The sequence below is a fragment of the Corynebacterium sp. FDAARGOS 1242 genome (assembly GCF_016889985.1).
Lineage (GTDB): Bacteria > Actinomycetota > Actinomycetes > Mycobacteriales > Mycobacteriaceae > Corynebacterium > Corynebacterium minutissimum_B.
Genome location: NZ_CP069568.1, coordinates 920915 through 978585, shown reverse-complemented (window position 1 = coordinate 978585; position 57671 = coordinate 920915). Strand labels below are relative to the sequence as shown.

Here is a 57671-nt window from a genome sequence, read left to right as displayed (position 1 = left end):
GCTGGGGTGAGTTCTTCACGCACCGCACGGGCCACGGCATTGGGCTGTCTACTCACGAGGAGCCGTTCATCATGGAAGGCAACATGCTGACGCTGGCGGAGTCCATGGCGTTTTCCATCGAGCCAGGCATCTATGTTCCTGGTCAATGGGGAATGCGCTTGGAGGACATCGTGGTGACCACCGCTGATGGCTATGAATCCCTCAACCAGGCACCCCGGGAGCTGCGCTAATGGGCGCGCTGTTGATTCTCGGCGGGCGCAGCGACATCGGCGGAGAGCTCGCTCGCAGGTTATGTCGTGGTCGCACGATAGTCTTGGCGGCACGTGGCGAACACGGGATGGAGGAGTTACAGCAGGAGCTATCCGATGCAGGAGCCACTGCCATGCATACCCTGTCCTTTGACGCGACGGATGTCGAGCACCATCGAGACGTCGTTGACCGCGCAGCACAGCTAGCGGGCGAAACCATCACCACGGCTGTGGTTGCTTTCGGCATCTTGGGGGATCAAGAACGTGCGGAACGCGACGAGGCCCATGCCTTCGACATCGCGCTGGTGGACTATGCGGCGCAGGTATCAATGCTCACCGTGCTGGCGGATGTCATGTCCTCTGGCCATATCGTCGCTTTTTCGTCGATTGCGGGGTGGCGGGCGCGCCGTGCTAACTATGTCTATGGTTCGACTAAATCCGGGCTGGATGCTTTCTGCCAGGGTCTGGCGGACCGACTGCACGGATCCGACCTGTCGCTCATTACCGCACGTCCTGGCTTCGTTATCGGCTCCATGACAACCGGTATGAAGCCGGCGCCGCTGTCGGTGACTCCGGATATCGTCGCGGAAGCCGTCGCGCGGGCTATTGAATCCGGTTCAGGCTCGCGCACGCTATGGATTCCACGCGCGCTTCAGCTCTTGGCCTGGATTATGAAGCTCGTCCCGCGCCCCATCTGGCGGCACATGCCGCGTTAATCCTGCAGATAGGGTGATTGCGCGTCGAAAATAAAGCCGCGTGGGGCTAGGACGCGCAGGACGACGTCCGCATCACCATCCGCAAGGTCGTGGAGCACCAAGCCTCGCCACGGTGTCACCGTAATAGGTACGTCTAGCTGTGCTATAAGCCCCGCGTACTCGCCCGGCAGAACGCCCTTGTGCAAACCTGCGCCCAAATCGACGCGGCCCTCAGCGGTGTGCTCAGTAAGCCAACCGATGGGCGCCTGTACCGATGCTGTGGGGCCACGATCCGAGTCGGTTCCTTCAATTTTAGCGGAGGGCGCAGCTACGCCCACGGCAGCGTCACTCGTGGCCACCGTGAGAACGGAGTCGATGAGGGCGGGGAGGGCGTCGTCAAGCGCCAGCGCCTCACCGGACACCTGGCCCTCCTGGATAAGGCGCACCTCCGTGGTGTCTGTTGGATCATGCAACTGTAAGCCCAGCGATACTCCGTGCGCCACAATGTCACCGTGACCGCCGTCGATGCCCACGACGATATGTACCAAGCGCGTGAGAGCTACCTCGTGTTCTGTGATTGCAGCGGCGAGTTCCTCAGCCACGCGCGCAGCCAAGTTACGAGCATGCAGAGACAGAGGAGAGGCCACAACGTGCGGGGCGCTGTGGGGCAGTGACACACTGCTCATATCGGCTTCGTCGTCCACTCCACGCAGGGTAACCACGCTGTGTTCATCGAGGTAGACATAACCATCAGCGTGTTCGCGTGCAGCCTGGCCCAGCGCTAGCCATTGCTCAGGTGACACCACGCCGCCAGCGGGATAGAAGTGCAAGGTATGAGACATGATGAATCAGTCTAATTGCCCAGGGAGGGGTAACAGCGAACGGGCAGGTAAACCAAGTAGGGTAGGCAGCATGCCCTTTGTTCTGTTCATCGCCTACATCCTTCTGGAAACCCTCGCCTTCTGGGCCGTCGCGAACTGGATCGGCGTTCTGTGGGCCCTGCTTGCTTTAGGGCTCACTATGCTCTTCGGCATGACCATCGCCAGCTGGGAGGTGCGCCGCATGATGTCTGCCCGCATCCGCCAGACCGGGGACGGCGTGTATGTCATGGAAGACCCCACTCCGGGCAAAACCGCAGGAAACGTGGGTTTGACCATGGTGGGCGGCATGCTGCTCTCTGCGCCGGGTTTTGTGTCCACGATCTTGGGTGCGCTGCTGATCTTTGCACCGACGCGTTCCATTATCCGCACGCTCTTGGCCGCATCCATGTTCAAGAAGATTGAGAACCTAGGTGTGCGTGTTTATGAGGCCTCACCGATGGCCCAGCACCGCGATTCCTATGGTTCGTTTGGCTCTACGGGCCCATCGGGGTCGGTGGATCGGAGTAATCTCAACCACGAGGTCATCGATGAGGACGAGCTGCGGGAGTGGACCCAGCATGTCAAACCTGAGGACTTCGGGGACGGCAAGAAGTAGTGCTAACGGTACTCGCGCGTCTCATTCTGGCTGCCGTCTCCGGCGGTATCACGTTCCTTGCCGTCGAACCGCGCGGCTGGTGGGCTGCCGGAATCTTCGGCGTGGCGCTGTTAGTTGCAGCGCTGTCGCCGTGGCGTCATGCCCAGTCACAGTCTCAACCATCGCTGGCGTGGTCAGCACTTATCGCTACGGTACACAGCGCGGTCTTGTACCTATGCATGTTGCCGTGGATAGGTGAGCTCGTGGGCAACATGCCCTACATTGCTCTGGCAGTCTTTTTGTCTCTCTACAGCATTCTGTTGGGCATCGGTGGGGCGGCCCTGTTGCGGTGGCGCCATGGCTTCGCGCTCTTTCCCTTCTTCTACGTCGCGGTGGAATTGCTGCGTTCCTCGGTGCCTTTCGGCGGTTTCTCGTGGGTACGCCTAGCTTGGGGCCAGATTGAAGGTCCGTTGGCTCACCTCGCGCCATGGGGCGGTCCCGCGCTCATTTCCTTCGCCGTGGTGTGTGTCGCAGCGGGCCTCGTTGGTCTGGCGCGCGCGCCGAAGCTTGCCTGTGTGCTCATTGCGCTGCCGTTGCTAGCGGGTCTTCTCGCAGGCTTCGGGATCGACCGGCCAGGTAACACGACGGGTTCGGTCACGGCCGCAGCAGTCCAAGGCAACGTTCCGCGCCTCGGCTTGGACTTCGCTGCCCAACGCCGCGCGGTGCTCGACAACCATGTCCGGGTTACCGAACAAGCCGCCCAAGACGGAGCGCGCCCAGACATCGTTATCTGGCCAGAAAACGCCTCCGATATCAATCCCTTCACAAACGACGACGCACGTGCGCTTATCGACGCCTCCGCGCACGACATCGATGCCCCCATCCTCGTCGGAACCTTAACCACCGATGAGGTGGGTGCGCGCAATACGATGCAGGTTTTCAATCCCGATGGCACGGTAGGAGAGCACCACCACAAGAAGTATCTGCAACCTTTCGGTGAAACGATGCCGATGCGGGACTTCTTTGCCAAGATCACCGATCTGGTGGACCTTGCCGGGGATATGAAACCAGGCGATGGACCCGGCGTGGTCACCATGGCTGGCACGGCTGTGGGCGTTGCTACCTGTTATGAGGTGAGCTTTGATCAAGCCTTCCGCACAGCAATCAACAACGGTGCGCAGATACTTACCACGCCCACGAATAATGCGACGTTTAGCGACTCGGACATGACTTACCAGCAGCTTGCTATGAGCCGGCTTCGGGCATTGGAGACTGACCGTGCGGTCATCGTCGCGGCTACCTCGGGCGTCTCCGCTATCGTGCATCCGGATGGCAGTGTCAGCCAGGCGAGTGGGATCTTTGAACCGGCTTATCTTGAAGAAGAACTGCCTTTGAGAAAAGGCCGGACTTTTGCGGTGCGTTATGGTTCGATCCTGCAGTTGCTCATGACTATTATTGGAACGGTCTGCGCGCTGCTCGCGGTCTGTTCCGCCTCATTGTCCACTCGTAGTAGTGCGCCACGTACGAAATCTAAAGGAGCAAAGAACTAGTGAGCTCGACCCGCGAATCCACCCTGGTCATTATCCCTACCTACAACGAGATTGAGAACCTGCCGCTTATCACCGGCCGCGTGCGCGAGGCCACCCCGGAGGTTCACATTCTCATCGTGGACGATAACTCCCCGGACGGCACCGGTGAAGCAGCCGATAAGTTGGCTGCAGAAGACGCCAACCTGCACGTGCTGCACCGAGAGGGTAAAGGCGGCCTCCTGGGTGCCTACATTGCTGGCTTCGAGTGGGGCTTGGAGAAGGACTACCAGGTGCTGTGTGAAATGGACGCGGACGGCTCCCACGCCCCGGAGCAGCTGCACCTGCTGCTCGAAGAGATCGACAAGGGAGCAGATCTCGTCATCGGCTCGCGCTATGTTCCGGGTGGCGAAACCGTCAATTGGCCAGCCAACCGTGAGCTACTGTCGCGCCTGGGCAATAAGTACATTTCTGTCGCCCTTGGCGCAGGCATTAACGATATGACCGCGGGTTACCGCGCCTTCCGTCGCGACCTGCTTGAGCACCTTGACTTCGACAGCTTGTCCAAGGCTGGCTACATTTTCCAGGTAGACGTGGCCTTCCGCGCTATCAAGGACGGCTTTGACGTACGTGAGGTCCCGATTACCTTTACCGAGCGTGAGCTGGGTGAATCCAAGCTGGATGGCTCTTTTGTCAAGGACTCCCTCCTCGAGGTCACCAAGTGGGGTATCGCTCACCGCTCCGAGCAGGTCAGCGATTTCAGCGGTGAAGTATCAAAGCTCGCCACCCGCACTGTGGAAGACCTTGAGCTTGGTGCGAAGGCCACCAAGGCCAAGAACGCGATCGGCGAGTTCGTAGACGATGTAACCCACTTGGTCTCCAACACGTTGAAGCGTTAGACACCGTTTTCGCCCTTTTGAAGCCCGTGAGCAGAAGACTGCTCGCGGGCTTTTCTTTCGTCTCTGACAAGACTCCTAAAACGACAATAGGGTAGAGGCGCCCCGAACGGGCCTCTACCCTTAGCCATTACGGCAGGAAGCTCAACGAGGTCTTAGGACTCGTTCTCTTCCTGTTCCTTCTGCTCCTTGAGCAAGCGAGCAGCTGCGCGGCGGCGGGAACGGAGATTGTCGATGCGCTCCGTCAACAACTCATCGAGTTCCTCAATAGAGCGACGCTCACGCAACATGTCCCAGTGGGTACGTGGCGGCTTGGTGGGCTTGGACTCGACTCCTTCGCCCTCCACGAGGGTGCCAAGCTTGCCGTTCTTGCACATCCACTCCTCAGGAATTTCCGCATCGTCCGCGAATGGCACCTCGTAAATCTCGCCGTCCTCGGTGCGGTACTTCACCATTCGGCGGGGCGCCAAATCGTGGTCGCGGTCGGTTTCGTAGCTCACAGCGCCCATGCGGCTGCCACGGAGCACGCGATCTGCCATGCAACATCATCCTTTTCAAGTAGTGAGGGAGGGTAAGGAGCAACCTTTATCACCTAAAGTTCCTCTAGTATAACGAACGTCCCCAAGCCTTTGTTCCCACCCTCAGCTTTATGGGCTAAGGTGTGTGGAGTGATTGGTACACAGGATCGGCAGCCAGGCTCGCCACGTCGAAAAGGCGCCACCACTTGCCAATGGTGCGGCAAAGACATCCCGCAGGGCGGACGCGGTCGACCACGTAAATTTTGTTCGGCCTCATGTAAGCAACGTGCTTATGAGCAGCGCCAGAACGTTGCGGGAACTGCCATCCCTGCCAATGCCGTTATCCTCACCCCAGATAGGGCAGATCAGCTGCGTGATGGCCTCTTTGAGTTGCGGTGCTGTGCAGAAGATGTGGCGACGGCGGCGTCGGAAAGCGCCAGCGCTGAGGAGATGGAAGAACTGTGTACGGAGCTGGTCACGTTAGCTCGTAAGCTAGAGGAATTGAGATAGAACATGAAATCTGTATTTGGTAACCGCAAGCTGGTCATCAGCGTCTTCGTGATTCTGATTCTCGTCTCGACCGCGTTGGCACTCGGACCGCTCGTGTTCTCTCTGGTAATGGGCCGTGGTGTCAAGACTGAACCCATGAATCTAGACCGGGTGAAGGCCGCTTCGACGGAACTTGACGGGCAGTGGAACGTGGTCAAAGGCTCGCCGTATAACTTCACATCAGCGGGCTTTACTATCGACGAAATCCTTCCTGCAGACAAGCGCACAACGTCTGGCTCGACTAAAGAAGTAACTGGTCAGGCCACCATTTCAGACTCGGTCGTAGAAGAAGCTACCATCACCGTGGATATGACTTCTCTCACCACCGATAAAAAGGTGCGCGATCAGAACATGAAGACCAAACTGTTTGAGGTCGCAAAATACCCGGAGTCCACGTTCGAGCTGACTGAACCAGCTGATCTTTCTAGCGTGCCTGACGACGCTTCACCAGCCACCATTCCGCTCACTGGCAATCTCACCATCCATGGCGAGACTCAAAGCGTCACCACTGATTTTCAGGTCGTGCGCGATGGTGACACCATCATCCTCGGCGGCGATATTCCGATCAATCGCCTAGACTTCGGCATAGAAACCCCGGAGATGATTGCTGCCAAGATTTCCGAAGTTGGCGACGTTAATGTCCGCGTAACCCTCCAGAAGTAGCGCCATGAAGTCTCGTCACCTCATCACCGTCTTATGGGTGCGCCTAGTTGTGCTCGCGGGCTTCGGCATCTTCATCTGGTTCACGGGCACGAAGCTGTTGGCAGCGTTCTCTGCGGTCCTTGTCGCCTTAACAGTTGTCCAACTCGCCATGGCATACCGGCAGCGTTAGGTGCGGGAATCCCAGCCTTTTACGTCACAGTGACTTTATAAAGGTGCGTATTTACACCAGGGAAGTAGCGCACCAGGTCGCCTTTTGGCCGCTTTTCGTCAGACTTACCTGCAGATCGGACACTCAACTCTCGCAGTCATGGCGACAACAAAAGGGCCGGCGGGCACCGCCAAGCAGAGACGGCACGATTGCAGTCGGCTACGAGGATTCAACCGACCGGCCGCTGGGGTGCCCACGTTTTACAACCGTGTCGGCGAGCCGGACCGCAGAGCGCTCGGCGCAAGTCCATATAGACCTACGGAGCGAGGCAAGCCAGCGCCCGCGGCGCCTCATGCAGAAGTGCGCCGGCGTCAAGGTTCACGGCCGGACATTAACCGAGGGAAGCGTCGTTGCGCTCCCGCCAATAACATTGTGTCCGATAATGTACATTATGTCAGATTAAATGGAAGGCCCACCCCCCCTGCCATGCGGAGTCATGATTGGTGAGACCAGCGTGGACACCGATGTCATAGCCACGGACAATGCCACATCGCCTTTGGCCAAGGTGGCCATGACATTGGAAGCCGTGCCACCGGGGACGGAGCCCAGGAGGATGAGGCCGACGGTGGCGGCGTCGGAAAGCCCTAGCACCTTTGCCACCAGTAGCGCGCTCGTGGGCATAATGGCGAACTGACAGAGCACGCCCAAGAAGATGGGCATGGGACGTTTCGCCACCAACGCCAAATCCGGGATAGTCAACGTCAAGCCCATGGAAAACATAATGACCATGAGTAGTTGCTTGGTGTACTGGCCTACCGGTTCAAAGGTACTGGGGCTCGCAAATGCCACGGCAGCGCAGGCAATGATGACGATGGGGAAGGCATGAACAGCGATCTTTTCACCGCGCTCCCCTTCCGTACGTGGGCTGGTCATAGCATGTCCTTTCCATTAATCATCTCATTTAGTGGGCTAAGTATCCCACATTACGGACGACACGTAGCCTATTTCCCCCATATTTACTATCAAGCGATAGATTAGAAGTATGTCAAAGCTCTTCAGCCCCGATACCTCTCGCCTCTCACGCCCTGAGGGAACCACCAGCCAAGCTGACGCCGTCCCGGAACGCTACCGTCACGGCTCCCCTGCCGAACTCGTCGCGGACATGGAGGCCATCGTCGGCGCAGAGAACGTGCACGGCCGCCTGAGCGACCTCGTGCGTTTCTCCTCCGATGCCGGTCCTTACCGCTCTATCCCCCAGATCGTTGTCTCACCGCGCAACGCCGCTGACCTTTCAGCTCTCATGGCCTACTGCGACGCTAATAACCGCCACATGACTTTTCGCGCCGCCGGTACTTCCCTCAACGGTCAAGCGATGAGTGATGACATCTTGGTTGACGTTAAGACGCACTTTACCGGCATGGAAGTACGTAATGGCGGCACCAAGCTGTGGTCCCGACCAGGCGTCATTCTAGGCGATGCCCAGGCAGTACTATCCCGCCATGGTTTTATGTTGGGACCTGACCCGGGGTCAACTTCCGTGTGCACCATCGGTGGCGTACTCGCCGACAACTCCGGAGGAATGCGCTGCTCGCTGGAGCGCGATAGCTACCACAGCATCGAGGAACTCGTCTTCGTTCTCCCCTCGGGCACCATCGTTGATACGGCTCGCGGTGATGAGGCCTTCCGAAAGCAGGAGCCGAAGCTCCATGCTGACTTGCTGGCCTTCCGCGATAGGCTTCGCGCCAATACCGAGATGGTGGAGTTCCTCCGCACCAAGTTCTCCATCCGTAACACCAATGGCCTTCGCATCGATGCCTTCCTCGATGAGGACGAGCCGGTACACATTCTCAAACGCCTCCTCATCGGTTCTGAAGGTATCTTCGGTGCCATTACCGAGTCCGTTATGCGCACGGTAAAGCTACCTCGCGTGAAGGCCACCACCTGGGTCGAGCTGCCCAACCTGCGTGATGCCGCCAACTTCGTGCATCCCATAATGGAAACCGGTGCTGAGGCCTGCGAGTTGCTCGTTGCTCCGGTCATGCGCCGCTCGGCAGAGCACTACTCCCACGCGCCGGCGTCGTGGCGGACCCTCGACGATAACGCGGCAGCCCTCCTCGTAGAGATCGGTGGTGGAGACGAGAACGAGCTGAACCAGGCCATGGAGCGCCTGCGCACTGTGCTTGCCGACGCCCCACTGCTCCGCCCCCTTGAATTCCTCACCACCCCGGAGGACATGCGCGGAGCATGGGAGCTACGCAATGGCCTGTATGGCCTGCTCGGTGCTGACCGCCCTAACGGCACGGCCTACATCACCGAGGACGTGTGCTTCCCGCCGGCACAGGTAGGCGAAGCGGCAGCGGACCTGATGGATCTGCAGGCCAAGTACGGTTACCCGGAATCCGTCATGGGGCATGCCGCTTTTGGCAACCTGCACTTCTTCTTTACCCCGCGCTTCGACCGCGAAGAAGAACGGGAATCCTATGCCAACTTCCTCGATGACTTGGCAGAGCTGGTCATCGACAAGTACCAGGGCTCAATGAAGGCAGAGCACGGCACCGGTGTGAATATGGCGCCCTTCCTCGAGCACGAATGGGGCACGGAGGCCTTTGAGCTTTTCTGGGAGGTCAAGAACATGATTGACCCGAAAGGCATCCTCGCTCCCGACGTGAAGCTCACTCGCGATCACACCATTCACCTGCGCAACTTCAAGTCATTCCCCAAGGTGGAAGATGAGATCAACCCCTGCGTGGAATGTGGCTTCTGCGAGCCAGTCTGCCCGTCGCGTCACGCAACGGTTACTCCGCGTCAGCGTATTGTGTTGCGCCGCGAAATGGCCCGCCAAGAGGAGGGTTCGGAGGTTCTTGCCCAACTGCAGAAGGAGTATCAGTACGACGCGGTGGATATGTGTGCCGCCGACGGGACCTGCTCCATCCCCTGCCCCATCAGCATTGATACCGGTGCCGTGATGAAACAGCTGCGTCACCAGCAAGCCACCCCGACCCGTGAGAAGGTCGCGCTGACCACAGCGCAACGCTGGGACGTCGTGGAAAAGCTGGCCCGCGCCGGCATCATTTCCGCCAACAAGATTCCGCACAAGCCGCTCGAGCTAGGCGCGAACATGGCCCGTAACGTCGTGGCGCCAGACCTGCTGCCGACTGTTCCTGGGCCGCTGCCGAAAGGCGCCTCCCGCCTACCGGAGACTCCACGCGAGGGCGCTCAGGCGCTCTACTTCCCTGCCTGCATTAACCGCATCTTCGGACGCCCAGCAGGAGCCGCTCAGGACTCGGTGGACCTGCCACGCGCTGTCGTAGAGCTCGGCCGCCGTGCCGGCCAACCAGTGTGGATTCCGGAAGATGTAGCCGGCGATTGCTGCGGTACACCGTGGTCCTCCAAGGGCTACAAAGAAGGTTTCGAATACCAAGCACAGAAGGTCGTTCGTGACCTGTGGCACTGGTCTGAGCATGGCCGCCTGCCCATCGTGGTCGATGCTGCCAGCTGTACCCACGGTCTGCTGGATTCGGTTCCGGACGCACTGTCTGCGGCCGACCACGAACTCTGGAAGGACCTGCGCATCCTTGATCTCGTGGAGTGGCTACGAGATGAGATTGCACCGCACCTTCCGATTGTCAAAAACATGGGATCCATTGCCGTACACCCCACGTGCTCGACGGATCACATGGGTATCAGCCAGGACCTCGTCGATTTGGCCAACCTCTGCGGTGACGCCAAGGTTCCCGAAGGTGCCATGTGCTGCGGCTCCGCTGGTGACCGCGTCATGCTCCACCCGGAGCTCGTCGAGTCCGCTACTCGCGAGGAACGCGCCTCGCTCGACGCTGAGCACTTCGAAGCGTACGTCTCCGATAACCGCACCTGCGAGATGGGGCTCGAGATGATCGCGGGCAAGACCTATGACTCTATTGCTGTGCTTCTCGAACGCGCGTCTCGTCCGGTCGTGACCCCATAGCAACGCGCCGGTGGCGGTTCCCTGCGTGGGAAGCCCTACCACCGGCGCGTCGGATGTGGTGAAACCAGTTTTAGAGGTAGTCGTAGTTGATTTCGGTATCTGGGGCGAAGAACACGCAACCGCCCTTCATCGGGCGCAGGTAGATCGTGTCGCCCTGGTGCACGTCAATGCCGCGCGGTACCTTCACCGTGATCCGGTCACCACGGACCGCGATGACGTCGTCAGCCGACTCCTCGCGGCTGCCGTAGACGTACAGTTCGGAGCCTAGGTGCTCGACGATATCGACCCGTACCGGGAGACCATACTGCTCACCGGGCTGGTTTACGCCGACGATTTCCCAGTTCTCTGGGCGCACGCCGACGATGACGCGATCCGAAATCACCTTCGCCGCCTGCTCCTGTGGCATGTAGTAGTCCAGAGCATGCTCCTTGCCGCCAACGACACGCCCGTCAACGAACGGGACGTTCTCGATGAGGGTCATAGCCGGCGAACCGATGAACGTCGCCACGAAGGAGTTGCCGGGGTTCTCATACAGCGTGTTCGGCGCATCAACCTGCTGGATGATGCCCTGTTTGAGAACGCACACGCGATCTCCCATGGTCATCGCCTCAGTCTGGTCATGGGTAACGTAGACCGTTGTGGTGTTGAGCTCGCGCTGCAGCTGCAGGATCTGCGCACGCGTGGAAACACGCAGCTTCGCATCCAGGTTAGACAGCGGCTCATCCATAAGGAAGACCTTGGGCTGGCGCACGATAGCGCGTCCCATGGCCACACGCTGGCGCTGGCCACCCGACATCGCAGACGGCTTGCGGTCGATAAGGTCTTCCAGCTCGAGCATCTTTGCGGCAAAGTTCACGCGCTCTTCGATGGTTGCCTTATCCACCTTGGCGTTTTGCAATGCAAACGCCATGTTCTGGCGCGCTGTCATATTGGGATACAGCGCATAGGACTGGAACACCATGGCTACATCGCGGTCCCGCGAACGGGTCTCAGTCACGTCAGCCCCATCGATGAAGATCTGCCCTTCGTCGATTGGCTCAAGGCCAGCGAGCATGCGCAATGTCGTCGACTTACCGCAGCCCGACGGTCCGACGAGTACCAAGAATTCGCCATCCTTGATATCGAGGTTAATGCGGCTGACCGCCGGAGGCTTCTTCGGATCGTAAATCCTGGAAGCTTGGCGGAATTCAACAGTAGCCATGATGTCCTTTCAAACGATGCGAAGAGTTACTTCAGCTTCGGGGTGATGTCACGGTCGATAACGCTCTGAGTCTCCTTCTGCAGGTCACCGAATGCGGACTCCACGTCCTCATTGCCCACAGTGATGCGGTCAAGAACGCCACCGATACGCTGTCCACCGCCTGGCACGAAGACGCGTGCGTAATCCTGCGGCTTAGTGTTCTCGTTGAGCTGCTCGATTGCGGTCTGAGCGTTCGGGTTCTCCTCCAAGAACTTCTTCTCTTCCGGATCATCCAGGGCGTCCTTGCGCACCGGCATGTAGCCCGTCTTCTGGGAGAACTTGATGGTGTTCTCGGTGTTCGTCAGGAAGTCAATGAACTTGACCGCATTAGCCTTGCGCTCGTCGGAAATGCCAGCCGGGACGGCAAGACCAGCACCACCGGTGGCTGCCGAGGGGCCCGGGCCCGGCAGGTAGGTGGTAATGAACGGGATCGTCGCCGTCTCCTTCAGACCGCCCAGGGAACCGGTGGACTCCAGAAGACCGGAAGCCTTTCCGGAGCCGAATGCGACGGTCGGGTCGGTAGAGATTTCAATGTGACCGGCCTTAACCTGGTCCTGCAGGAACTTACCGGCTTCGATGGACTCCTTGGAGGTAAAGTTCGGTTCCCACTCATCAGAGTAAGAACCACCGAAGGCCCAAATCATGCCCTGGAAGTACCAGTCGAGGTAGTTGGAGCCATCCGGTACGGTGACGGCAGGCTTGTCGAGCTTGTCCTTGATCTTGGTTGCCCACTCGTCGAACTCTTCCCAGTCTTTCGGACCACGGTCGGTGGGAAGACCAGCTGCCTTGAGGTCATCGGTATTCCAGTACATCAGGTTCGTGGAGCGGGAGTACGGAACGCCGTAGTGCTTGTCCTTGTACTTGTAGTCCTCACGCAGGGTGTCCACGTAGCTCTCAGAGTCAATATCGTTCATCTCCCACAGCTCATCGAGCGGCGTGGTGGCCTCATTCAGCGCGAAATTGAACCAGGTGACGTCAGACGCAACGAGGACGTCAGGCAGGTCGCCACCTGCGAGGGCAGCGTTGAAGCGCTGTGCAACTTCCTCATAGTTGGAACCGGCGGTGACCAGTTCAACCTTCAGATCGGGGTTTTCTTTCTCGAACTCATCGATGAGCTCCTGCTCCAGGTCTCGGGAGGAACCCGGGTGGTTGGACCAGAAAGTAATGGTGTTGGCGTCGCCGCCGTCCTTAGAACCGCTTCCGGCAGTGGTTGAGCCACCTGCGCAGGCGGTCAGGGACACACTGGTCAGCAGAGCCGCGCAGACGGCGACGATGCGAGTAGAAGTCTTACGAGACATAGTGAAGGTTCTCCTTGAAAGTGAAGAGTATGGGGGACTTGATTGAGTTGGGCGTTGGGATAGCAGGCGGGGGCAGACTAACCCTTGACTGCGCCCGCAGTCAGGCCCTTGATCATCGGCTTCTGAAGTATGAGGAAGATAATGATCATGGGCAGGGTTGTCAGCACGGTGCCGGCCATCACTGGCGCCCAGTTGGTCACGCCTTCCGCGTCCTGCAAGCGGGTCAGGCCCACTGGAAGGGTGGCTGCAGCCGGTGTATCCGTAATGAGGAAGGGCCACAGGTATTGGTTCCACTCATTGACCACGGTAATGAGTACGAACGCTGACAGCGTTGGCCACGACATCGGCAAGACCACACGGAACAAGGTGGTGAAGAATCCCGCTCCGTCCATGCGAGCGGCCTCGAGAATCTCCGGGGGCAATGACTGGAAGTGATTGCGCATGAGGAAGGCACCAAACGCCACGCCCGCCAGTGGGATGATGACGCCGGCGTAGGTGTCTCTCCAACCCCATGACGCAACCAGCGAGTAGTTCGAAATAATGGTGATCTGGTTGGGCACCATCAGCGAGGCAATAATGAGCAGGAACAGCAGATTTCGACCTGGAAAGCGAATGAAGGCGAAAGCATAGGCAGTCAGAACGCCGAGCACCACCTCCACCACCGTCAGGACAAGCGTGATGATGACGGAGTTTTTCAGGTAGCTCGAAAAGCCAGAGGTCTGCCAGACGTAGGAGTAGTTTTCTGCCTTGAAAGGATTTGGCCAGAAGGAAATCGGATCTGAGTAGACGTCCTGGAAAGACTTAAAGCTGGTGATAAAGATGAAGTACAGCGGCACCAAAATCATTAGCACTGTAAGAACGAGGGCGATGTAGCCGACGACCTTCGTTGCTGGATGGCTGTGGTCGACTGGCTCGCCCTTGCGTTTGCGCTGAGCCTCAGTGATGACGGGCGCTGCGATGGACTGGGAGCCAGGAACCGGCGGCAGCTCGCCTTTAGCTTGTGGGAGACCTACCTGGACGGAAGCCGGAATTGCGCGATTATCGGACATTTACTTATCCATCCTTTCCTGCAACTTGATCTGCAGCACCGTAATGACAAGCACCACGAGGAACATGATGGTGGCCACGGCCGCGCCATAGCCGGCGCGATTGTTGACAAAGGTTTCCTGGTACACCTGGAAGACCATCGTGGATGTTCCGTAACCAAAGGGCCCGCCAGCGGTCATCGCATTGATGATGTCGAAGACCTGGAAGGAATTGAGCAGAACAGTAATCAACAAGAAGAAGGTGGTGCCGCGAAGCTGTGGCAGGACCACGCGGAAGAAATGCCGCGCGGCAGGGGTGCCGTCAATCTCCGAGGCCTCATCAAGGTCTCGGCGGCGGCCCTGCAAAGCTGCGAGATAGATGACGAAGACGTAGCCGACGTTCTTCCACACGTAGGTCACCGTGATCATGAACAGTGCCCAGTTCTGCTGTTGGTAGAAGTTCGGCACGTCGACCCCGATAAGGCCCAAGAAGTACTGGATGAGGCCGTAGTTAGGATCGAAGACGAACTGGAAGGCCACACCAATTGCCGCGCCTGCAATGACGTAGGGCGCGAAGACCATCGAGCGCACCGCCGCACGACCAAACAGTTTCTGGTCCAGCAACAATGCCAGCGCTAGCCCCAGAACCATCGAACCGGCCACTGCGAAGAAGGTGAACACGACAGTGTTGAACACGACGCGCCCAGTATCCGATGCCTGGAACCAGTCGATGTAGTTCTGCAGGCCGACGAAGGTCATCGTCGGCGAGGAAATATTCCAGTTAAAGAAAGAGATACGGATGTTATCGACCAGTGGTCGATAGGTGAAAAGAATGAGAAGGAGAAGGTTCGGTCCAATGAGCAATGCCGCGAGGCCGATCTGTCTCCAGTCGAGCTTCCGCTTGCGTGGGTGACGCGCGTACTCCTCGGAGACGACCGGCTTCTCGGTGACTGCAGGGATTGCAGTCATTTGCCCGTGTGCCGGGTTGGATAATGCCATGGGGAGAAAGCTAGACCAAGACGGTAAACAAAAAGTTGACTGAAAGTTTTGCTAAGAAAAACTGCGGGCGAATTTCAAGGGGCTGACCGACGAAATCTCAGTATAAAAGTGGTTTGAGTCACATACACAGCCGTGAAATGGGTCGAGTCACGAGCTACTCAAGAAGGAACTCCACTGCTTTTATGGCTAGACCTTTTCAGCTCAAGCGCGCAGTCTATGCAGGCATAGCTTGGTGCTGGTTAGCTGCGCGAAAGCACCTCCAGGGCCAGCTCCGGCAGGTCCGTTGCCATGAGCTCTACTCCGTTATCGCGGCACCACGCCATGTCCTTGGGCAAGTTCACCGTCCACACGTATAACGGGCTTTCAGCGCCAGCAAAGAAATCGGCTTCACTCCGTGCCTGGCGAATGGAAGGCCCGAAACCTGTCGCGCCCTTACGCGACGCCGGACGTACATCCTCCGGTTCTAGGAGCAAAAAGGATTGCAGGGACGGCAGCAGATTTCGGAACCGGGCAATTGCCTCAGGGTCAAAGGAAATCAGGCTAAACCGTGGATCGGCGTCAAGCTGCCGGTTGCGCAAGACTTCCGCTACCGATTCCTCCAGCCGCGCACCGAACGGGGACGGGTGTTTAGTCTCAATGAGTAGCTGCTTGCCGGGATAGGACTCGACGAGGTCAAGCAGTTCGTCGAGAAGCATGATGCGTTGCGGATCCTCAGCGGTGCCGACATTAAGTGCGCGCAGCTCCTTGAGAGTCATATCACCTACTGCACCGCTGCCGTCTGATGTCCTGTCCACCGTCTGATCGTGGATGACCACGACCTCCCCGTCCTTGGTCAGGTTGACGTCACACTCCACACCAGCGACATCGAGCTTGAGGGCTTCTTCGAAGGAGCGGCGGGTATTTTCCGGGTACCAGCCGTTATAACCTCGGTGTGCGATAATTCCTGTGCGGTCTGACATGCTTTTCCTCCAGGCTGCGAGGTGGGTTGTGATGGTGGCGCCGCCCAGTGTAGACCGCTAACGGCGCCCGCCGCGGTGGCGGTGAGTTGCCACGACGTGGACCGCGTCCAGCATGCCTAGGGTGAGCAAGGCCTCACGCAGGGCAAACTGAAAGGTCCACAGACGGCGGAAGACGTGGTCAAACCCGGCGGCTGCTGCCTCCCGCAGGCGTCCGTCGAAGAAACTGCGCTGAAAGCGCACGGTCTCCAGATAGTGCGTACCCACGTGGGTTTGCGCAACGATGCGCAGGTTAGAACGCTTATCAAAGAGTTGGTGGGTTTCCTCCAGCGTCGGATAATCCAAACCTGGCCAGATATAGGCGCGCATCACCTGCACTGCTGATTGTGCAGCCGGGGTCATCGTGGCGGTCGCAAACAAGGAGAATAGGCCCACTCGGCCGCCGTTGATGAGCGATCGGTCAAGGACCTGTACAAAGCGACGGCGCTCCCGCGGGGAAAGTGTTTCTAGCTTTTCTACGCTCACAATGGCGTCGTACCTCCCGCGCCACCGTTTCGGATCCGGCAGCGCAGTGCCAATGGCCTGCACATGCACCGAATCGGCGGCACCTTCGAGGAGGAGCTGCTCGTCGAAAAGCGCACGCTGATCCTCATCTCCCGTAAGAACATCGACGGTCGCACGGCGAGCGACCGCCTGCACCGCCACCTGTAATCCCGTAGCAGGATAAACCAGTAGGTGGGTTCCGGCACCAGTACGCGTCGCGTCGAGGAGCCACTGCGCAGCCCGGCGCTGCGCATCTCCCAAATCCTCGCGGTCTGTTGAGGTAGGTTCGCTCACCGTCGTCACATCAACGAAATGCTCCTTCGGCTCCCTGCGGCCTGCATGAGCGCTGTAGCTACGCACCGCCTCGCGGACCGTTGTCGGCACGCCGCTGGCAAAAATACCACCCGAGTGACTTAAAGAATCACCGGCATAGAGCTTCACCACATCCAGCGGCAACTCCCCCGGCGTGGATTCTTCCACCGCCACGTCCTTTGCCTTCGGGCGGTAGCCCACACCCAGCAAACGCAGCAGCACCTTGACCAAGCGATCGGAATCGGGGGTTGTCCACTCACCCGCCATGTAGGATTCCGCCAGGCCGAGCCAGCCAGAATCGGCGATGCGGGAGAAGAGGGCGTCGTGAAGCACAGCGATATCGGGGTCGCTGCCTTCTAATTCCACCCCCGCTTTGGCGCAGGCCTGCGCAAACTCTGCTTCCGCACGCCCAGCAGTAAAACGCAGCAGGCGCGAGGTCGGCACCGAGGCCACACCCGGCCACGCCTCAGCATCGATCGAAGCCAAGTGGGAATACACGTTAAAGCCAGCCTCCTCATCGCTCGCAAGTCCCGATAAGAATAAAGCGTCCCCGCCCACAAGGGGTGGAGGCGTGGCCCAAAAAGCCAGTTAATCCCCCAAATAGTATGCATGTACGGCTAGAAGGGTTTAGACTAGCTCGCGTAAAAATTTCTAGCTTTCTTCAGGAAGGTACACAATCGCTATGGCGCACACTCCCCACCGTCCAGCTAACGGCCGCCACCACGTCGTTGTTATCGGTGCAGGCTTCGGAGGCATCAATGCCGTGAAGAAGCTCAAGGACGCAGACGTTGAGATCACCCTCATCGACAAGAAGAACCACCACCTCTTCCAGCCGATGCTCTACCAAGTAGCCACCGGTGTTATCTCCGCCGGTGAGATCGCTCCGTCCACGCGCCAGATTTTGCGCAACCAGGACAATGCTCACTTCATCAACGGTGAGGTCACTGACATCAATATCAAGGACCAGACCGTTACTGCTGAGCTCGACGGCGCAACCCGCACCTACGAGTACGATTCCCTCATCGTCGCCGCCGGTGCTGGTCAGTCCTACTTCGGAAACGACCACTTTGCCCAGTACGCACCGGGCATGAAGACGCTGGATGATGCCCTTGAGATTCGCTCCCGCATCATTTCTGCTTTTGAGAAGGCAGAGCTGGAAGAAGATCCTGCCAAGCGTGAGAAGCTGCTCACCTTCGTCATCGTGGGTGCTGGCCCGACCGGTGTGGAGCTCACCGGCCAGATTGCTGAGTTGGCACAGCGTACCTTCGCCGGGGCTTACTCCAACTTCGGTTCCACCTCTGCCAAGATTTACCTGCTCGATGGTGCCCCGCAGGTTCTGCCTCCGTTTGGCAAGCGCCTCGGCCGCAAGGCACAGCGTGTCCTGGAGAAGCTGGGCGTCGATGTCCGCCTCAACGCCATGGTGACCGACGTGACCGAGGATGCCGTGACCTACAAGAACATGAAGACCGAGGAAGAGGTCACAATCGAGGCCGCCACCAAGATCTGGTCCGCCGGTGTGGCTGCTTCCCCGCTGGGCAAAATGATCGCAGACCAGGCTGGTGTGGAAGCTGACCGTGCTGGCCGTGTTTCTGTTAATGAGGACCTCACCGTAGGCGATTACAAGAACGTCTACATCGTTGGTGACATGATCTCCCTCAACCGCCTGCCAGGTGTAGCTCAGGTTGCCATCCAGGGTGGTAACCACGTGGGCAAGCTCATCGAGGCCAAGATCGATGAGGAGTCCACCGCGAACGAGTCCGAGGCCTTCGACTACTTCGACAAGGGCTCCATGGCAGTTATCTCCCGCTTCAACGCTGTGGTCAAGCTGGGCAAGACTGAGTTCGCTGGTTTCCCGGCATGGCTGTCGTGGCTGGGTCTGCACATCTCCTACATCGTGGGCTTCCGCAGCCGCGTGCTCGTGGCCCTGCACTGGCTCCTCAATGCTGTGTCGCGTGACCGCGGCAACCTGGAGATTACCCAACAGCAGCGCGTTGCCCGCAACGTGATTGATCGCGACCTTCACTAAAGAACATCGCGTCACAGTGGGGAGAGGAGATTATCCTCTCCCTTTTTTCATTCCCAGATACGGTGGAGAGAGATTCCAGTTCCTAGCTTGAAGGAGACCAATTATGACCCTGCCCCGAGTTCTTAGCATCGCCGGTACTGATCCCACAGGCGGCGCAGGTATTCATGCAGATCTAAAATCCTTCGAGGCTGCCGGGGCGTACGGAATGGCTGTGGTGACCGCGCTGGTGGCGCAAAACACGCAAGGAGTGCGGAGTATTCACACGCCACCGGTCAGTTTCCTTCAGGAGCAGTTGGGCTGTGTCAAGGACGATGTGCTTATCGACGCCATCAAGATCGGCATGCTCGGCTCTGTTGCCATCACCGAAACGGTCAGCGAGTTCGTGTCCTCATTGCCGGATGGGGTTCCGGTCGTGTGCGACCCAGTCATGATTGCCTCCAGCGGGGACCGCCTCTTGGAGCCAGCGGCAGAACGCGCGGTACAAGAGCTCGCGCGTCGAGCCACCGTCGTCACACCAAACCTGCCAGAACTTGCAGTGCTTGCAGACGTGGAGGAACCGCGCATGCTGGAAGAGGCGATTGCGGTGGCGAGCGAGTGGGCGGCCACCAATGGCACGTGGGTCGTGGTCAAAGGAGGTCACCTCAACGGCAAACACGCCGATAACGCTACGGTAAGCCCCGATGGCCACGTCACCCGCGTGCCCTGCCCCCGCGTGGAGACGAAGAACACGCACGGCACCGGCTGCTCCCTTTCTTCAGCACTTGCCGCGCGCTTAGCTGCCGGCGATACGCTTGACGCCGCCCTTCAGTGGGCCACTGAGTGGATTCACGAGGCTATCGCGCATGCAGACGAGCTTCACGTTGGCAAGGGCCGCGGCCCTATCGACCACGGACACCGCATGCGCCGCCTCGCTTTATCCGAGTAAGTCCGCGCCGGGGCGAGTCAGTACCGCGACGAGAAACGTCGAGTTGTCCTTGAACACCTTCATGTCCCATGAGGAAAAGGTGAAATCCACGCGGTAACCTACCGCTCTGGCCAGTGCGAGAAACTCCTCAAAGCCCCAGCCACGGCCCTCACCAAAGCCAACGACGAAACGCCCGCCTGGGCGAAGAGCGTCAAAGACGTTACGAAGGGCCGCTTCCCTACCTTCAGGGGCAATGAACGTCATGACATTGCCCGCTGCCACGGCGATGTCGAAATTATCTTCTGGGATAGAGTCTTCGGACAGGTCCCCTACCTCCCAGCGAGCCTCCGGATAATCGTGTTCGGCATGATCGATAAGAATGGGGTCGACGTCCACGCCCACAACAGTGTGTCCGCGCTTAACCAGCTCACCACCGAGGCGGCCGGAGCCGCAGCCAGCGTCGAGGACGCGGGAGTTTCGCTCCACCATGGCATCGATCAACCGGGCTTCCCCGTCGATGTCCTTGCCCTGGGCTCGAAGTGTCTTCCATTTCCGTGCAAAATTGTGGGAATGTGCCGGGTTAGCTGCGGTAACTTCTTTCCAGGTAGGCATAAAAGCAATTATATGCCCTTTCACGGTGTAAGCTTTAGCCGCTCATATAAAACTCGCCGGGGAAGCTTGCCTCCCAGGCCCACATCACGCGAAGGAGGCTGTCACCGATGCCGAACGTACCGTCGCCTTTTAGGCCACGTAGAAAGAGTGCTCCTCCCAGCTCCTCTGCTTCCTTCTCCGTCCCTGCCGAGCGTGCCATCGAGCATTGCCGCGTTTTCGTCGACGGTGAGGCCCTGCCTGGTGAGTACACCCCGCACAGCGCCCTGCAGACCGTCGAAGAATACGGACGTGGCTTCGTGTGGGTCGGCCTGCACGAGCCGCTGGAGTCCCAAATGACCAAGGTGGCCTCCGAGTTTCGCATTCACGAGCTCATCGTGGAAGACGTCGTCCAGGCGCACCAACGTCCCAAGCTGGAGCGCTATGATGACCAGCTCTTCGTCGTCGCTCGTTCGGTGAATTACCGCGACCACGACGAGGTGACGGATAAGCGCCAAATCATTTCCACCGGTGAGGTGCAGATGATTATTGGTGACACGTTCATCATCACCGTGCGCCACTCGGCCAAACTGCCCAACTTGGCCTACGTGGTGCAGGATGAGCAGGACCTCGTGGAACAGGGGCCGGTGGCCATGGCCTGGAAGATTCTGGACATGATGGTGGACCGCTACTCCGAAATTTGCCGTCTCATCGCCATTGAGGTCGACGAGCTCGAGGAGGAAGTCTTCACGCCCAACTCATTGCCCAACATTGACCGTATCTACATGTTTAAGCGCGAGATTCTCGAGATGAAGCACGCCATCGACCCGCTCTCGCCAGCACTGCGCGCGATGAATTCCGACCACAAGGATCTCATTTCCAAGACGATCCGTTCCTACCTGCGTGACGTTAACGATCACGAGTTGGTAGTCAAAGACCAAGTAGCTGGCTTCGATGAGCGCTTAACCTCGCTTATCGACGCCTCCGTGGCCAAAGTCACCATGCAGCAGAACTCTGACATGCGCACTATCTCCGCGGTGGTCGGCATGTGGGCAGCTCCCACGCTCGTCGCTGGTATTTATGGCATGAACTTCGATGTCATGCCTGAGCTCCATTTCGCGTGGGGCTACTTCGGCGCACTGGGACTCATGGTGTTAGTGGTCGCGGCCATGTGGTGGTGGTTCCGGCGCAACCACTGGTTGTAGCGATTGCCGCTTATTGCACCACCATCGTTCGCAGCGTGGAGGCAGCCAGCAGCACATCACCCTGGCTAATCTTGACCTCCCACAGCTGTGTGCGGCGGCCCTTGTAGAGCGGCGTGGCCACAGCCGAGACGATTCCTTCTGACACGGGCTTGAGGAAATCTGTATTGTTGTCGACACCGACGACCGGCTTGCCTGCCGCAATGAGGCTGCCGACGGATGCTGTGGACTCCGTAATTGTGCAGTACAAGCCACCATTAGCCACTCCCCACGGCTGGTGGTGGTCCGGAACGACCTCGACCTCAGAGCGGATTTCATCGCCGGAAATGTGCGTATAACGTAGACCGATTAGTCCTGCTAGGCCCTGCGGGTTGGAGTTAATGAGGTCGAGCTCTTCCTCGTTAAGCGGGCGATTTTGCGCCGCGCCGAGGAGCTTTACAAAGATTTCAGCGTGTTCCATGCCACACCAGAGTAGTCGATTTTGGTGACGTAAGATGGTCAACATGACTCAAACTGCTGGAAAGACAGATCTTGCTCAGATTGGTGTCGTGGGTTTGGCCGTAATGGGCTCCAACCTCGCACGCAACTTTGCCCGCAATGGCAACACCGTAGCGGTATATAACCGCAGCCCAGAGAAGACCCGAGCGCTTATCAAAAATCACGGCAATGAGGGAAACTTTATCCCGTCCGAATCCATTGAGGATTTCGTTGCCTCGCTAGAGCGTCCGCGCAAGGCCATCATCATGGTGCAGGCAGGCACGGCGACCGACGCCGTCATCACTCAGCTGACTGAGGCGATGGATGAAGGCGACATCATCATCGACGGTGGAAACGCACTGTTTACTGACACGATCCGTCGCGAGAAGGAAGTCGCTGACAAGGGCCGTCACTTTGTAGGCGCGGGTATCTCCGGTGGTGAAGAAGGCGCCCTCAACGGTCCCTCCATCATGCCGGGTGGTCCCGCCGAATCGTGGGAGACACTTGGCCCCATCCTAGAATCCATTGCAGCCAACGTCGACGGCACGCCGTGCGTAACTCACATCGGCCCCGATGGTGCTGGCCACTTTGTCAAGATGGTGCACAACGGCATTGAGTACGCCGATATGCAGGTCATTGGAGAGGCCTACCAGCTGCTGCGTTACGGCGCAGGCATGGAACCTGCGGAGATCGCAGAGACCTTCAAGGAATGGAACTCCGGTGACTTGGATTCCTACCTCATTGAAATCACCGCCGAGGTCCTAGCACAGAAGGACCCGGAGACGGGTGCCCCGCTGGTCGACGTCATCGTGGACGCCGCCGGTCAAAAGGGCACCGGCCGCTGGACCGCCATCAATGGCCTCGAGCTCGGTGTGCCCATTACCGGCATTGCTGAGTCTGTCTTTGCCCGCGCCTTGTCCTCCTCCACTGCACAGCGTTCGGCTGCACAGGAGGGCCAGCTGCCATCCGGCACTATCAAGGAACTAGACGTGGATAAGGCCGAATTCATCGAGGATGTGCGCCGCGCACTATATGCTGCCAAGCTCATCGCTTACTCCCAAGGCTTTGATGAAATCAAGGCTGGCTCTGAAGAGTTCGGCTGGGACGTCGATCCGCGTGATCTGGCCACCATCTGGCGCGGTGGCTGCATCATTCGCGCCAAGTTCCTCGACCGCATTCGCGAGGCCTACGACAAGAACGCTGACCTCCCAGCTCTCATTTTGGATCCCTACTTCAAGGCTGAACTGGAGGACCTTATCGATCCGTGGCGTCGAGTCGTTGTCGCCGCCACTCAGCTCGGCCTTCCGGCTCCAGTCTTCGCTTCCTCCCTGTCCTACTACGACAGCCTGCGTGCTGAACGCTTGCCTGCTGCTTTGATTCAGGGCCAGCGTGACTTCTTTGGTGCCCACACCTTTAAGCGCGTGGACCGCGAAGGCACCTTCCACATCGAGTGGTCAGGGGATCGCTCCCTCACCGAGTACTAATTGCCGAGTACTAAGCTCAAACGCTGTGGGAAAAGGCCTCTCGACGTCATTGCGAGAGGCCTTTGCGCACTACTGTGTACTGCGCAGCCGCTAGCGGCCGACGCTATTTTCGATCACGCTCTACGATTCCCGCGTCAATAAGTGGTTGGCGCAGAAGGACTTCGCTTGTAGTCGAGATGTATTCAATAGCGGCTGTCTCACCGGCGAGGACCTCAGACATGACGTATTCTGTTTCGCCCTCGTACGTGTTGTAAATCATGAAGAGCATCGACCCACGAGTTGTTTTCACTTCGTTTGCTGTACCGACGATATCGATCGTATCGGCCAACGACTCGAACTTTTCCTTGTGTTCCTTGCCTGGTTTGGCTGCGGCAGCAATCGCATCCGTGTTTCTGGTGTAGTTAGCCATGAGTTCACCATCTTCGCCGAAGAAACAGGTGATAGTAGGCACCATGCCACTAGAGAAGAATCCTTGGTCATCGGGTTTACCGAAGAACGATGCTCCCTGCACACATGTGTCGCTCAACCCCGCCAATTCTTCCGGAACAGGTGCCTCCTTCAGGTCTCCATCGCGGATCTTCTCGGCTTCCTCAATGGATAGTGAGTGGTCGAAGTAGTCGTCCGGCAAGCCTTCTAGCGGCGCGAGCGGTGCGGCTTCTACCTGCGTGGGTTTCTCATCATCAGCGGAGTCTTTTTCAGTTGTATCTGCAGCGTCATCCGAGGTCGGCACTGTTGATTGCGCAGTCGCCTTCGCTTCAGTTGCTGACTCCGATGTGGGAGCGGATCTGCCATCATCGTTGTTGACAAGCTCCCGAACTAGGAAGAACCCAACGCCAAGAAGAAGGAGCATCGCGATAATGACGGCAAGAAGAATCCATACCGCTGCCGATGAGGACTTCTTCTGCGGCTCAGCAAAGGCGGGGTCTGCCTGGGCGCCGGCGCCATACGGCCCTGCCTGATGGTTTCCATATGGGGCGCCCTGCTGCATCCCATATTGTTGAGCCCCATTCGGTCCGGAATGATTGAACTGCTGTGTGGGTTGTTGTGGATTCTGTGGTCCCTGCTGGAAGTGCGAGCCATTGTGGGGTTGCGTCATGGTTGCAAATTAGCAAAGTCGCGCCGAGTGCTCCCGGGAAACTGACAGGTCATGGGTGCTAATCCCCGCCTGTCATCAGTCATTCACACTGAGACTGCTAGGCGTCGATGAAGGGTGGGCCCGGAGTGCTGTCGAGAATTCCGGCATCGACGAGCCTCTGCATACAGTCGTAGTCAAAGCCTGTTATATCTTCAGTGAACATCATGAGGTACTCAATCACGGCTTCTCCGTTAGCCAGAACCTCAACAATCACCAGATCAGAGTCCTGTATATAGCCAGCAATGGTAGAGCCGCGCGCAGTAGAAAAGTCCACTATCGATTCCTGCAGCCCCATGCTCTCCGCAGCAGCAATGGCTTCCTTGTTTTCGGTGTATTGCGCGGTGAATTCGTTATCATCACCAAACATGCACTCCACGGTCGGCACCCAGTGTGCATCGCGGCCATCGTCGTCAGATTGACCAAAGTAGGATGTGCCTTCATAGCAGTCAGACGTAAGGTCTGAGAGTGCAGAAGGTACCGGTGCATCTCCCGCAGAATCGCGGAGGGTATTGATGTCATCCACATCAATGGTCCGGTCCCAATAGCCATCATCAGCTGGCGTTAACGACTCCGCCCCATTGTGGTTCCCACTGACGCTACTGGTGGCATCTTTTAAGGCCTGGAAGGCGACGAAGAGAGACAATCCGAGTACGAGCACCACAGCTCCAATCACTCCGAGAATGGTCCATAGCGCCTGATTTGAGCCGCTGCTTCCCTGCTGCGGCTGTTGAAAGCGATCGTAGCTTCCGTAAGGGCTTGTCATGGGCCAAGAGTAACAGAGAACTAGGCCGCAATTTTGACATAGTTGCAGGCCACGGGGATCTTTCCCCTACTAGCGAAAGAGGGATTCACCATAGTTTCTGAATCCCTAGGCAGGGCATTAAACTTTGGAAGCGATGACTACTTTTGCCGATCTCGGCCTTCCCCGCGATGTCGTCCGTGTCCTTGAAAAACAGGGCATCACGACCCCCTTCCCTATCCAAGCCGCCGCGATGCCTGATGCTCTTGCAGGAAAAGATGTTCTCGGCCGTGGCCCGACGGGTTCGGGCAAGACTTTCACCTTTGGGCTTCCTATGCTCACCCGTTTAGCGGAGTCCGGTGTCTCCCGCCCGGCCCATCCGCGTGGCCTTGTGCTAGCGCCTACGCGTGAACTTGCCACCCAGATTCAGCAGCGCTTAGACGAGCCTGCCGCGGCATTGGGGCTGCGTGTTCTAGCTGTCGTTGGTGGCGTCAATATCAACAACCACATTCGCTCGCTCGCGCGTCCGGTTGACCTGCTTGTCGCTACACCAGGCCGCGCTCAAGACCTCATTGACCAAGGCCACCTATTCTTCGACCACGTCGCCATCACGGCGCTCGATGAAGCTGATCAGATGGCCGACATGGGCTTCCTTCCCCAGGTGCGAAAGCTCCTTGAGCTCACGCCGGCAGATGGCCAGCGTTTGCTTTTTTCTGCAACTCTCGACGGTGAAGTCAACAAACTTGTCAATCAGTTCCTGCAGGACCCGGTTACCCACTCCACAGCACCAATCGAGGCCGCCGTGGACACCATGGAACACCACCTTATCTTTATCGGCACTCGCGAGGCACGCAACGATGTAGTCCTGCGTCTAGGCGCACGCAAAGGCAAGACGATCATGTTTATGCGCACCAAGCATGGAGTTGACCGGCAAGCAAAGAAGCTGCGCCGCGTCGGCATCAATGCCCTGCCGCTGCATGGCGATAAGGGCCAAGGCTCCCGCACCGCAGCAATCGAAGGCTTCGCTGACGGCAGCGTCCCCGTCCTCGTTGCCACGGATATCGCCGCGCGCGGCATCGACATCGCGGATGTGTCGCTCGTCGTCCACGTCGACCCGCCTGCGGAACACAAGGCCTACCTACACCGCTCCGGACGCACGGCACGTGGCGGTGATTCTGGCACCGTCGTTACCCTAGTGACCGATGAGCAGCGCGATGAGGTGGCCAAGCTCATCCAGAAGGCTGGGGTTAACCACACGGACCTCGACATTAGTGACCGCGCCAACCCCGCCAGTAGCCCCGAACTCGCGCATATGACCGGAGCGCGCAAGCCCACCGGTGAGCCGCTTGGTCCGCCACACCAGCAACCAGCGAAGAACAAGCCGAAGAGCGAGGCCCACAAGCATTCTTCGCGTCAGCGCTCGGGTAACCAAGGCCAAGGCCAACGCCGACGCGGCCGAAACCAACGCCGGCGGCGCGGCAATGCAGGTCAGCGATGATACTTCAACCCGAAGACTGGCAGGCGCAGATGCTCGCCCATGAGGAGGCGGCTGACGAATACCTCTCGCGCTACCGCCACCCTGGCTCCTACCACCCTGTTTACGATTTTCTTTTCGAGTACTACCCCGTGCGCCCCTCGCATTTGCGGCGCTGGCACCCAGGCGTAGGGGTCACTCTAGCTGGGAATGAAATCCCTCATGCTGGATGGCGTTTCTATCACCGCACCGCTGAGGGAATCACGCTTGATACCGAGGCTTTCCTCGAAAGTCGCGGGGGCACGGTGCGTTACGTCCTCGAGTTGCTCGAGAAGACTACGCGCAACCCTATCCAATTCGATTGTTTTGGTCTCCACGAGTGGGCGATGGTGTACCACACGGATTCTCCGCGCCATGATTTGCCACTGCGGCTGGGGGCAGAGGGAACGAACGAGGTCGTCGACAGTCACCGCATCAAATGCACTCACTACGACGCCTTTCGCTTCTTCACCGACCCTGCCCGCCCTCTCAACCTCACAGTCCTTACACGTGATGACCAGCCGGATCACGACCAAGCCGGTTGCGTCCACGCAACGATGGATTTGTACAAATGGGCATGGAAATTGGGGCCGTTGATACCCGGTGAACTTTTCCTTGATACCTTCCGCCTGGCCGTCGCTGCTCGGACACTAGATATGGAAGCATCGCCCTATGACTGCCGTGAGTGGGGCTTTGGCGTTGTGCCAATTGAAACTCCCGAGGGTAAGTCCGAATATGTGCGCCGACAGCGTGCGCTGTCCGACGCTGCCGCGCCCCTCCGCGCACGGCTTGTCTCCCAAATTCGCGCCGTGCTCCCCGCTACAATGAGGAACCATTGATGTGACCAGTCGGGGCACACTTTAATGTCCCGAGGTTCCCACCACGGCCCCAGCGCGGAAGGAAAAAGATGGCCCGGCACTCGGATGGAAAGAACAACTACTCATTTGCACCGTGGGTCATCATTGTGGCCATCCTTGCAGTTCTGGCGCTGATTGTTGGTGGAATTTTCCTCGTCCGCAGCGGCACGTCGGATTCCGCCGACAACGTAGCTGCGGAAACTTCCGTTGAATCTACATCCGCGGCCGACTCCGAGAACGAATCCACCGCTCAAGTAACGACTTCCACGTCGGAGACGTCCACAGAGGCCACCTCGTCCGAGGCGGCACCGGAATCTGAGGCCGCATCCTCGTCGGCGGCGCCCAGCTCTGAAGACAAAGCCGCCGATGCTGTTGCCGAAGTCGCTCCGAATACGCTGTTCCTTCTTGATACCTCCGAAAACCTTGCCCCCTATTTCGATGCCGTAAGCCAGGGGGTCGCCGATGCCGCGACGGCTGCCGGCGCTGAAGGCAGCCAGGTGGGCCTGTGGAACTATTCCTCCCCTATCTCCGCCACGGCCACGGTAGGTTACCGTCCAAACGTGGCCTACGGACCCGCTGACAACGTGGCCCAAGCCGTTCGGTTGTTCGGCACCGGTGGCGTGCCGCAAACGCGCAGCGCAGTCGTTGCCGCGCTGGGAAACGCTTCTGACCAAGTCGCAGAAAGCGGTAAGGACACCCGCGTCGTTCTCGTCACTACTGGAACCCAACAAGACATGGATGACGCCACATTTGCCGAGGCCGTCCAGAACGCGCGGGCCGAGGGCGTGAGTTTGAGCGTGGTCCATATTGGCAACGGCGAGAAGGATGCTGAACTAGAGAAGCATGCTGATTCCTATAGTTCGGTCTCGGATCCTTCAGATGCCACTGCAAACAAGAAGAGCATCAAGGCCGCGGCTGGCGCACAGTAGACAGCCAGCAGTCAGCGCGAATTCGTGCGCGCTGACTAACCTCCCCCCAAAAACTCAAACACAAACTCCATAAAATAATATGGCTCAGCATCACCCTCCTGCGCCCAGCTGATCAGTATCCAAAAGGCAGATCTAACCTTCCCGCGACACGCCAATCGCAGACACACATTCTATCGTTCACTGCCTAACATCATTCAGTAGTCCTCTTGAGCTATTCTCGCTCTCCAGAAGAAAGAAGCATCACAAGTGAGTTTAAATACATCAAAAAAAATTTTATCCGGCTTTGGACGCCGAATGCCTTCCGTCTCAACCGTATATGAAGCTACCTCAAGCTCAGATATAAAAAAGGCACTCGAAAGAATAGCGGATCCTAGCTACAAACAAAGTGATCGGGGGTTAGTTACTAGAGGTTTGGGGCGCTCCTACGGCGACCCAGCTCAAAATGCTGGAGGATCCGTGATTGATCTTTCGCGTTTTAACCAGATCTACACTGTAGACAGAGAAACAGGCATCATGGTTATGGATGCCGGAGTCAGTCTTGACTACCTCATGCGAGTAGCCCTTCCCTTCGGGCTATGGGTCCCCGTCCTACCTGGCACACGCGAAGTTACAGTTGGTGGCGCAATCGCCTGCGATATCCACGGAAAAAATCATCACTCTACCGGCTCATTCGGCGATCACATCGTTCGAATGGAGCTCCTGATAGCCGATGGCTCCGTGCTTACTCTTGAACCAGAGGGCACCGAAGATGACCCTAACGGTGAAATCTTTTGGGCAACAGTCGGTGGAATTGGCCTAACTGGTATCATCCTAAAAGTATGGGTGCGGATGACCAAGACCGAAACCGCATACTTCATTGTTGATACCGATAGGACCGATAGTCTTGACGAGACTGTGGAGAAGCACACAGATGGATCCGAGGCTTCCTACACGTATTCCTCGGCTTGGTTCGACTCAATGATTGGAGAGCCACACTTAGGAAGAGCTGCATTGGCCAGAGGTTCCCTAGCCACGCTTGACCAGTTAGAAGAACTAGCCCCCGAAAAAGCAAAAAAGCCACTGGCCTTCGATGCACCGAAACTTTTTGATGTGCCGGATTGTTAGGACCACGGATTTAGTAACGCCGTGGTGAGCAAGCAGTAACGCCCGGGTGAGTATTGAGTAACACCCGGGCGTTGACTATGAGCAACTATTCTGCGTTGGCTTCTAGGCGCATGTTGGGTCCTTCCAGTGTGATGATCTCAGCGCCAACGACGAGTCGATTCAGGATTGACTCGGCGATGACAGCGTCCGGGATGGATTTGTACCACTCATCGGGCGTGAACTGGGAGGTCACGATCGTTGATCCCCGGTGTTCGCGTTCGGCAAGAATATTGAGCAGCTGGTGTGCTGTGGCAGCATCAATCGGGGTTGTTAGGAAGTCGTCAAGAACGAGGACGTCTGCCAGGTGCAGGTCTTGAAGAAACTCCATGCGTGCTGTGTCATTATGGCGTAGCACCATTAGCTGGTTGGCTAGTGTGTCTGTGCGGAAGAAACGGGCGGAGTAGTCGTTTCTGCACGCGGCGGTAAGCAGTGCTTGGGCCAGGTAGGTTTTGCCGACGGATGATTTGCCGAGGATGACAATGCTTTGCGCTTTTTGACACCATTGGCAGTGAGCGAGTCTGGTGATTTGCTCTTTGTTGAGGTTGCGGCTGGGCGCGTAGGTGATGTCTTCGATACATGCATCGAGATTTGGCGATCGGGATGCTTTGAGTAATTTGTTGACTCGTCTCTCACGCTTGGCCGCGACTTCTTTATCGAGTGCGTAGAGCACCTTGTCGGAAAAACTCCACGAGTCGAAGACAGGATCTGCGGCAATATCAATCACGGTTCGCCCGAAGGCCGTCATTCGCAGATCGGTAAAGATCGGCAGGACCGATTCATCTAGAAAGCGTGCTGATGCTGATGCTGGTTGTGGCTGTGTCATGACTTCGAAGGTCCTTTCTTCCTAAGGTTTTCCATGCTGAACTGGGCAGACCCACCCAGATACGCGCCGCGGGTATCACGTGCGTGAACTGCTGGTGGTGTTTCAGGCGGTGTTGTTGGCGCAAGATCATGGCCTGTCGGGCGGGTGGATTGGTCTTTGCGTACCGCAGCCATCATGTTTTTCACCGCGGTATACGACACGGCCCTCCTTGCGCCATCAGGTGCGATCAAGCGGGCACAGGCTTGTTCCAAAATCGCCTTGTTGGCGTGCTTGCCCATATTTAGTACGTTTCGACACGACTGATACGCCTGGGCAGGGATTGCCTTTGCGCTGATGAGTTCTGCGATGACTTTCTGGGTCGCTGGCCCGATCTTGGCCGCTTCACGGTAGAAGTAGTCACTGGTCCACAGCCCTGTGGTATCAGCCATGTTGGCAGGAATATGATCCACGTCAGTGACATAGATCCCCCGGGCTTGGGCAAGCCGGTGGGTGGCAACACGCTGCCCAGCGTCAAAGACAGTAACTTCGTTGCCAGTGATACGTACATCGACAGTCCGGCCGACGAGCTGGTAGGGCACCGAATAGTGAGCAGTATTGACGGTGATGTGGAAGTTGGGGGCGACTTTCGCACGTTTCCATTCGGTATGCTGCCACGGTGTTGTGGGAAGTTGGCCAAGCACATCACGTTCAAACTCATTAAAGAGCATTCTTCTGCTGGTGTAGGTGCCACGAAACGGGACCGCGTCATTGATATCGTCAACTAGGCTGCGGATGCGTGCATTGAGTTCATCAAGCCCAACGCATTGATGCCCGTGGAGGGTATGGATGACTTTTTGGGTGATGATCTTGACAGCCGCTTCCACGTTCGCCTTGTCCTTCGGACGCCGAGCACGAGCAGGCAGCGCGGCAGTGTTGTAATGCTCGAGGAATTCCTCGTAGGTGGAATTAACCTGCCGGTTGCGGTCAGCAGCACCAATTGCGTGTGACGCTGTCGAAGCATTATCAGGCACAATGACTTCAGCAACGCCACCGAAGTATTCAAACGCTTGGATATGTGCCCACAGCCACGCCGCTTGCCGCTGGTTCGGGCAAGCACAGGCAAACAGCATTCCCGAATATGGCAGTGACGCCACGAAAATACTGACTTTTGTACCCCGGGCATCAATCGGGTCAAACAGCCGCATCGTGGTACCGGCCCAGTCGACTTGCATAGTGTGTGCCGGGATATGCGTAATGCGTGCGGTAAGTCCTGTGGCATCAACGTGTTCGGCGACAAGCTGGCGGAACCGCTCGTAGCTGTAGTAACGCTGAGACGGACGAGCAGGTTGGGTGGTGTAGCGACCCCACAAGACTTGGAGAGTGACTTTGTTTCGGCCGGTGCGTGCTTTAGCCACCGCGTCGAAGTCGATGGGCACGAAATCTCCTTGGGCAAGACTTCGACCATCAACAAACCATGTGGCCATTTCTTCGTCGGTGATACCGGCGAGTTGTTCATCGGTTGCGATCTGGTGTGCCGCCATTGCCTGGCGGGCCTTTTGAACTGTGGTATGCGAGCAACGCACAGTCGAGCAGATTTGACGGACGGACCAGCCTTGTAAGACAAGATCCATCACGGCCCGGTAATCAGTCACGATCGGACTCCTCTGATTATGCCGCGAGCCCTTTTGTCACGCGGTCAGAAGAATCTTCTCCCAAAGTGTTACTCGATACTCACCATCCCGTTACTGGATAGTCACCACGGTGTTACTAGATACCCCCGCGCAACACCGGATATTTTTCCAAATGGTTTGGCAAATTGGTTTAACTTCACCCTAGTATCTCGAGTCTACTATTATAAAACTCCTCGACGAGGGCGAAATTTGGTGCAAAATTTAACTCAATTTTACCACCCCTTAGACCTTGTTGGTGAATGGAATAGACTATATGGCCCAGCAGGCTTTAACCAGTACCAATTTTTGGTGCCACCTTCTGCACTAGACGAATTCAAGAAGATAATTCGGGACATCCAAGCATCGGGACATTGGTCAGCCCTGAATGTATTTAAATTTTTCGGACCAGGAAACAGAGCGCCTTTAAGTTTCCCGATGGAGGGGTGGAACGTTGCCCTCGATTTCCCTCCGAAGCCAGGGCTGGATGCGTTTCTTACCTCCCTGGATAAGCGAGTAATGGAGTTTGGAGGACGAGTCTACACCGCCAAAGACTCCCGAGTTTCCGCTACCGACTTTCACGCTATGTATCCACGTATTGAGGAGTGGAAAGAAATACGGAGACGCGTAGACCCCGAAAGTGTATTTATGTCAGATATGGCTAGACGGCTTGAACTTGACTAATCTCCAGACAACCTATCTCTCTTTTAATAACAAGTGAAGCTCTCGGTCTCGAGATTAGAACCCATCGCAGCTGATACGGTCGAATTCCTATATTCCACCGTCTCTACTAGACTAACTAAAATACTTTCCCTCGCGATACTAGATTAGGTTATAGAGAACGCCTTCATATATTTAAGGGCATCAACCAAAGTATTCCTCATAGACTTACACTAAGGCTATGTGACGTAAGAACGACTCAGGATAGAAACCACAAGATTTACCACTCTCTTACCCCGCCCATTACGTTGTTAGCAGTTCCGCCTCAGGGCGCCGAAGATTCATGGTCTGTCCCCCGATTGGGCGGGTTATGTTTATTTCCGTTCCCTCCGTCTGAAAGGACAGTGGAACTAGTCGCTGGCTTCGGTATGGCCTATTCCCGCCCCTGTCTGAAAATCATCCGGGGGGTGATGCCGCCGAAGACAGTGACATACTCAAACTGCTAATTGGAACCTGACCCAGCCCAGGCGGTATGAGGTCTCACAGTAATGTGGATGCCAGTACCAAGTATGCCCGACAACCCCAGCGATGAAGCTTAAATAGTCCAACTTCTCATTCATCGCTAGGAGGCATACACCCATGGCCTATGACTTCGTCATTGGCGTGGACGTCGGCAAATACTTCCACCACGCCTGCGTCCGCGATCCCCAAAGGCAGACAAGTCCTGTCCAAACTTATCAACCAGCATAAAGGCGCGCTACGCAAGCTCTTCGGCCAATTCCTCGCCGACAATGCCTCGGTCCTTGTCATTGTTGATCAACCCAATAACATCGGCCGGTTGACCGTCGCAGTCGCCCAAGACATGGGGGCAGACGTTCGCTATCTACCGGGGCTGGCGATGCGGCAGCTCTCTCGCATCCACGTCAGCAACTCCAAGACCGATGTACGCGACGCCTACGTCATCGCCCATGCCGGTCTTAACCTTCCGGACGCCCTGCGCAGTGTCAACCGCGTAGAGGAAGTCTTTATCCAGTTGAAAGTTCTCAACGGTATCGACGAAAACCTCGCCCGGGCCTACACACGCCTGATTAACCAGATGCGATCCGCGCTCGTAGGAACCTATCCTGCCTTCGAACATGTCCTGCGCGGACAAATGATTCACCGAAAGTGGATCCTCCACCTACTTGCAAAATACGGTGGCCCCACCAAGATTCGACGCATCGGCAGAACACGCCTGGCAGCCTTTGCACGCAGCCACAAAGCGCGCAATCCCGAGCCTGTCATCGATGCCATGCTTGCCGCCATCCACGCCCAGACCGTGTCCATTGCCGGCGCAGAATACGCCGAACTAGGCGTAGCAATGTCCGCCAAAGACGCGCTAGCCAAAATCGAGCATCGCAAGCAAATCGAAGCGCAGGTACTCAAGCTCATTAAGGACATTCCTCAAACCGAGATTCTTTTATCCATGCCCGGCATCGGCCCACGTAGCGCAGCACAGATCCTCATGACTGTTGGCGATATGTCCGACTTCCCCGATGCAGCTCACCTAGCGTCCTATGCAGGCCTATCACCGCTGACAAATCAATCGGGAACGTCCATTATGTCCAATTCGCCCAACCGGGCTGGCAACAAAAAACTAAAGAACGCCCTATGGCAATCATCTTTTGCATCGATCAGATTCCTCGAGCGTTCCCGGCAATTCTATGAACGAAAACGCAAAGAAGGCAAAAGACACAACGCCGCAGTCGTCGCACTGGCACGCCGACGCCTCAACGTTCTCTTCGCAATGATGCGAAACGGCGAGCTCTACCGAGACATCCCCACAGCCCAGGAGTCCGCAGCAGCCTAGAACCAACAGAACCGCACCTCAAGCCGATTGAGCAACAAGCCCAATCGGCTCCTCGAGGTGCCCGAGAACAACATCGCCGAAGTGAAGCAGAAATCCCTTTCACACCCCCACAACCTCACCCACGAAGTTGACAACCTATATAGGAACACCCCCACAGCAAGCATGAAGCCGCCGCACCTTCCTACGGCACTGACGTGAGCAGCAGTGCTGAGAAGCTGCGGCGGCTGTAAGAAAAACTAAGCGAACCTTAGGAGGACTTGCGCTTGCGGCGGGCAGCGAGCTCGTCGAGGCCTACGACCACGTCGGTCTCGTCCTCCTCAACGATGCGCTCAGCCGGGAATGACGTAATGGTTCCGGAGAGCTCCTTGAGGATGCCCGGCACCGCGATGCCGAAGACGCCCTGACCACCGGCGAGGAGGTCAATAACTTCGTCGTTGGAGCGGCACTCATAAACCGTAGTGCCATCAGAGACTAGGGTGAGCTCAGCAAGGTCATTCACGCCGCGGTCACGCAGGGATTCAACGGCCAAGCGGATGTTCTGCAGAGAAATGCCCGTATCGAGAAGCCGCTTGACAATCTTGAGGACGAGGACGTCCTTGAAGGAGTACAGACGCTGGGACCCGGAACCACGGGCGGTTCGGATGGAGGGCTTCACCAGATCGGTACGCGCCCAGTAGTCCAGCTGGCGGTAGGTAATGCCAGCCACCTGGCACGCGATGGGCACGCGGTAGCCCAGCTCCTCGTCCGGGCCGATATCAAACAGGGACTCTTGGACGTAGCTGCCCGGTTCGTCGTAGTCCAGCGCAGCGCCGGTCTCAAGCTCAAAGGTTTCGGTGTGAAGGTCTTTACTGCTCACGTAATTACTCCAGTGATGTTTGAAGGGAGTTCTAGTTGTCTATTAAAGGGCACGTCGTTGACCACGTCAAGAGCGCGACGACGTTAACCTCTAGTAGAACTTTAGACTTTATCTACCACATTGTCACCATAAGTCACACGCGTGTCATTAAAAAATTCTCCGAGGCTACGAAAAAGCGCCCCCAAAGGGGCGCGCGGGTACGGTGTCTGCGCTAAGAATCTAGTCCTCTTCTTCAGACTGGTCATCACCAAGCAAGTCTTCTTCGGAGATACCGGAATCACGCATCATCTGCTCGAAATCATCATCGTCCCGGCTCGTGCGTTGAGCTAGTCGCTCCTGAAACTCCCGCACCCGCTTTTGTGGGAACGTCTCCGGCGATGCAGCATCGCGCTCAAGGCCGTAGTACTCCTTCAGGTCCTCATCACTAATGTAGATAGCTACCTCATCGAGCACGTCTTTCTCGAAAGTAATGGGTACCCCGTAATGATCTGCCAAGACAAGAGCATCACACATCCGAGCATCATGTTCTTCTCCCCTACCATCGATGAGATCCACCATGAAGGCACCTTTTCGGTACTCGGAGACACAGATCTCTTCGATACCATCGAGCTCATCCGCAAAAGCGATGAGAAGTTCGTACGTGCTGGGACGAGCGTTGAAATGTCGCTCCAGCATCTGGAGAACACGCGCCCCGTCAATGGGTGACACCCATACGGGCACGTGGCGGTCGGCTTCCTCCCAGTAAAACAAAGCGCAGAGATTATTTTCGGGGCCGACGGGATGGATACCTAAAAATTTCAATACTTCAGAATTCATGGTCTCCACTCTCCCACACTTTTGGCAATGGTGACTGATGCACCAGTTCGGATAGACGTGCCCGAGAGGAATCTACGGTAAAAATTCGTCGCGCAGCTCGGTCTTGACCAACGTGCTGTGCAGGGACAGAACGAGCGCTGCCATCTGCTGAGAAAGCTCTTCTGCTTGCTGCGGGGCGGTATCGGACTTGGAGTGCGCTACTGGCGCGGCAACTTGTGAAATAAGGTCAGCTTGCCGGCGAGCAGCATTGCGCAGGGACTTAAGCTGGCGAGCGTCGAAGCCAAAGGACTCCAGTGCCACGGCAGCTGAAGCAATCGATACATCGTCGGTATCGAAAAAGCCCGCCGAATCCGGCTTGACAAGCCCGACCGCAACGAGACCAGCAATCTCTTCCTGGGTGGTGCCAGCTTGGTCAGCCACGTCGGCGTCAGTAAGCCGATTGACCACCGGTGCGCGCAGCTGTCCAGCGCTGATAAGGGCCTCGGCCTGCGAAGACACAATCGCCGTAACCTGGCCAGAGTCCATTGCCTCCAGCTGCTCGCGGATGACCTTAAGCGGCGTGTAGTTATCGCGCTGCGCTGTCAAAATATAGCGCAGGCGGTCCAAGTCCTTCTGGTAGTAGCGGCGGTAGCCTTTGGGCGTGCGCTCCGGGGTGATAAGGCCCTCAGACTCAAGAAACCGAATCTTTGACACCGTGACATCAGGGAACTGCTTCTGCAGGTGCTTCAGCGTCACGCCGATAGACATCGGCTTCTGCTTGGCGGCCTTGGGCTTCCTAGCGACAGTGGACGCTGCCGCTGCGGTGGAGTTCTGGGAGCTCACGATAGGAACTACTTCTGCTTTCTACACGGTCTGGACATCACAGAGGGGGCGGGGAGAAACCTCCCTCAGCCCCGCACGGTGTGGACTTACTTAGCGGCGATGAAGACCAGACGGAACTTACCAATCTGGATCTCGTCGCCCACCTCGAGCACCTGTGCGTTACGCGGCTCGCGGTTGACGTAGGTGCCGTTGAGCGATCCGACGTCCACAACCTCAAACTGGCCGTCCTGGGCACGGAACTCGGCGTGGCGACGGGAGACGGTGACATCATCAAGGAAGATGTCAGCCTCTGGGTGGCGGCCAGCGGTGGTTGTCGGCTGATCCAGCAGGAAACGTGCGCCAGCGTTAGGGCCACGCTTGACGACGAGCAGCGCCTGCCCCTCAGCTAGGTTCTCAGCACCAGCGACGGAAGCGTCAGAGCTTGCCGACGCACCGCTTTCCATCTCCTTGAGAAGATCGGCGCGGAAGACAGAAGTAGTCTCTGCCTGCGGTTCCGGCGTTCCGGTGTTCTCGCTCATTTTTACCTCCGAAGGGTCGGATCGATATTGACTAAATCCATAGTAGCGACTCCACTGCCCTCGCGAGCCACCACCAGAGAAATTATATTAACGGAAAATATTTCCAATGCCCTTGAGCACCGAGTTTCCGCCTCCTGCCAGTGGATTATCAGACACCATGTAGGTCCACGTCGCACTCGGGCGGGAAAGACCGTGGTCCTCCAAATGGGCGCCATCAGAATCGATCACCACAGTGTTGAACGTCTCAACAGCATCATCCACTGCGCGTTGGGCTAAGTCCTTGAACTCGCGAACGGCGATACGGTGATACTCATCGATGGGGGTTTCACGCGCAATGGCGCGCAGGTGGATGGACTCGCGAACATCGTCCATAAGCTCGAGGTGATCTGCCCAGGATAGATCCAGGTGGTAAAGCATAATCTCCCGGGCGGCGCGCTCGCGGGCGTCCTGGGGGACGTCGGCAAGCTCGGCGGCCCGCTGCGGGGCGCGCTCGGCTAATTCTTCCCACGCTTGGGCGGTATCGAGTAGCTTGGCACGGCGCTCATCGATGATGATGCGCTGGTCTGCAAGCAGCTGATTGTACTTCCAGGTCTGCGCGTGAATCTCAAGCAGTTGCCCCTCGGTCACGCGCTGGCAGTGCGCCACGAAATCGCTCACTCGCTTGGACTCAATGCGGCCGTCAGCATCTGGACGTGCAGATAGGGACTCATCCTCTCCTCCCTGCTGGACCACATCATCCTCAAGGGAGACGAAGAACACGGACATTCCAGGATCTCCCTGCCGTCCGGCGCGGCCGCGTAGCTGGTTGTCCAAACGCGAAGAGCGGTGACGAGAGGTGCCCAGCACTGCGAGACCACCCTTCTCCACCACCACATCACGGTCAGCCTCATCAGCGCCACCCAGTTTGATGTCGGTACCACGGCCAGCCATTTGGGTAGAAACGGTTACCCTCCCCACGTCACCGGCCTCAGCCACAATGCGAGCCTCATCCTCATCGTTTTTGGCATTGAGCACGCTGACCTCAATGCCGCGTTCCCTCAAAGCGTCCGCAAGGTCCTCAGACTCAGCCACGTCGTGTGTGCCCACGAGCACCGGCTGCCCAGTGGCGTTGAGGGCAGCGATTTCTTCGACGATGGCCTTCGATTTGTCATCGATAGTCGCATAAATGCGGTCAGCTTCGTCGAAGCGCTGCAGCTCCTTATTGCGATCGATAACGGAGACATGCAGGTCATAGAATTGGCGCAGCTGGTCGGTGGCTTCAACGGCTGTACCAGTCATGCCACACACCAAGGGGTAGCGCCGCATCAGTTCCTGCAGGGTAATGGTGTCGAGGATGCGGCCTCCTTCAGAAACCTCAAGGCCTTCCTTCGCTTCCACGGCTGCTTGGAGGCCATCGGGCCAGCGCTGCAGGTCGGCAACGCGGCCCCGGGAGGCGTCGATAAGCTGCAGCTTGCCATCCGTAATGATGTAGTGGATATCGCGGATAAGCAGAGCCTTTGCGTGCAAAGCCAAGTTGACCTTGACCAACACCGAGCCGATGTTCTCTTCGGAGTACAGCGAATCAATGCCTAGTTCCCGCTCGACGCGCGCAGCACCGTCATCGGTGAGCGCCACCGTGCGCCCATTTTCCGCGATGACGTAATCCTGGTCTTCGCGCAGGCGGGACACCACATTGGTGATATGCCCCGTGGACTCCTCACCCGGGCGATTGCCGGCCAGAACAAGGGGAACCAGGGCCTCATCGACTAGTACAGAGTCTGCTTCATCGACGAGCGCTACGTCGGCGCGGGCCTGAACGGTCTGCTCACGAGAGGTAATCTGATTATCACGAAGCACATCGAAGCCCAACTCATTAACCGGGGCATAAATGATGTCAGCGCGGTAAGCCTCGCGCCGCTCATCAGATCCCAGCTTTTCCGTGACGGAGGCGACCGTAAGGCCGAAGAACTCCACGAGCGGGCGCATCCACTCAGCGTCTCGCGCAGCCAGATAGTTGTTCACCGTCACCACGTGCACCCGTTTGCCGGTTAACGCGAAGCCGGTCGCTGCCATAGCACCGACCAGGGTCTTGCCTTCACCAGTCGCCATTTGGATGACATCGCCCTCTAGTAACCGGAGCACCGCCTGGGATTGCACGTTAAAGGGGCGCATGCCAAGCTTGCGTTCACTCGCTACGGCAAGGGCTGCGAGGAACTGCGATTTATCCGCAATCGCGCCGTCTTTGACGCAGGAGCGGGCAGCGGCGACCACTGAGGCGTCGTCAAGCGCCGCGACATCCTCCACCGCTGAATCCGCAGCCGCTACCACAGCCTTGGACTTCTTGTTGTTGCGCTCGGACTGCGCGCCCATCGCCTTCCAGAACCAATCGAATGCGCCCATGTGCACTCCCTACCTTTCTGAGCGGCCTTACTCGTCTTCCCTCGACTCTAGTCAACCCCGGTTCGCAGCCTCGCACTTGCCCTTATATCCTTATTGGCATGCAATCCGTGAACGTGACGCTCCCCTCCAGTACCGGCACCGCGATGGCCGGAACTATCGACTTCCCTGACACCCCACCACAAGCTTTCGCTATCTTCGCGCACTGCTTTGCCGGCTCCCGCCACACGCCGGGTGCGGCCCGCGTGAGCAAGCAGCTTACCAACTTCGGCATCGCCACCCTACGCTTTGATTTTCCTGGTTTGGGCCAATCGGAAGGAAACTTTGGGGAGACCAACTTCAGCCAGAACGTCGCGGACATTCAGGCTGCCGCTGAGTGGCTGAGCAACAATTATTCTGCCCCGCAGCTACTCATGGGCCACTCGCTGGGTGGCGCTGCTTCCCTCGCAGCGGCAAACGGCATTCGCTCCCTTAAGGCTGTGGCCACTATTGGCGCACCGTTTGATCCAGCGCACTCCGTTCTTCATTACGCCGACAAGATTGGGGAGGTCGACGCCAATGGCGAGGTTGAAGTCACCCTAGGCGGTCGCGCACTGACGATTTCCCGCCACTTCCTCGAGGATCTGGCTGAGACCAACCCGGAGACCTACCTGCCGCGCCTGCGCAAACCGCTGCTTTTGCTACACTCCCCGATTGATCAGACCGTCGGCATCGATAACGCCCAGAACATCTTCCTCACCACGCGCTACCCCAAATCCCTCGTGGCCTTGGATAAGGCAGACCACCTCGTGACGAAGCAAGGCGCCGCGGCGCGCGCTGCGGATCTCATTGGGGCTTGGGCTGAGCAGTACATTGTGCCGGAAAACCTCCCGGAGCCCGTCGACGCTGCGACCGCCGTCGCCATCCCGGCGATGGGCACGCGCATGGGAGTCATCGTACGCAGCAACGAGCACACCGTTACTGCTGACCGCACAAAGAAGGACGGCGGCAAGGGCCAAGGCTTTACGGCTGAAGGTCTGCTCATGTCGGCCCTCGCCACCGCTACCACCCAAACTCTGAAGGCTGCGGGCAAGGAACACAAGGTCGATGCTAAGGCTGTCGAGGCTATCAGCGTTACCGTCACCCAGGATTCCGACTCCTCCTTTACACGCACCATTTCGCTTCCGGATTCCTTGAGTGCGGCTCAACGCACCGCGCTTGTCGACGCCTCCATGGCCACCCCCATCGACGCCCTCCTCAATGCCACCGTTACGACCACCATCGTGACGAACGAGGCCGTCAGCTCCTAGGCCTAGCGATGATCGTTCTCAACCCTCTCGACTCAGGTGCTCGGTGCCCCTGCGGCACAGGTTTAACCTTTGGCGAATGTTGCTCGCGCTACCACGCGGGTACACCTGCGCCCTCGGCGGAGGCTCTTATGCGCTCCCGGTTTAGCGCTTTCGTCACCGGCGACGAAGACTACCTATTGCGCACCTGGGATCCTGAAACCCGCCCCGAGCGCCTGGATTTGGCCGATACCGGCATCCGCTTTTACCGCCTCGACATTATCGACACCGTCGCCGGCGGCCCGCTCGATGACTCCGGCATCGTCGAATTCGAGGCCTTCTACAAAGGTGCTGCGAAAGGTTCCCAGCGCGAGCGTTCCTCTTTCCGCCGCCAGGACGGGCTGTGGGTCTACTCCGCTGGTGAGTTCTAGCGCCGCCGAGCAATTCCCTCGCCCTCTCAACCGCTGAGCGAAATACCCCCTGAACAGCAATTTGTTGAAGCGAATACCGCTGGTGTAATCTGTAGCAGTTGCACCAATGAGTGCAACGGCGGACTATGGCGCAGTTTGGTAGCGCACTACACTGGGGGTGTAGGGGTCGCAGGTTCAAATCCTGTTAGTCCGACAGCTTTCCGGCTGGTCAGACAAGTTCTGACCAGCTTTGTTCTTCTTTAATGTTCTTTCGCGCGAGTGTCATAGTCCACGAGCCCGTCGACAAGGTGAACTCGGCGAGGACTCGAGGCTGCGATGTCCTCATCGTGAGTAACCATGACGATCGTCGTGCCCGCAGCATTGATATCACGGAAGATGTCCATCACTTGGCGGCTATTCTCACTGTCCAAAGCACCCGTGGGCTCATCAGCGAAGATGATGCGCGGTTTGTTGATCAACGCGCGGCAGATGCCGACTCGTTGGAGTTGGCCTCCCGAGGCTTCGGTAACGTCGCGGCGCGCTAGGGGTGCTACACCCAAGTTCTGCATGAGTTCGTGCGCTCGTTCCACGAGCTCATCCCGCGGCGCAAGGCCGGCAAGGAAGGCAGGGAAAATGATGTTGTCGAGCACGTTGAGGTTAGTGAGCAGGTGGATCTGTTGGAAGACAAAGCCCATCTGTGTCAGTCGCAGTCGCGCCAATTCCTTCTGGCTGAGCTGGGTGAGGTCTTCGCCGCAGAGTGTCACCTTCCCCGAGGTAACGCTATCCATTCCACTGAGCGCATAAAGCAGCGTGGATTTTCCTGACCCAGAAGGCCCGGTAATGGCCACCATGTCCCCGGCAGCAATGTCGACGCTAATTCCGTGAAGCACGGTGTTATCGCCGAAAGCCTTGGTTACGTTGCGGGCGGACAGAATGGTTGTCATTGCGCAGTCACCTCCGTGATATGGGTACGGCTGATGGAGCGGCTACCCAGCCAGGTGGCAGCGGCAACCGAAAGAGAAAGAACGAGCGGAACAAGACCATAAACCAACCAGGGATTAACCATGAGCTGAATCTGGCTGCCACCTTGACCGGCCGCCTCCATCCCGCCGAAGATGAGTTCCATACCGAGGTTGAACACACCCTCCCCAGCGATGAGGGCCAATACCATTCCAACCGGAACCGCGCACGCCAGCACGGAAAGAGTCCGAGTGAGGTACTGAGTACGGATGCCGTCGTCGGTGTTGCCCAACGCGCGCTGAATGGCAATCGGCGTCGAGTCGGTAGCAATAAGCATGCGCACGAACATCAGCGTGATCAAAGCGGCAAGCAGTGCCGCTGTGGCCAGGATAATAAGAGCCACCGTACGCAGGGAGCGTGCCACGGGTCCAAAGGTTTGCTCTGCCATGGTCGCCAAAGCGACGGGGTTAGCCTTGGGCCAACGGTGAGACCACTCCTCCAGCACGTCCTCAGACTCAACGCCAGGTTGAAGATTAACCAGCACCGTATACCACGTAACATCTTCAGGCTCGGGATCTAACAGCGCCTTAGCTGTCTTGCCGCCGTTGGTGATGTCCTGGTAAGAACCGACGATGGTCAGTGGTTTGAGTTCACCCTGCACATCAACGGGAATCTTCTCCCCCACCTCATATCCGGTTGCGCTCAAGGACATCAAAGGCAAAGCGATTTCGTTAGGGGTTCGGGGCGCATGGCCCTCGACATAGGCGGTGGGCATGGTGTCGTGGTTGCCGCTGACAATGTTCATGCTGATGCGTTCTCCGGAAGCCGCAAGCACATCGTGACGAGACGTTCTGGTGAGGACGTGTTGAGCCACGGAATCTGACTCTTGGAGGGTGGCATCAATGTCGTGAGCAATGTCCGCATCCGCAAGCGATTCCGCACGCCAGCCCATGTAAACGTCTGCCTGCGCAATGCCCATGTAGGTGCTGAACCGCGGATCATTGGCTGTGTTGGCTGCAGCGGTGGGCACAATGACGATGAAGGTAGAAATTGCCAGAACGCAGAAGAGAAGGACGTGCGCGCTCAATCCACGCAGCAGCGCTATAAAGCCCAGACGAATATTGGTCGGTGTCCGCTTCGCCGTAGCGAGGCGGAGGCGCGGTCCCCTGCCAACCTCCTGTGTGCCTCCTGCTCGGAGGGCCTCTACGGCGCTCGTGCACCCCACCCTGCGCAACATGACGAGGACAAACAGCACGGTAAGAACAAACATTAGCAGCGCGCCACACATCGCGCCGGCCACACCCGCCGCACCATGCTGCACGCCTTGGTAGGCAGATAGCCGCCGGGTCATCAGGGGTAACAACCCTAGACCAAGTGCCAGCCCCACTACGGCAGCGACGGCAGCTAGCGCAGCGTATTTCACCAAATACAGCCGCCGGATCCTGCTCGTGGGTACGCCAATAGCACTGAGCACGCCAATTTCCTTGGCATCGTGGCGCAACGTTGTCAGGAACGACAAGCGCAGAACGAGCAACCCCACGATGAGAAGAAGCAGCGACGCCAAGATAATCGCTCCGGCACTGAACCCCTCGCCCACTGCAATGAACATACGGAAGGTAGCACGGTCCACCGTAGGGCCATTCGTCGGCAATCCAGCATCCATGTATGCGGTGCTCACAGTTGGGATCTGGGTGTCCGGATCCTGTACCCAGAACTCGATGAGGTACTCTCGCGTGCCGTAGTAGCGAGCGATATCCATAAAATCCGCTTCGTTGACCGCGATACGCTTGGAACCGGCAATCGGTGGATTCATGATTGAATCCCTCGTGAAACCTACGACCGACAATGTTCGCGCACCGGGCCCACTGCCGATCTCCACAACGTCTCCTACCTGCAGGGAACCCTCAATTTTGTACATGATCGGCATGATGACGGTACCGGGCTCTACCGCGTCGATGGGCTGGTTGTCCTCCTTAAGCAAGAGGTCCCCACTCTTCGGTGGAACAACGAGTGAGTTCTGCTGGACGTTATCGCCTTGGTCCACGCCAGCAAAGACAAGGTCGGAGCTGTTGAGTGTCAGCAGTTCGACGACTTGGTGGTCGGTGACATTCGGGTTGTCGTGGGCAAACCTGTCAATGCTGTGCTTATCGACTTCCCCCGCATGCATCTGAACTAGGTGTGGTGCTCGCGCTTGGTCGAGCAAAGCATCGGCTGCCCCGCCCAATTGCGCGATCAGCCCAGCACTTGCCGTCGCCAGCGCGACCGAGACCGCCATGAGGGCCGCAACTGCAAAGGTCAACACCGTATTTCGACGGACATCGTTGCGAAGCATTCGGCCAAACATGGTGTGGATCACCTCACCGTCGAAAGATAGCCTTACCCTGTAAGGTCGAGTTTACTTCAGCACCGCCCTCCCACGTACGGATTGTGCGCCATGATGTCCCCCACGATATCCTCCGCTTTCCGCACTACCTCCCACGTACGCACATGGTGCAAAGAATCCACCGCCAAGAAGGGCCGCGAGGAAGAAAGAGCTAACCATAGAGGACATATCAGCGTCATTGCCTTCCGCGCCATCGGCTCCGCCGGCAGGAGCCTCACAAGGCTCGGCGGTGGGCTCGCCGGAAGCGGACGGCTCGGAAAGGTTGACGTTCTGGGTAGCTTTTATGAATGGTGCGATCCCTCGTCCCCCATCGCCCTTGGGCCTACGCCTCTGGCGAACCGCTGCTGTCCGGAACCGTGATGTTAAGGCCAACACGACACTGGTCAACCACCATGCCGAAATAACCTCCCCCACTCTCGAGCTGCCCACATAGGTCTGAGCTTCGAGCCTACCGCTGAAAACCGACTTGTAGAACTCGAGGGAATCGTGGGCGTTGCCATGGAAAGCAAAGTACGGTGTGCTCTTTTCTCTTATGCCGCGATGATATCCCCGTGACAGCACAACCGTCGATCAACAAGCCCACGAAAAGCGCAAGGCCACACCTCCTGGCTAAGAGCCGGGGATGTGGCCTCAAACTATCTGCGTGAGCTATCTGGGCTACACCGCAGAAAGCCTCCTCAACTAGCGGTTAGCGCGCCACGGGATGCCTTCCTTGGGCAGGTAGCCCAGGAGGTAGAGGTAGTCCATCGCGCCCAAGACAGACACGATGAGACCGCCACCAAGGATTGCAGCGAGGAAGGAGTAACCCACCATCGAGGACGTATCGACGTCCTTGCCATCCTTTCCGTCTTTGCCGTCTACACCGTCACGACCGTTGAGACCGTTGAGACCGTTGAGACCATCGCGGCCATCTTGACCGTCGACTCCGTCACGACCAGGTGCGCCGGGGGCACCGTTCATGCCGTTGGAACCGTCTCGTCCGTCTTTACCGTCAACGCCGTCTTTGCCGTCGCGGCCAGGCTCGCCATCCTTGCCATCAACGCCGTCTTTGCCGTCGCGGCCAGGCTCGCCATCCTTGCCATCAACGCCGTCTTTGCCGTCGCGGCCAGGCTCGCCATCCTTGCCATCAACGCCGTCTTTGCCGTCGCGGCCAGGCTCGCCATCCTTGCCATCAACGCCGTCCTTGCCGTCGCGGCCAGGCTCGCCATCCTTGCCATCAACGCCGTCCTTGCCGTCGCGGCCAGGCTCGCCATCCTTGCCATCAACGCCGTCCTTGCCGTCGCGGCCAGGCTCGCCATCCTTGCCATCAACGCCGTCCTTGCCGTCGCGGCCAGGCTCGCCATCCTTGCCGTCCTTACCGTCAGCGCCCGGTTCAGGGGTTTCGTCGCTGGGCTTGGTCTCGTCGCTGGGCTTGGTCTCGTCGCTGGGGTTGGTCTCGTCGCTGGGCTTGGTCTCGTCGCTGGGCTTGGTTTCGTCGCTGGGCTTGGTTTCGTCGCTGGGCTTGGTTTCGTCGCTGGGCTTGGTTTCGTCGCTAGGCTTGGTTTCGTCGCTAGGCTTGGTCGGCTCATCGTTGTTGACCTTCTTGCCGTTCAACATGTCAGCACACTTCTGGCCGGCAGGTGCGTTGACCGCGGCAAGCGCAGAGGCAGAAGTAGAAATACCGCCAAGAGTCTTTTCAATCTCAGCACGTTGGGTGTCGGAAAGCTTCAATTCCTTCGCAGCATTAGCGCCTGGGAAAAGACCTGCGATTGTTACCGCAGCATTGAAAATCTTGAGGACTACAGACACACCTTTACCAAATGCACCATCTGCGAACTTGATGAGGTTAGAAACGGTCTTCTTTGCTGCATCAGGGTTCTTGAGATCAACCTCCGCGTCTGCGTTGTCAATCCGTCCGATCGCCATGCCCTGTGCGCGAGCCAGGTCCCACGTTACGGACTTATCCGCTTCGCCCTTGCGAACGAGCTCCTCAATCTTTTCCCACGAGATGGCCCCGATCTTCTTGATGAAATCTGCAGGAACAAGGTCCCCTACTACCGGGATAATCTCCCAAACGGTCTGCAGGAGCTTATTGCCACCGTCGTAGAACGCCTTGGCAAGGTCGAGCTTGCGTTCCAGCAGCTGTCCTTCCTTGCCCGGGGCATCCGAGATTTCACACATCAGCTTGCCGTTCTTTTCCACAGCCGTCACAGTCACGTCGGGCGTCGTGGCTTTGGTGGTCTTCAGCTCGTCGAGAGTGGATGGTTTCGCATCGTCAGTGCCGTAGAAGCCGAAATCGTTGGCACGGGATTCCCGCTCGATCTCATCGAGAGCGTTGTCACCGGCATTGTTGGAATCGATGAGGTTGCCGTCTTCGTCAAAGATGGTGCCATTGACGTCCACCGTGTCAGACCCAGACTGCTCATGAACAAAGGCGGAGTCTTCAAGCGCCTCCACTGCAAATGCCTGAGGTGCAACGATGACGGACGAGAAAGTGGCTACGGCCACCGCAGTGGCGACAATACGGGAGGAAATAGGGCGCATGGTAGTTCTTCCTTAATGCTCAATGAAGAATTGCTTACCGCAACACAATTGCGGGATGAGTTTCGGACGAGGCCACAGTACCGCCCTCTAAAATTAATTTCTACACTTGAGCAACTATTCCCCCTATCTGGGAATCTTAACCACATGCGACATAACACCAGTTCACAGTGTTTACATTCAGAATGTGGATACAGGTAAAACCAAAGACTTGCCGTCCCCCACGTGGGCACTTCGCGGTAGATCGCGCGGATTCTTAGGTCAGCGCGAGGACCGTTCACTAAAAATATACCCTGCCTTTCCTGAGAGAAAGACAGGGAACAGTGACGCAAAACACAGCACCACAAATGAGCCGAAGCCCGAAAGCTACTTCGCACCACCAAGGCTGCGCATGATGCCACCAAGCTCAATATCCATGTAATGCGTGAGAATCTCGAAGATAAAGTCGGTGGAGTATTCACGCAATGGACCCTTGGTGCTCAACATGGCCAGACCATGAGCACCGGCCCAGACAGAAATCACGAGAGTGTAGAGCACCCAAGGTGCACGGGGGCCATCAGCTTCATCGATTGCTTCGCGCACTAGGGACATGATGAAACCGAAAGCTTGACCGAATTCGCTGAAGTCACGCTGAACTTCCGCAGCCTTATTTGCGTTCGGCAGGAAGTCATCCTCGAAGGACATCGGAACGATGGGCCCGGAAGCAATCTTGATGAGCGCTTCAAAGCCGAGCGGATCAGCCAGCGCATGAGACACATAACCGTAACCAGTGGCCCTCAATTTGGGTACTGCGCCGGAACCTTCCGGCACCGCAGCTACCTGACGGTAAATAAACTCGTAGTTAATCTTGTCAAGGTATCGCTCCAGGTAGCTGGCCAGCTCCTGGTCGCTTTCGATGAGATGCTCCGCTTCTTGGACGGTCAGCCCAGCACGAGTCGCGGCACCGCCAATGTGCAAACCAGTGACACCGTGGTCGAGAGCCTCTTCGATTGCTCCACGAAGCAGTGCAGTACGCTTCTCTTCCTCAGTTTCGCGCGGGAAGTCAACCGCCTTTGTCAGCAGAGGCTCAGGCTGCTCACCCACCAAACCGAAAGGCGCGGTGTGTTCAACGCGCTCCCCCTGGAAGAAGGGGATGAGCCCCACACTCAAAGTGTCCATAACTCCGCCAAAGGTTTGCTTTTTGGCAGCGGGCGATAGATAGCGGAGGATACCTTCGGCGGCTAACTGGGTTACACCATGGAGATGCGAGAAGATGGCCAATGCAGAAAGCATCGTGCCACGAGCATCTGCAGTGCCTCCAGATTCAGCCATGGCATCTTTCGTCAAATTGTAGAGAAGCTCAAGAATGGGGCACGTGTCAGCGCTGCCACCCTTTTCAGCAAACACTTCGGCGGTCAAACCCTCACGTGGGGATGCCTGTACCGCGGTGAAGGCGGCGAAAGAGGTGGGCTCCTCCACAGCAAAGGAGAAATATGACATCGCTGCAGAACGCAGCTTATCCACCGCTGAGGCATTGTCCGGGAGACGACTGAAGTGCAAATCCACCACAGACAGAAGGGCCTGGTTCAAGGTCTCCTTGGTTTCTTCTACTAATTCAGCGTCAGTTGCGAAATGCTCCTGGGCTTCCGCTAAGGGCACATCGACTTGGTCAGCAACGTCGCGCAGCCGAACTGCGTCCATGCCGGCCTTAGCGATCACACGGCTGGCTTGTTCAATAAGGAGTTGCCGTGAGGGCTGGCCGCCCTTTTCCACACCTACTGAAGTATTCACGGCTATAAGCCTACCCAGTAGCATTGTCGATTTATTTTCAGGCAATACAACTTAGCGTCTACTAATCTTCTACACAGCTTGAAGTTCAGCCTATGAAAATCGTTTTCTCATATAGTGGACATGTAGTATTCATCATAGTGGATAGAAAAAGAGTCCGGCTCCACACATGTGGAACCGGACTCAGCTGCACTGTGCCACTCCCCAAACGTGCCCACATTTAGGACACCACTCAGGAGAGCGGAGCAAAGACCTCTTTACTTCTGGTCGTTCTGCTCCGGCTGGTTACCCTCAGCGCCCTGGTTGCCAACACGCTCATCAAGCTGATCGCGTGCGGAGTCAATCTTGTCAGCCTTATCCTCACCGAGCTTGCCCTTAGCGAGGTCAGCACCCTTATCCAGTGCAGAGTCAGAGATCTGCTCGCCCTTGTCAGAGTTCAGTGCATCCTTAGCCTTGTCGAAGATACCCATGTCGTATCATCCCTTCTTTCTAACTACATCTCTAATTCGCAGAGGTCGCGGCGAGTAACTGGGGCTCTCCCCTTGATACTGGAGGGCAGTAACAACGACGGAAATGCTCGCCGCCATTCGACGCCACAGTACAGAGCAGCCTTCGTCAACTCCTTGCGACCGCGCCACCCACGGTACCTATGAGTTGCGATCTTCGCCACGTATTTTACGAATGCGCTTTAGCCTGCACCGGTCCTCCATGCCGGCAGCCTTAGCTGAGAATCTTAAGCTTCCTAACGAAAGTTTACCCCCTCTGGTTGCCCCTTTTCGTTCAACAACTTGCGGTGAGCCACTACGCCTCAGCTACGGGCCCCTGTACCCTAATCTCAGCACTGCCGCACGGATGCGACATCTAGCTCCTGCGCTGAGTTCTCCAGCTTCGACAGCCTAGGGTGCACCGCAGGATGTGCAGGCGTGCAAGCAATTCTAATAGCGATTTTTCATAAGAAATTTTTCAGCATTATGCCTTCACCTAGGTCCTTCCCCGCAACCACCGGTTCCTTTTTTGGACTTACATGGCCTGGCAAAGATGACGCTGCTGCCCGAGTACACGAAGAAGTTAAGGCTAAGAGGGAGGTCGTCAAGGGCACTGGCGCCAGCCCGAACTCTGTCACCATTGCCGATAACCTCGATGCCCTTAAGGACTTTATTGCTCGCAGTGTTCAGGCAGACGTTATCTATATTGATCCTCCTTACAATACTGGTAAGGACTTCGTCTACCGAGACAACTTTCGCCAGCGTCGCGACATGCGCTCAGAGCATTTCGGGCAATGGCATTCAGAATGGCTGTCCATGATGCTGCCTAGGCTCATCTTGGCACGTGACGTACTGTCGAAGAATGGCTTCATTTTCGTCTCTATTGGTGAATCCGAAGTGGCTCATCTCCGGCTTATGATGGATGAGGTTTTTGGCGAGGATTGCTTTGCTGGCCAGCTCATCTGGAAGAAGGGCGGAACCGGCAAGAATGACTCCAAGTACGCCATCGTCGAGCACGAGTATGTGCTGTGCTACGCCAAGTCTGCCTCCAATCCAGGATTCAATCTCGATGCGCAGGCACAAACCACAACGCGGTATAACCACAGCGATGAACGAGGAAACTACTCACTCGTACGCCTCGACTCCAAAACCCTGGGTTATCTTCCATCCCTTGACTTCCCCATTACGGGCCCCGATGGCCGCGACTATTGGCCCCACCAACCCGAGGGCAACAGTCAGGTTGCACGCTGGCGCTGGGGCAAGGACAAGGTGGCAGAGCAATATGAAGAGCTAGTTTTTCGCCGTGGCTTCGTCTACACCAAGAATTATGAAAAGAAGGGCGCCCGTCCACGGTCCATTCTTGATGGCGAGCGCTTCGGTGTCACCCGTACCGGGCGCAAGGACGCCGAAGAGGCCCTTGGTGTCCAAGGGACCTTTGATTTTCCCAAGCCCGTACGACTCATAAAACATCTCATCGCCATTGCTAGCGGTCCTGACGCCGTAGTCCTCGATTTCTTCGCTGGTTCTGGCACCACGGCCCAGGCCGTGGCTGAGCTCAACCGAGACGACGGTGGCCATCGCAGCGTCCACCTCGTACAAATAGCGCAGCCAACCGAAGCCTCGAGCGCAGCTCGTCGTGCTGGTTTTGGCACAGTGGCAGATATTTGTCTAGCCCGTGTGCAAGCAGTGGAGGGCCTCGAGTTCGACCAGATTCGCTTCATCCCTGAAGAACCCTGAAAAAGTCGCAAGCCTCATCTCCCCCGCTACGTTTAATCGGCTGGGCGCTGGGAGGCCTCGGCTACGCCGTGTTCCTCGGTGCCTTCCGGCCGGCCGGGAATTCCGAAGAAATCCAACACCGTGTCGGTGGCGAATCCGCGTCCAACCTCGGGTTTATCCCTACTTGGCCGCCCAGGCCACACGTGTGAGCCTCCTTCAATACGAATGTGCTGCAACGGTGCCTGGCAGCCGGTCCAAGTCTCTTTGACCGCGCCGTTAGTCAGACGCACGGTTTGAACATCACCCACGCACTTGTTGCGTTTCTGGTGCTGGTTCATGACCTCCGTCACGGAAAAGTAGGCAGTCCCGTGGCGCACTCCACCTTCATAGTTAACAACGGGATCATCGGTCCCATGGATGTCGAGGCGCCCCACAGGCTGCTCTGAGCACTCCGAGTGGATGCCCTCGTAGTACGCCGCCGATACTGTTGCCACGGAGCGAAATGTGCCCGGCATGCGGCAGGCTAAGAACGCCGCGAATCCCCCACCATTAGACAATCCAGCAGCAAAAATCGCGTCATCATCCACGCTGTACGTCGATCGCAGGCTGTCAACGATAGTATGGACAAAATCTAGATCTTCTTCGGCACTTGTCGTCGCGTAGGGCGCCGGCGACCATGCTTTGTCTACTCCCTGGGGATACGCCACGATGGCCTCCGCCGCATCAAACTGCGTGTAGCCCTCCATGTTTTCAGGGCTATCGTTCCATCCATGAAATGCGAGTAGCACTGGCCAGGAACGTTCAGGAGAGTAATCAGAGGGCACATGGAGTAAAAAGGTTCGCCCCGAAGACAGCCTTATGTTCTTGGTTTCGCCAGGTTCTGGGCCCACAAGCATCGGCGAAAGGGGGACGCCGAGATCATTGGTCCATGTAGCCGGGCTGGTGGGGGCCGGAGGGGCATCGTCATGTCCCCCGCAGGCACCAAGCGCGCCCACACAGGCGGCAACTGATAAAGCAGCGCAGACGGTACGCAGAAAACGCGGCCGCTGGTTTTCCTCGCCGCGCGTCTTCACGGGTACCTGTCCCCTTACTGTTGATTCTTGAACTTTGACCTCTACAAAGTAACAGGTCGGTGCTTAAGATCACGAAGCGGCGCGGTATCTTTAAAGGCATTATGGCCACCACCAGTTCCCCACATCCTCGCCCGGAGAACTATCCCAGCTACCGCAAGGCATCTGCGCAGCAAGGACCGTCGTTTCGGACCTCGCAGCAGCGCGCACGTTCCGCGCGTGCTTTTGCCCATGGGGCCGATACCTACCATGACGTGCGCCCGGGCTACCCGGACGAGGTAGCCGCACTCATCAGCACTGCGCACACGGTACTCGACATCGGTGCGGGAACCGGAAAGCTCACTGAAACGCTGAGCAATCCCGAGGTCTATGCCAGCGACCCCTCCCCGGACATGGCCCGCGTGCTCACTCGTCTGGGCGTGCCCTGCTGGCGGGCCACGGCAGAGGAGACTGCGCTCAGTGATTCCTCGCTCGACGCTATTACCTGCGCCCAGACCTGGCATTGGGTAGATGAAAAACGCGCGTGTGCCGAGTTTGATCGTGTCTTGCGCCCGGGTGGCCGAGTAGTTCTGGTGTGGAACACTCTCGATGTCGGAGCGGACCCATGGATTCTGCGTCTATCCCGCATCATGCACTCTGGTGACGTGCAGCGTCCCGGTTTCTACCCCACCATTGCCCCGCCGTGGGAGATACGCGAAGAACTGCGTCTGACGTGGAAGCACACCCTCACACCGGAGCAACTTCATCAGCTCATGCATACCCGGTCCTATTGGCTGCGCAACGATGAGAAGATTCACGAGCGCATGACCTACAACCTCAACTGGTACCTCTTTGAACATATGGGATTTCACCGCGGACAAGAGTTGGCTATTCCCTACCGCACCGATGCCTTCGTCCTGGCCCGCCCCGGCGAGTAGCTGACCTCTGTAACCATGACAACTGTCATGCGAAATTCATGACGTCATGGCTACGCTGCAGGTACCTTGCGTCCTTAACGTGAAGGTATGAGCACGACACCCACCCCACCCCCGGCCATCGACGTCTCCGGAATCAGCAAAACCTTCAACGCTTCTTCCCACAGCCCTGTACGCGCGCTTCACGACGTCTCCCTCACCATCCACCAAGGAGAAATCGTCGGCCTACTTGGCACCAACGGTGCAGGCAAGACCACGCTCATTGATCTCATCTTGGGGCTGACTACCCCAACGGCAGGCACCATCAGCGTGTTCGGCCAAGCCCCCCATACTGCTGTGAAAAGCGGCCGAATCGGCGCCGTCATGCAATCAGGCGGCCTCCTTCCGGATATCACCGTGAAGGAAACTTTGGAACTCCTCGGCGCTGCTTTCCCGTCTCACCGCCCGTACGAGGACATCATCGAGCGCGCTAATCTAGGGGGCATTCTGTCACGCCGGGTAGGTAAATGCTCCGGCGGCGAGCAACAACGCCTGCGTTTCGGATTGGCTCTGTTGGGGGACCCGATGCTCTTGCTTCTCGACGAACCAACTGCCGGCATGGATGCTGGTGCCCGCCGCCACTTCTGGGAGACCATGCGAGAGGAAGCCAAAGCCGGAAGAACCATCCTGCTGACCACTCACTACCTCGAAGAAGCCGATACCTTTGCACAGCGCATCATCATGCTCAACAAAGGCGAGATTCACGCTGACGGCAGCACTGAGGAAATCCGCAACGCAAACTCCACCCGCATTATCCGGGCCACCTTCCCTGATGGCGTCCCCGATCGTCTCCTCAACGAGCCCTTACCGGGAGTGCTCCGTCAAGTTCCCACAGACACCGGCCTCGATATCACTACGCGCGACTCTGACGCGGTAGCCCGCTTTCTGCTCACTGAAACCACAGCGCAGGATATCACCATCACCGGCCACAGCCTCGAGGATTCGTTCCTTGAGCTCTCCGGCTCTTCACTCGACACAATTTCCCGTTAAGGAGTCATCCGCCATGAGCATACTCACTTCTGCCACACCCACGCTTGGTACGGCCTTAAAGTACGCGGCCCACGACCTGAAGCGCTTGCGCCGCGACCTACCAACTCTCTTTTTCAGCATCGGCCTGCCCGTCATCTTCTACATTCTCTTCGGCGCCATGCAGGAATACGGCGCTATCGAATTCAACGGCGGAAACGTCGCAGCGCTGGTCATGATCGGCATGGCGCTCTACGCCGGCGCTACTGGAGCCGTGGGTGCAGCTGGTTCTATGGTTGCAGAAAACCGCGCTGGGTGGGGCCGCCAATTGGCGCTCACTCCCCTACGGGCTTCTCAGCTTGGCCTTGCCAATGTCCTCAACATTGCGGTCCGTGCCATCTTGCCTATCGCCGCTGTCTTCATCACCGGCGGGTTCACTAAGGCCACGATGCAGCCGGACCAATGGGCGCTCTCTTTTCTCATTACCGCGGCGTGTGCCATCCCGTTCGGTGTCTACGGTATGGCCTGCGCCATGCTCATCCCTTCGGAGAACACTGTTTCCATCGCGACATCCACAATCGTCATTCTCGCTTTCGCCGGAAACGTCTTTATGCCGCTCAAGGAATCCCTGCTTGAGGTCGGACGATTCACCCCGATGTACGGCGCACAGGCCCTTGCCCGCTGGCCGCTATCTGAAGGTGCCCAAATGATCAACGGTGAGCGTAACTTCATTGAGGACCCACTCTGGTACGCATGGGTTAACATCACTGTATGGACAGTGGTTTTCGTCGGGATTTGCTTACTCCTTCACAACCGCGACAAGAACCGAGCATGATGGATGCCTTTAGGCTGCGGGACGCTGTCTTCTCCGCCATTTGGTTGCTCTTTCTTCTCATAGGGCTGGTGCAGATCCTTGTTCTGCCCTCCTATTCCACGGCACAACGCCTCTGGGCTGTTGCGATCACGGCAGTATTTTCCGTCGCCTATTTTGTTTCATTCGGCACCGTCCATGCCTATCCTCGCCGATGGTCCCAGGGACGTCGAGTGGCAATTCGGTGGGTCATCCTCGCCGCGCTCGCACTTGCCGCGATTCCCGCGTATGGGGTGTGGGCCGTATGCTTTGTGCCCTATCTTGGAGCCTTGGTCGCTTTCACCCAGCCCCTGATGACTGCCGCAACCATCATCACGCTTACCGGTATCGTCGCGAGTATCCCCGCGTGGCTTTTCGCCCGCCCAAACTTTATCGACCTCGCGATCATTCTCTTTGGCTGGCCCCTGCTTATCTTGGTCCTCGGCACGTTATCTCAGCGCGAAGACACCGAAACAGCCTTAAGACATGACTTGGATTTGGCCCAACAACGCGAAGACATCGCCGCCGACATCCATGATCTCCTCGGCCACACCTTGACCGCTATCAACCTTAAAGCCGAGGTAGCGCGCCGATTTATCGACCGCGATCCAGCCAAAGCCGCAGCCGAGCTTGATGAGATCAGTTCTCTGTCGCGATTATCCCTCGCAGAGGTACGCTCCACCGTCACGCGCATGAAGAACCCCACCTTCGCTGGTGAGATTCAGGCCGCACGCCGGATCCTGGACACTGCCGGCATCCGTCCCCACCTGCCTGAAACTCTTATCCGACCGCGGGCGCATGAGGACTTGTTCTCGTGGGCGCTGCGCGAGCTCACCACCAACGTCGTACGCCATTCGGGGGCTTCGCACTGCTGGGTTATCCTCAGCGAGGATTCCCTTCAGGTCACAGATGATGGAGACGGTTTTACCGAGGACGCTACACAAGCGCTTGCTGCGGGCCTTACGGGGCTCGCCGGTCTTCGCCGCCGAGCCCAAGATGTCGGTGGCGATGTCATCATTCAGCGAGCGGAAGGGTTGACCACTGTGCTACTTACCCTTGATGGTGTCCGCGAGATAAAGGAGGTTGTCCCATCATGACACCTCCCATACGGGTGCTCATTGCCGAAGACCAGTCGCTAGTCCGCGGAGCGCTGACAGCGTTGCTTAATACCGAGCCGGACATCGAGGTCGTTGCTGGGTGCTCATCCGGAGTCGAGGTCGCCGCCCTCGTCGCTCAGCATAGCGTCGATGTGGCGCTGCTCGATATTGAGATGCCGGGTATGAACGGCATAGATGCTGCTAAGACGATCGCCGCTACTGATTGTCGAAGCCTCATCGTCACCACTTTTGGGCGTGCCGGCTACGTCAAACGCGCACTTGACGCAGGTGTTGACGGTTTCCTCGTCAAAGACACGCCCCCAGACGAGTTGGCTGACGCCATCCGCCGCGTCCACTCAGGCTTGCGCGTCATCGATCCGCAACTTGCCCAAGACATTCTCTTCGCCCCGGATAACCCTCTAAGCGAGCGCGAAATCGAGGTCTGTCGTTTGCTTGTTCGTGGTCTTGGGTCCGCGGACATCGCAGCGCAGCTGCATCTTAGCGGCGGCACCGTGCGCAACCATATCTCCGCCATCATGACCAAGACTGGAGCGGCCAATCGCTTCGAGGCCGCCCGGCGGGCAGAAACCAACGGTTGGATCTAGGGATGCTCTGCACTTGGCGACGTCGCTCTCGACCGACTAGCGGCGCTGACGGCGCTCGCGCACGCGCACCGCAATGCGCACCGGAGAGCCATGAAAACCAAAGCGCTCGCGGAACTTACGCTCGAGGTAGCGGCGGTAGCCAGCATCGAGGAAGCCGGTGGTAAACAGCACGATCGTGGGCGGCTGGGTTGATGCCTGGGTGGCAAACAGCACGCGCGGGAGGCGG

50 protein-coding genes, 1 tRNA gene and 4 pseudogenes (2 of these 55 running past the window's edge) are annotated in these 57671 nt (G+C 57.7%); 28 read left to right on the top strand and 27 right to left on the bottom strand.

The genetic code is table 11. The annotated features are described in order from the left end of the window. A protein-coding gene (locus tag I6J72_RS04645; protein ID WP_204100090.1) for a Xaa-Pro peptidase family protein crosses the window boundary here: on the top strand, nt 1-230 show its 3' portion. The gene continues 853 nt to the left of window position 1, outside the view; the window shows 230 of its 1083 coding nt (coding positions 854-1083); its start codon lies beyond the left edge, outside the window; the stop codon is at nt 228-230. Further along, entirely contained in the window at nt 230-964 is a 735-nt protein-coding gene (locus tag I6J72_RS04640) for an SDR family oxidoreductase (RefSeq protein WP_204100089.1), read from the top strand. Before I6J72_RS04645 ends, I6J72_RS04640 begins: the two co-directional genes overlap by 1 nt. Here the strand turns inward: I6J72_RS04640 and I6J72_RS04635 are convergent. Then, nucleotides 961-1785, bottom strand: a complete 825-nt coding sequence (locus I6J72_RS04635; protein WP_204100088.1) for a cobalamin biosynthesis protein — start codon at nt 1783-1785, stop codon at nt 961-963. The two genes, I6J72_RS04640 and I6J72_RS04635, sit on opposite strands and share 4 nt — an antisense overlap. 70 nt (nt 1786-1855) lie before the next feature. On the opposite strand from I6J72_RS04635, the gene I6J72_RS04630 reads away from it, so the two are divergent. From I6J72_RS04630 to I6J72_RS04620, 3 genes are read left to right on the top strand one after another with little or no spacing between them, the layout of a single operon-like run. Further along, nucleotides 1856-2419: an FxsA family protein gene (locus I6J72_RS04630; protein WP_204100087.1), complete on the top strand. Its 564-nt coding sequence runs from the start codon at nt 1856-1858 to the stop codon at nt 2417-2419. Then, nucleotides 2419-3948 carry an apolipoprotein N-acyltransferase gene (gene lnt / locus I6J72_RS04625; protein WP_204100086.1) on the top strand — a complete coding sequence of 510 codons (1530 nt, stop codon included), beginning with the start codon at nt 2419-2421 and terminating at the stop codon, nt 3946-3948. Before I6J72_RS04630 ends, lnt begins: the two co-directional genes overlap by 1 nt. After that, nucleotides 3948-4823 (top strand): polyprenol monophosphomannose synthase, encoded by an 876-nt coding sequence (locus I6J72_RS04620; RefSeq protein ID WP_204100085.1) that lies wholly within the window; start codon nt 3948-3950, stop codon nt 4821-4823. The genes lnt and I6J72_RS04620 overlap by 1 nt, the downstream gene beginning before the upstream one ends. Before the next feature lie 152 nt (nt 4824-4975). On the opposite strand, the gene I6J72_RS04615 is transcribed toward I6J72_RS04620, so the two are convergent. After that, nucleotides 4976-5359 carry an RNA polymerase-binding protein RbpA gene (locus I6J72_RS04615; protein ID WP_115022155.1) on the bottom strand — a complete coding sequence of 128 codons (384 nt, stop codon included), beginning with the start codon at nt 5357-5359 and terminating at the stop codon, nt 4976-4978. 129 nt (nt 5360-5488) lie between these two features. Between I6J72_RS04615 and I6J72_RS13115 the strand changes: the two genes are divergently transcribed. The 3 genes from I6J72_RS13115 to I6J72_RS04605 are packed head-to-tail and all read left to right on the top strand — an operon-like array spanning nt 5489 to nt 6719. Next, nucleotides 5489-5848 (top strand): hypothetical protein, encoded by a 360-nt coding sequence (locus I6J72_RS13115; protein WP_239107496.1) that lies wholly within the window; start codon nt 5489-5491, stop codon nt 5846-5848. A gap of 3 nt (nt 5849-5851) precedes the next feature. After that, nucleotides 5852-6550, top strand: coding sequence for a YceI family protein (locus I6J72_RS04610; RefSeq protein ID WP_204100084.1), 699 nt, complete (start codon nt 5852-5854; stop codon nt 6548-6550). A gap of 4 nt (nt 6551-6554) precedes the next feature. Next, entirely contained in the window at nt 6555-6719 is a 165-nt protein-coding gene (locus tag I6J72_RS04605; RefSeq protein WP_181815368.1) for a hypothetical protein, read from the top strand. Nucleotides 6720-7187: 468 nt separating this feature from the next. Here I6J72_RS04605 and I6J72_RS04600 read toward each other — a convergent pair. Further along, nucleotides 7188-7631: pseudogene (locus I6J72_RS04600) on the bottom strand (bile acid:sodium symporter family protein); the annotation flags it as partial. A 109-nt stretch (nt 7632-7740) separates the two neighbouring features. On the opposite strand from I6J72_RS04600, the gene I6J72_RS04595 reads away from it, so the two are divergent. After that, nucleotides 7741-10662: an FAD-binding and (Fe-S)-binding domain-containing protein gene (locus I6J72_RS04595; protein ID WP_204100083.1), complete on the top strand. Its 2922-nt coding sequence runs from the start codon at nt 7741-7743 to the stop codon at nt 10660-10662. 70 nt (nt 10663-10732) lie between these two features. On the opposite strand, the gene I6J72_RS04590 is transcribed toward I6J72_RS04595, so the two are convergent. The 6 genes from I6J72_RS04590 to I6J72_RS04565 all read right to left on the bottom strand — a co-directional run bounded on the left by I6J72_RS04590 (nt 10733) and on the right by I6J72_RS04565 (nt 17533). After that, nucleotides 10733-11863, bottom strand: coding sequence for an ABC transporter ATP-binding protein (locus I6J72_RS04590; RefSeq protein WP_204100082.1), 1131 nt, complete (start codon nt 11861-11863; stop codon nt 10733-10735). A gap of 26 nt (nt 11864-11889) precedes the next feature. Beyond that, on the bottom strand, nt 11890-13200 hold the full coding sequence (locus tag I6J72_RS04585) for an ABC transporter substrate-binding protein (protein ID WP_204100081.1): 1311 nt from the start codon (nt 13198-13200) through the stop codon (nt 11890-11892). 77 nt (nt 13201-13277) lie between these two features. Next, on the bottom strand, nt 13278-14249 hold the full coding sequence (locus I6J72_RS04580) for a carbohydrate ABC transporter permease (protein ID WP_204100080.1): 972 nt from the start codon (nt 14247-14249) through the stop codon (nt 13278-13280). Beyond that, entirely contained in the window at nt 14250-15224 is a 975-nt protein-coding gene (locus tag I6J72_RS04575; protein ID WP_239107495.1) for a carbohydrate ABC transporter permease, read from the bottom strand. It abuts the gene before it with no gap. A gap of 239 nt (nt 15225-15463) precedes the next feature. Beyond that, a complete protein-coding gene (locus I6J72_RS04570; RefSeq protein ID WP_204100079.1) occupies nt 15464-16183 on the bottom strand; it encodes a glycerophosphodiester phosphodiesterase family protein in 720 nt (239 codons plus the stop codon). A gap of 57 nt (nt 16184-16240) precedes the next feature. Then, entirely contained in the window at nt 16241-17533 is a 1293-nt protein-coding gene (locus I6J72_RS04565; RefSeq protein ID WP_204100078.1) for a class I SAM-dependent methyltransferase, read from the bottom strand. A 184-nt stretch (nt 17534-17717) separates the two neighbouring features. Between I6J72_RS04565 and I6J72_RS04560 the strand changes: the two genes are divergently transcribed. Together I6J72_RS04560 and thiD are read left to right on the top strand one after the other, a co-directional pair. Continuing rightward, nucleotides 17718-19061: an NAD(P)/FAD-dependent oxidoreductase gene (locus I6J72_RS04560; protein ID WP_204100077.1), complete on the top strand. Its 1344-nt coding sequence runs from the start codon at nt 17718-17720 to the stop codon at nt 19059-19061. Between the two features lie 103 nt (nt 19062-19164). Beyond that, nucleotides 19165-19986, top strand: a complete 822-nt coding sequence (gene thiD / locus I6J72_RS04555; RefSeq protein ID WP_204100076.1) for a bifunctional hydroxymethylpyrimidine kinase/phosphomethylpyrimidine kinase — start codon at nt 19165-19167, stop codon at nt 19984-19986. Here thiD and I6J72_RS04550 read toward each other — a convergent pair. Then, nucleotides 19975-20577 (bottom strand): bifunctional 2-polyprenyl-6-hydroxyphenol methylase/3-demethylubiquinol 3-O-methyltransferase UbiG, encoded by a 603-nt coding sequence (locus tag I6J72_RS04550; protein WP_204100075.1) that lies wholly within the window; start codon nt 20575-20577, stop codon nt 19975-19977. The genes thiD and I6J72_RS04550 overlap by 12 nt on opposite strands. 107 nt (nt 20578-20684) lie before the next feature. Here I6J72_RS04550 and corA point away from each other — a divergent pair, with 107 nt between their 5' ends. Beyond that, nucleotides 20685-21758, top strand: coding sequence for a magnesium/cobalt transporter CorA (corA, locus tag I6J72_RS04545; RefSeq protein WP_204100074.1), 1074 nt, complete (start codon nt 20685-20687; stop codon nt 21756-21758). Between the two features lie 10 nt (nt 21759-21768). Here corA and I6J72_RS04540 read toward each other — a convergent pair whose 3' ends face one another. After that, entirely contained in the window at nt 21769-22215 is a 447-nt protein-coding gene (locus I6J72_RS04540; protein WP_204100073.1) for a PaaI family thioesterase, read from the bottom strand. 43 nt (nt 22216-22258) lie between these two features. Between I6J72_RS04540 and gndA the strand changes: the two genes are divergently transcribed. Further along, the gene (gndA, locus tag I6J72_RS04535; protein ID WP_204100072.1) at nt 22259-23716 is read left to right on the top strand and encodes an NADP-dependent phosphogluconate dehydrogenase; all 1458 of its coding nucleotides are present in this window, start codon (nt 22259-22261) and stop codon (nt 23714-23716) included. A gap of 103 nt (nt 23717-23819) precedes the next feature. Here gndA and I6J72_RS04530 read toward each other — a convergent pair whose 3' ends face one another. Both I6J72_RS04530 and I6J72_RS04525 read right to left on the bottom strand, forming a co-directional pair. Further along, a complete protein-coding gene (locus tag I6J72_RS04530) occupies nt 23820-24812 on the bottom strand; it encodes a hypothetical protein (RefSeq protein WP_204100071.1) in 993 nt (330 codons plus the stop codon). Nucleotides 24813-24909: 97 nt separating this feature from the next. Next, nucleotides 24910-25524: a hypothetical protein gene (locus I6J72_RS04525; protein WP_204100070.1), complete on the bottom strand. Its 615-nt coding sequence runs from the start codon at nt 25522-25524 to the stop codon at nt 24910-24912. A 223-nt stretch (nt 25525-25747) separates the two neighbouring features. Between I6J72_RS04525 and I6J72_RS04520 the strand changes: the two genes are divergently transcribed. The 4 genes and pseudogenes from I6J72_RS04520 to I6J72_RS04505 form a co-directional block, all read left to right on the top strand. Further along, complete coding sequence (locus I6J72_RS04520) at nt 25748-27088, top strand: DEAD/DEAH box helicase (RefSeq protein ID WP_204100069.1); 1341 nt, start codon at nt 25748-25750, stop codon at nt 27086-27088. Beyond that, nucleotides 27085-27942 carry a 3-methyladenine DNA glycosylase gene (locus I6J72_RS04515; protein WP_204100068.1) on the top strand — a complete coding sequence of 286 codons (858 nt, stop codon included), beginning with the start codon at nt 27085-27087 and terminating at the stop codon, nt 27940-27942. Before I6J72_RS04520 ends, I6J72_RS04515 begins: the two co-directional genes overlap by 4 nt. Before the next feature lie 68 nt (nt 27943-28010). Then, nucleotides 28011-28889 (top strand): vWA domain-containing protein, encoded by an 879-nt coding sequence (locus tag I6J72_RS04510; protein WP_204100067.1) that lies wholly within the window; start codon nt 28011-28013, stop codon nt 28887-28889. Between the two features lie 246 nt (nt 28890-29135). After that, a pseudogene (locus tag I6J72_RS04505) lies at nt 29136-29987 on the top strand (FAD-dependent oxidoreductase); the annotation flags it as partial. Between the two features lie 91 nt (nt 29988-30078). On the opposite strand, the gene I6J72_RS04500 reads toward I6J72_RS04505, so the two are convergent. Both I6J72_RS04500 and istA read right to left on the bottom strand, forming a co-directional pair. After that, complete coding sequence (locus I6J72_RS04500) at nt 30079-30855, bottom strand: ATP-binding protein (RefSeq protein WP_204098643.1); 777 nt, start codon at nt 30853-30855, stop codon at nt 30079-30081. After that, nucleotides 30852-32486: an IS21 family transposase gene (gene istA, locus I6J72_RS04495; RefSeq protein WP_204098642.1), complete on the bottom strand. Its 1635-nt coding sequence runs from the start codon at nt 32484-32486 to the stop codon at nt 30852-30854. The genes I6J72_RS04500 and istA overlap by 4 nt, the downstream gene beginning before the upstream one ends. A gap of 135 nt (nt 32487-32621) precedes the next feature. Here istA and I6J72_RS04490 point away from each other — a divergent pair. Together I6J72_RS04490 and I6J72_RS04485 are read left to right on the top strand one after the other, a co-directional pair. Further along, a pseudogene (locus tag I6J72_RS04490) lies at nt 32622-33185 on the top strand (D-arabinono-1,4-lactone oxidase); the annotation flags it as partial. 615 nt (nt 33186-33800) lie between these two features. Next, nucleotides 33801-35010 (top strand): annotated as a pseudogene (locus I6J72_RS04485) (IS110 family transposase). A 247-nt stretch (nt 35011-35257) separates the two neighbouring features. Here the strand turns inward: I6J72_RS04485 and I6J72_RS04480 are convergent. From I6J72_RS04480 to secA2, 5 genes are all read right to left on the bottom strand, one after another. Beyond that, the gene (locus tag I6J72_RS04480; protein ID WP_204100432.1) at nt 35258-35812 is read right to left on the bottom strand and encodes a MerR family transcriptional regulator; all 555 of its coding nucleotides are present in this window, start codon (nt 35810-35812) and stop codon (nt 35258-35260) included. A gap of 273 nt (nt 35813-36085) precedes the next feature. Further along, entirely contained in the window at nt 36086-36682 is a 597-nt protein-coding gene (locus tag I6J72_RS04475; protein WP_204100064.1) for a bifunctional nuclease family protein, read from the bottom strand. A 72-nt stretch (nt 36683-36754) separates the two neighbouring features. Then, the gene (locus I6J72_RS04470; protein ID WP_370552164.1) at nt 36755-37429 is read right to left on the bottom strand and encodes a MerR family transcriptional regulator; all 675 of its coding nucleotides are present in this window, start codon (nt 37427-37429) and stop codon (nt 36755-36757) included. A gap of 161 nt (nt 37430-37590) precedes the next feature. Next, on the bottom strand, nt 37591-38022 hold the full coding sequence (odhI, locus tag I6J72_RS04465) for an oxoglutarate dehydrogenase inhibitor Odhl (RefSeq protein WP_039675438.1): 432 nt from the start codon (nt 38020-38022) through the stop codon (nt 37591-37593). 87 nt (nt 38023-38109) lie between these two features. Beyond that, a complete protein-coding gene (gene secA2 / locus I6J72_RS04460; protein ID WP_204100062.1) occupies nt 38110-40401 on the bottom strand; it encodes an accessory Sec system translocase SecA2 in 2292 nt (763 codons plus the stop codon). 98 nt (nt 40402-40499) lie between these two features. Here secA2 and I6J72_RS04455 point away from each other — a divergent pair, with 98 nt between their 5' ends. The 3 genes from I6J72_RS04455 (at nt 40500) to I6J72_RS04445 (ending at nt 42287) form a co-directional block, all read left to right on the top strand. Then, nucleotides 40500-41687, top strand: coding sequence for an alpha/beta fold hydrolase (locus I6J72_RS04455; protein WP_204100061.1), 1188 nt, complete (start codon nt 40500-40502; stop codon nt 41685-41687). An 8-nt stretch (nt 41688-41695) separates the two neighbouring features. Then, nucleotides 41696-42094, top strand: a complete 399-nt coding sequence (locus tag I6J72_RS04450) for a YchJ family protein (protein WP_115022214.1) — start codon at nt 41696-41698, stop codon at nt 42092-42094. Between the two features lie 119 nt (nt 42095-42213). Next, nucleotides 42214-42287: transfer RNA gene (locus I6J72_RS04445), tRNA-Pro, on the top strand. A 46-nt stretch (nt 42288-42333) separates the two neighbouring features. On the opposite strand, the gene I6J72_RS04440 is transcribed toward I6J72_RS04445, so the two are convergent. The 5 genes from I6J72_RS04440 to I6J72_RS04420 form a co-directional block, all read right to left on the bottom strand. Then, entirely contained in the window at nt 42334-43017 is a 684-nt protein-coding gene (locus tag I6J72_RS04440) for an ABC transporter ATP-binding protein (protein WP_204100060.1), read from the bottom strand. Further along, a complete protein-coding gene (locus I6J72_RS04435; protein ID WP_204100059.1) occupies nt 43014-45365 on the bottom strand; it encodes an FtsX-like permease family protein in 2352 nt (783 codons plus the stop codon). Before I6J72_RS04435 ends, I6J72_RS04440 begins: the two co-directional genes overlap by 4 nt. A 732-nt stretch (nt 45366-46097) precedes the next feature. Continuing rightward, nucleotides 46098-47939: a hypothetical protein gene (locus tag I6J72_RS13110; protein WP_239107493.1), complete on the bottom strand. Its 1842-nt coding sequence runs from the start codon at nt 47937-47939 to the stop codon at nt 46098-46100. Nucleotides 47940-48302: 363 nt separating this feature from the next. Continuing rightward, nucleotides 48303-49706, bottom strand: coding sequence for a WHG domain-containing protein (locus I6J72_RS04425; RefSeq protein WP_204100058.1), 1404 nt, complete (start codon nt 49704-49706; stop codon nt 48303-48305). Nucleotides 49707-49960: 254 nt separating this feature from the next. Then, a complete protein-coding gene (locus tag I6J72_RS04420; protein WP_115022226.1) occupies nt 49961-50173 on the bottom strand; it encodes an antitoxin in 213 nt (70 codons plus the stop codon). A gap of 501 nt (nt 50174-50674) precedes the next feature. On the opposite strand from I6J72_RS04420, the gene I6J72_RS04415 reads away from it, so the two are divergent. After that, nucleotides 50675-51925, top strand: a complete 1251-nt coding sequence (locus I6J72_RS04415; protein ID WP_115022228.1) for a site-specific DNA-methyltransferase — start codon at nt 50675-50677, stop codon at nt 51923-51925. Between the two features lie 32 nt (nt 51926-51957). Here the strand turns inward: I6J72_RS04415 and I6J72_RS04410 are convergent, their stop codons facing one another. Then, nucleotides 51958-52800, bottom strand: a complete 843-nt coding sequence (locus I6J72_RS04410; protein ID WP_204100430.1) for a PHB depolymerase family esterase — start codon at nt 52798-52800, stop codon at nt 51958-51960. A gap of 278 nt (nt 52801-53078) precedes the next feature. On the opposite strand from I6J72_RS04410, the gene I6J72_RS04405 reads away from it, so the two are divergent. The 5 genes from I6J72_RS04405 (at nt 53079) to I6J72_RS04385 (ending at nt 57445) form a co-directional block, all read left to right on the top strand. Next, entirely contained in the window at nt 53079-53891 is an 813-nt protein-coding gene (locus I6J72_RS04405) for a class I SAM-dependent methyltransferase (RefSeq protein WP_204100429.1), read from the top strand. A gap of 87 nt (nt 53892-53978) precedes the next feature. Then, nucleotides 53979-54917: an ABC transporter ATP-binding protein gene (locus tag I6J72_RS04400; protein ID WP_204100057.1), complete on the top strand. Its 939-nt coding sequence runs from the start codon at nt 53979-53981 to the stop codon at nt 54915-54917. 13 nt (nt 54918-54930) lie between these two features. Further along, entirely contained in the window at nt 54931-55728 is a 798-nt protein-coding gene (locus tag I6J72_RS04395) for an ABC transporter permease (protein WP_204100056.1), read from the top strand. Next, nucleotides 55725-56840, top strand: coding sequence for a sensor histidine kinase (locus I6J72_RS04390; RefSeq protein ID WP_204100055.1), 1116 nt, complete (start codon nt 55725-55727; stop codon nt 56838-56840). The genes I6J72_RS04395 and I6J72_RS04390 overlap by 4 nt, the downstream gene beginning before the upstream one ends. Next, nucleotides 56837-57445, top strand: coding sequence for a response regulator transcription factor (locus I6J72_RS04385; protein ID WP_204100054.1), 609 nt, complete (start codon nt 56837-56839; stop codon nt 57443-57445). The genes I6J72_RS04390 and I6J72_RS04385 overlap by 4 nt, the downstream gene beginning before the upstream one ends. A 36-nt stretch (nt 57446-57481) precedes the next feature. Here I6J72_RS04385 and der read toward each other — a convergent pair whose 3' ends face one another. Continuing rightward, nucleotides 57482-57671: the 3' portion of a ribosome biogenesis GTPase Der gene (gene der, locus I6J72_RS04380; protein WP_204100053.1), read on the bottom strand. Its footprint extends 1439 nt past the window's final position; the window shows 190 of its 1629 coding nt (coding positions 1440-1629); the start codon falls outside the window, past its right edge — the gene reads right to left on this strand; its stop codon occupies nt 57482-57484.

Excerpts from the sequence above, each read along its gene's own strand:
- I6J72_RS04610 (WP_204100084.1), top strand. The coding sequence starts at position 5,852 with ATGAAATCTGTATTTGGTAACCGCAAGCTGGTCATCAGCGTCTTCGTG.
- I6J72_RS04450 (WP_115022214.1), top strand. The coding sequence starts at position 41,696 with ATGATCGTTCTCAACCCTCTCGACTCAGGTGCTCGGTGCCCCTGCGGC.
- I6J72_RS04515 (WP_204100068.1), top strand. The coding sequence starts at position 27,085 with ATGATACTTCAACCCGAAGACTGGCAGGCGCAGATGCTCGCCCATGAG.
- I6J72_RS04635 (WP_204100088.1), bottom strand. The coding sequence starts at position 1,785 with ATGTCTCATACCTTGCACTTCTATCCCGCTGGCGGCGTGGTGTCACCT.
- I6J72_RS04475 (WP_204100064.1), bottom strand. The coding sequence starts at position 36,682 with ATGAATTCTGAAGTATTGAAATTTTTAGGTATCCATCCCGTCGGCCCC.
- I6J72_RS04470 (WP_370552164.1), bottom strand. The coding sequence starts at position 37,429 with ATGTCTATCGGCGTGACGCTGAAGCACCTGCAGAAGCAGTTCCCTGAT.
- I6J72_RS04520 (WP_204100069.1), top strand. The coding sequence starts at position 25,748 with ATGACTACTTTTGCCGATCTCGGCCTTCCCCGCGATGTCGTCCGTGTC.
- I6J72_RS04615 (WP_115022155.1), bottom strand. The coding sequence starts at position 5,359 with ATGGCAGATCGCGTGCTCCGTGGCAGCCGCATGGGCGCTGTGAGCTAC.
- thiD (WP_204100076.1), top strand. The coding sequence starts at position 19,165 with ATGACCCTGCCCCGAGTTCTTAGCATCGCCGGTACTGATCCCACAGGC.
- I6J72_RS04640 (WP_204100089.1), top strand. The coding sequence starts at position 230 with ATGGGCGCGCTGTTGATTCTCGGCGGGCGCAGCGACATCGGCGGAGAG.
- I6J72_RS04585 (WP_204100081.1), bottom strand. The coding sequence starts at position 13,200 with ATGTCTCGTAAGACTTCTACTCGCATCGTCGCCGTCTGCGCGGCTCTG.
- I6J72_RS04400 (WP_204100057.1), top strand. The coding sequence starts at position 53,979 with ATGAGCACGACACCCACCCCACCCCCGGCCATCGACGTCTCCGGAATC.
- I6J72_RS04420 (WP_115022226.1), bottom strand. The coding sequence starts at position 50,173 with ATGGGTATCTTCGACAAGGCTAAGGATGCACTGAACTCTGACAAGGGC.
- I6J72_RS04405 (WP_204100429.1), top strand. The coding sequence starts at position 53,079 with ATGGCCACCACCAGTTCCCCACATCCTCGCCCGGAGAACTATCCCAGC.
- I6J72_RS04435 (WP_204100059.1), bottom strand. The coding sequence starts at position 45,365 with ATGCTTCGCAACGATGTCCGTCGAAATACGGTGTTGACCTTTGCAGTT.
- I6J72_RS04540 (WP_204100073.1), bottom strand. The coding sequence starts at position 22,215 with ATGGAACACGCTGAAATCTTTGTAAAGCTCCTCGGCGCGGCGCAAAAT.
- I6J72_RS04395 (WP_204100056.1), top strand. The coding sequence starts at position 54,931 with ATGAGCATACTCACTTCTGCCACACCCACGCTTGGTACGGCCTTAAAG.
- I6J72_RS04530 (WP_204100071.1), bottom strand. The coding sequence starts at position 24,812 with ATGACGCAACCCCACAATGGCTCGCACTTCCAGCAGGGACCACAGAAT.
- I6J72_RS04550 (WP_204100075.1), bottom strand. The coding sequence starts at position 20,577 with ATGCCTACCTGGAAAGAAGTTACCGCAGCTAACCCGGCACATTCCCAC.
- corA (WP_204100074.1), top strand. The coding sequence starts at position 20,685 with ATGCCGAACGTACCGTCGCCTTTTAGGCCACGTAGAAAGAGTGCTCCT.
- I6J72_RS04560 (WP_204100077.1), top strand. The coding sequence starts at position 17,718 with ATGGCGCACACTCCCCACCGTCCAGCTAACGGCCGCCACCACGTCGTT.
- I6J72_RS04580 (WP_204100080.1), bottom strand. The coding sequence starts at position 14,249 with ATGTCCGATAATCGCGCAATTCCGGCTTCCGTCCAGGTAGGTCTCCCA.
- I6J72_RS04415 (WP_115022228.1), top strand. The coding sequence starts at position 50,675 with ATGCCTTCACCTAGGTCCTTCCCCGCAACCACCGGTTCCTTTTTTGGA.
- I6J72_RS04630 (WP_204100087.1), top strand. The coding sequence starts at position 1,856 with ATGCCCTTTGTTCTGTTCATCGCCTACATCCTTCTGGAAACCCTCGCC.
- secA2 (WP_204100062.1), bottom strand. The coding sequence starts at position 40,401 with ATGGGCGCATTCGATTGGTTCTGGAAGGCGATGGGCGCGCAGTCCGAG.
- I6J72_RS04410 (WP_204100430.1), bottom strand. The coding sequence starts at position 52,800 with ATGCTTGTGGGCCCAGAACCTGGCGAAACCAAGAACATAAGGCTGTCT.
- I6J72_RS04455 (WP_204100061.1), top strand. The coding sequence starts at position 40,500 with ATGCAATCCGTGAACGTGACGCTCCCCTCCAGTACCGGCACCGCGATG.
- I6J72_RS04605 (WP_181815368.1), top strand. The coding sequence starts at position 6,555 with ATGAAGTCTCGTCACCTCATCACCGTCTTATGGGTGCGCCTAGTTGTG.
- I6J72_RS04570 (WP_204100079.1), bottom strand. The coding sequence starts at position 16,183 with ATGTCAGACCGCACAGGAATTATCGCACACCGAGGTTATAACGGCTGG.
- I6J72_RS04575 (WP_239107495.1), bottom strand. The coding sequence starts at position 15,224 with ATGGCATTATCCAACCCGGCACACGGGCAAATGACTGCAATCCCTGCA.
- I6J72_RS04500 (WP_204098643.1), bottom strand. The coding sequence starts at position 30,855 with ATGACACAGCCACAACCAGCATCAGCATCAGCACGCTTTCTAGATGAA.
- odhI (WP_039675438.1), bottom strand. The coding sequence starts at position 38,022 with ATGAGCGAGAACACCGGAACGCCGGAACCGCAGGCAGAGACTACTTCT.
- I6J72_RS04390 (WP_204100055.1), top strand. The coding sequence starts at position 55,725 with ATGATGGATGCCTTTAGGCTGCGGGACGCTGTCTTCTCCGCCATTTGG.
- gndA (WP_204100072.1), top strand. The coding sequence starts at position 22,259 with ATGACTCAAACTGCTGGAAAGACAGATCTTGCTCAGATTGGTGTCGTG.
- I6J72_RS04510 (WP_204100067.1), top strand. The coding sequence starts at position 28,011 with ATGGCCCGGCACTCGGATGGAAAGAACAACTACTCATTTGCACCGTGG.
- I6J72_RS04595 (WP_204100083.1), top strand. The coding sequence starts at position 7,741 with ATGTCAAAGCTCTTCAGCCCCGATACCTCTCGCCTCTCACGCCCTGAG.
- I6J72_RS13110 (WP_239107493.1), bottom strand. The coding sequence starts at position 47,939 with ATGCGCCCTATTTCCTCCCGTATTGTCGCCACTGCGGTGGCCGTAGCC.
- I6J72_RS04385 (WP_204100054.1), top strand. The coding sequence starts at position 56,837 with ATGACACCTCCCATACGGGTGCTCATTGCCGAAGACCAGTCGCTAGTC.
- I6J72_RS04590 (WP_204100082.1), bottom strand. The coding sequence starts at position 11,863 with ATGGCTACTGTTGAATTCCGCCAAGCTTCCAGGATTTACGATCCGAAG.
- I6J72_RS04440 (WP_204100060.1), bottom strand. The coding sequence starts at position 43,017 with ATGACAACCATTCTGTCCGCCCGCAACGTAACCAAGGCTTTCGGCGAT.